This is a genomic window from Nonomuraea diastatica (genome assembly GCF_004349015.1).
GTDB classification, from domain to species: domain Bacteria; phylum Actinomycetota; class Actinomycetes; order Streptosporangiales; family Streptosporangiaceae; genus Nonomuraea; species Nonomuraea diastatica.
In genome coordinates this window covers 1-56,544 of sequence record NZ_SMKP01000041.1, presented here as the reverse complement: position 1 = coordinate 56,544, position 56,544 = coordinate 1, and the positions used below count along the sequence as shown (strand labels likewise).

The following is a 56,544-nucleotide window of genomic DNA, read 5'->3' as shown; positions in this document are numbered from 1 at the left end:
GCTCAGCGAGGACGAGCTGACCCACCTGGTGTTCACGCTGATCATGGCCGGGCACGAGACCACCGCCTCGATGATCATCCGGGGCTCGTTCCGCCTGCTGTGCCACCCCGGCCAGTACGCCGAGCTGGTGGCGCGTCCCGAGCTGGTGGAACCGGCGGTGGAGGAGATCCTGCGCTGCGAGGGGCCGGGAGGGAACGGCCTGCTCCGCCTGGTCACCGAGGAGATCGAGCTGTCCGGAGGCACCATCCCGGCGGGCACCGTCGTGCTGCCCAACCCCGCGGGAGCCAACCACGATCCGTCGGCGTTCGACGATCCGCGGCGGTTCGACACCCGGAGGTTCGCCGTCCCCTCGCCCAACCCGCACCTGGCGTTCGGCCACGGCACCCACTACTGCCTCGGCGCCAACCTGGCCCGGATGGAGCTGCAGGAGGCCCTCCGCGCGCTGGTGACGCGGTTGCCAGGCCTGCGCGCGCAGGACGACCTGCCGACCGTGCGGTGGACCGGCGACGGCCTGATCCACCGGCCGGTCCGGCTCCTGGTCAAGAGCGGCTGAGGCGGAACGCCCCCGCGCCGCGGACGCCGCGCGTTGCTGCCCGGCCTCGATCGGCGACACGCTGGCCACCCCGCAGGCCCGTGAGGGCTTCCGCCACGGCTTCTGCCTGCGCGGCACGTCCGGCACGTTCACGATCGCGGGGCTGGAGGGCCGCCGCGGCTAAGAGCTGTTTCCCGGACGGGTTCGGAGCCAGATGGCCAGGGCGGCCAGGGTGACGGTGCCGAGGATGACGGTTCAGCTCTTGGGCGGTTGCCTGCCCGATCCCTCGTCAGGCGCGCCCGGAAAGCCGGCCCGCACCTCCAGGCCGCCGCCGGGAAGCGCGCGGGCGGTGAGCTCGGCGTGGTGGGCGGTGGCGACGGCGGTCACGATGGACAGCCCGAGTCCCAGGCCGTGCCCGTCCCCGGTCCGGTCGCCCGCGAGCCTTCTGAAGGGCTGGAACAGGGCGTCGACCTGGTCGGCGGGGATGACCGGCCCGCTGTTGCGCACGCGCAGCGTCGGCCGTCCGGCGTCGATGCCGGTCCAGACCTGTGCCCAGCCGCCGGCGACGTTGTGGCGCACGGCGTTGTGCACCAGGTTGGCCGCCAGCCGTTCGACGAGCCGCGGATCGCCCACGGTGCGGGCGACCGCCAGGGCCGCCTCGACCCGTATCCCGCGTGCGGCGGCTTCGGCATGGGCGGAGCCGAGCGTGGCTTCGGCCGCTTTCGCCAGGTCCAGATCCTGGTGCTGGTCCAGCCCGCGCTGGCTGCGGGAGAGGGTGAGCAGCGCCTCGATGAGCCGTTCCTGGCCCTGGTTGCTGGCCAGGACCCGTCCGCAGGCGGCCCGCAGGTCCTGCACGCCGGCGTCGGGATCGGCCAGCGCGATCTCCAGCAGACTCCGTTCGAAGGTCAGCGGGGTACGCAGCTCGTGAGAGGCGTTGGCGACGAACGCCCGCTGCGCCTCGAACGCCGCCTCCAGCCGCCCGAGCAGCCCGTCGAAGGTGTCCGCCAGGTCCTTGATCTCGTCATCGGGTCCTTGAGAGGCGAGCCGCTGATGCAGATCGCGTGCGGAGATCTCCCGCACGGTCGCCGTGATCGTCCGCAACGGGCGCAGGACGCGCCCCGCCACCATCCAGCCCAGCCCGACCGAGGCGAACGTCATCAGCACCAGGGCCAGTACCGACGGGCGAAGGGCCTCATGCGGACCACGGGAGCCGATACCCCGCCTGAGAGACCGTTTCGATCAGCGGCGGGTTGCCGAGCTTGCGACGCAGGCGGCTGACGGTCACCTTGACGGTGGCGGTGAAGGGGTCGGCGGCTTCGTCCCAGGCACGTTCCAGCAGCTCTTCGGCGGAGAGCACGCGGCCTTGGGCGGCCAGGAGGAGTTCCAGCACGGCGAACTCCTTGGGGCTCAGGTCGAGCCGGCGACCGGCCCGCGTGGCGACGCGGCGGCCGGGATCCACGCGGAGCTCACCGTGTGCCAGGATCGGCGGCACCGCGGGCTGCGCCCGCCGCGCCAGTGCCCGGACACGGGCCACGAGCTCGGCGAAGGCGAAGGGCTTGGGCAGGTAGTCGTCCGCCCCGACGCTCAACCCGTCCACCCGGTCGTCGATCGTGGCGGCTGCGGTGAGCATCAGTCACCGGCCGCGCGCTCTCCACGCTGGTCGACCACGCCCTCTGCGGCACCGGCTGACCGGCCGCGAGGCGTTCGCCCGCGGACGCACGGGGTGAAGACGACCTCGGGTTACCGGGTCAGGCAGGCGAGCGTGCGCGGCGCCGGGCAGTGCATGTCGTGACCCCGCTACGGCTGCGTCGCGGGCAACGCCACTTCGCGCATGCGCTCGAAGTTCGCCACGTACTGCTCGTACACGCGGCGGTTGCCGAGCCGCAGCAGCACCTCGTCGTTGCGGCGCAGCGAGGTCTCGTTGTAGTTGTGGCTGCCGGTGAACACCCAGCGGGCGTGGCGGTCGCCGTCGTACGAGCCCTCGACGAGCAGGTATTTCGAGTGGACGCGGCCGGGCAGCGCGCCCCCGTCGCCGAGGGTGCGCAGCTCGACGCGCGGCTCGGCCCGCAGGAGCTCCTCGACCTCGTCGGCCATGATCCCGTAGACGATCCGCACCGTGCAGCCCTGCGCCGCCAGGTCACGCAGGCGCTGCGGGATCGCGACGCGGTAGGTGTCCCACTCCGACATGCCGACCCTGATCGTCGTCCCGCCCCGGCAGGAGACCTTGCCGAGCTGATCGACGATGGGGTCGCCGCTCGCCTCGGGGAAGAAGTGGGCCCGCACGGAGCCGCCGGGACCGCCGGTCTGGACGATCCGGTAGTAGTCGAGGTTCTTGCGCTCGGCGGCCAGGTCGGCGAAGTAGCCGGCGTAGGCCGCGTAAAGTCGCCGGTTGCCGGGCACGACGACCGCGTTGTTCCAGTACGTCGTGGAGTTGAGGTCGGTCAGGTTGGCCGACGACTGCACCACGACCTCGGAGGCGTCGCCGGTGCGCGAGAACAGGTAGAACTTGTTGTGCTGGCCCTTGTTGCCGATGCAGGCGGCGGTGCCGCCGGAGGGCGGGCCGGTGCACACGTGCAGCCAGGAGCGCGCCGAGGTGTCCGTGCCCAGCGCCGCCGTCAGCTTCTCCGCGATGGCCGCGCCGCGCCTGTCGCCGTCCAGGACGACCTGGACGTCCACGTCGCGCTGGTGCGCCTTGATGAGCTCGTCGGCGAACTCCGTGCCCGCGGCGCCCGACATGACGAAGTGGGCGACCTGGATGCGGGCGCCCGAGGGGGTCTGCCGGACGAGGCCGCAGAGCTTCTGGGCGAGCGCCGCCCCGTCCCCGCTCACCGGGTCGTTGAAGACCGCCGCCGTCGTCACCGGCGTGGCGGGCGCGTCAGCGCAGGTGCCCGCGGAGGCGGCGGCCGGGCCTGGGCCCGCCAGCACGGCGGTGGCCATCAGGGCGCCCGTGGCGAGCGCGGGCAGGAACGTGCCTGGCATGGATCACTCCTTCATGAGGCGGCCGCTGCCGGTCGCCGTCGTGGTGGGGGGTGGAAGTGCTCCGGGGAAGTGGCAGGCGACCGGGTGGCCCGTGTCCCGTTCGACCAGTGCCGGTTCCTCGTCGCGGCACAGATCCTGGGCCCGCCAGCAGCGTGTTCGGAAACGACAGCCTGTCGGCGGGTCCAACGGTGAGGGAACATCTCCGGTCAGGACGATCTCGTCACGCTCGCCGTGCTCGTCGGCCCGCCAGTCGTCCAGGCTGGGCGCCGCCGACAGCAGAGCCTGCGTGTACGGGTGGGCCGGGCTCCGGTAGATGTCCTCCTTGGAACCGGTTTCGACGATCTTGCCCAGGTACATCACCGCCACCCGGTCGCACAGGTGCCGGACGACGCCCAGGTCGTGCGAGATGAACAGGTACGACACGCCCAGGTCGCGCTGCAGCTCCTGCAGCAGGTTGAGGATCTGCGCCCGCACCGAGACGTCGAGCGCGGACACGGCCTCGTCGCAGACGATCAGCCGCGGCCGCACGGCCAGCGCCCTGGCGATGCTGATGCGCTGGCGCTGCCCGCCCGAGAACTGGTGGGGGTAGCGGCCGGCGTGCTCGGCACGCAGGCCGACGCGCTCCAGCAGGGCACGCACCTCGTCGTCCCACCGCTCGCGCGGCACCAGCCCGGGGTGGATGCGCCACGCCTCCTTGATCAGGGCGGCGACGGTCATGCGCGGGTTCAGCGAGGCGTACGGGTCCTGGAAGACGAGCTGGATGTCCCGGCGCAGCCTGCGCAACTCCTTGGCGGGCAGGGCGCCGAGGTCGCGGCCGTCGAACAGGACCCTGCCGCCGGACGGGCGCACCAGGCCGACGATGGTGCGCGCGATCGTGGACTTGCCGCACCCGGACTCGCCGACCAGCCCGACGGTCTCGCCCGCGCGGACGGTCAGGCTCACGCCGGCCACGGCCCGCACCACGCCACCGGGCCGGCCGATCCCCGGCCGCAGGCGATAGCTCGTCACCAGATCGGCCAGCTCCAGCAGGGGCTCAGCCTCGGCCATGCGCGATCACCTCCTCGGCGAAGTGGCAGGCACTGGCCCGGCGAGGCCCATGCGCCCCGAGCTCCCCGTGCTCCCCGTGCTCCCCGAGCTCGCGGAGCTCGCGCGACGCGGGGTCGTCCGTGCGGCAGACGTCCCTGGCGAACGGGCAGCGCGGGTGGAAGGCGCAACCGGCGGGCCGCGCGGCCAGGTCGGGCGGCCGGCCCTCGATCGCCTCCAGCGGGGCGCCGATGTCGCGGGGGTCCGGCACCGCCCGCATCAGGCCCAGCGTGTACGGGTGGGCGGGCCGCTCGTACACCTCGGCCACAGTGCCGGTCTCGACTATGCGGCCCGCGTACATGACGGCCACCCGGTCGGCCGCCCGCGCGACCACGCCGAGGTCGTGGCTGATGAGGATCATGCCGAGCCGCTCGGCCCGCTGCCGCTGCCGCAGCAGCCGCAGGATCTGCGCCTGGACGGTCACGTCCAGCGCGGTGGTGGGCTCGTCGGCGATGAGCAGCCGTGGGTCGAGCGCCAGCGCCATCGCGATCATCACCCGCTGCCGCATGCCGCCGGAGAAGCGGTGCGGATGGTCGTCCAGCCGCCGCTCGGCATCGGGGATGCCCACCAGCGCCATCAGCTCCGCCGCCCGGCGACGGGCCTCCGCCCGGCCGGTGCCGCGGTGCCTCCGGAACATCTCCGCGATCTGGTAGCCCACCGTCAGCGACGGGTTCAGCGCGCTCAGCGGATCCTGGAAGATCATGGAGATGCGCTCGCCCCGCAGGTCCCGCCACTCGCGGGCGGACAACCCGGCGACGTCGCGGCCCTCGATCGTGACGCGCCCTCCCGCGATCCGCGCCGCCTGCGGCACCAGCCCCATCAGCGCCTGCGCGGTCACGCTCTTGCCGCTGCCGGACTCGCCGACGATCGCGAGCGTCTCGCACTCGCCGACCTCGAAGGACACCCCGCGTACGGCCCGCAGCGGCCCCGCCGGCGTGTCGAACTCCACGGCCAGGTCCTCGACCTCCAGCAGCGGGGTCGCGGATCCGTTCACCCTTTCGCCGGCCCTTTCGTTGGACATCGTCACAGCTCCGTCATCGGGTCGGAGGCGTCGCGCAGCAGGTCGCCGAGGACGCCGATGCTGACCACGACGAGGGCCAGGGCGGCGCCGGGCACCGCGGCGATCCACCAGGCCGACGCGAGGTAATCGCGGCCTTCTGCGATCGTCGAGCCCCAGGACGCCTGGGAGGCGGGCACGCCGAGGCCGAGGAAGCTCAGCGACGCCTCGGCGACCATGGTCAGGCCGACCTGCACGGTGGCCGCGACCATCAGCGGCGGCAGGCACGACGGCAGGATGTAGCCGGCGAGGATGCGCGCATGGGAGGCGCCCATCACCCGCGCCGAGTCCACGAACTCCCGGTCGCGCACGGCGAGCGCCGAGCCGCGGACCACCCTGGCGAAGATCACCCATCTGGTGACCGCCAGCGCGATGATCACGTTCACCATGCTCGGGCCCAGGACGCCGGCCAGCAGGATGGCCAGCAGCAGGCTGGGGAAGGCGAGCTGGATGTCGCCGACCCTGGAGATGATGCCGTCGGCCCAGCCGCCGAAGTAGCCCGCGAGCAGCCCGAGCAGCAGCCCGACCGAGCCGCCGACGGCCACGGTCACCAGCGCCACCGTCAGCGACGTGCGCATCCCGGCCAGCACCTCGGCCAGGATGTCCTGCCCGACCTGGTCGGTGCCGAGCCACGCCATCGCGCCGTCGGACAGCCGGGTGCCCGGCGGCAGCAGCCGGTCGACCGGGCTGGTGCGCGCCGCGTCGTACGGCGCCAGCAGCGGCCCGAGCAGGCCGGCCAGCACGAACAGCAGCACGGTCCCGAGCGCCAGGTGCGCGCGCAGGGGCAACCCGGCCAGCCGGCCGGCGAGCGTCGCGCCTCGCACGTTAACGGTCATCAGGCGTTCTCCAACTGGATCCTGGGGTCGAGGTACACGTAGAGCACGTCGACCAGCAGGTTGAGCAGGATGTAGCAGACCGTGATCACGGTCAGGACGGCCTCGACCACGGCGTAGTCGCGGAACGTGATCGAGTCGATGAGCAGCGACCCGATCCCGGGCCAGGCGAAGATCACCTCGACGATGACGCCGTTCGCGATGAAGTAGCCCATGAGCAGGCCCAGCATGGTCACGACCGGGACCAGGGTGTTGCGCAGCACGTGGACGGAGAAGACGACCCGGTGGCTCATGCCCTTGGCGTGGGCCGTGCGGACGTAGTCCTGGTTCATCTCCTCGAGGATCCCGGTGCGGACGAGCCGGGCCAGCCAGCCCACGAACGGCAGCGCCAGCGTGAACGCGGGCAACAGCAGGCTGACCATGGTGCCGTCGGCCGTGCTGGGCAGGATCTGCAGCCAGCGCGCGAAGATGAGCGAGAGCATGATGCCGATCCAGAACGGCGGCAGCGCCTGGCCGACCAGCGAGGACACCGAGACCAGGTGGTCGGCCCAGGTGTTCGCGCGGCGGGCGGCGAACGAACCGGCCGCGAAGCCCAGCACGATCGTGATCACCATCGCCCATGCCGACAGGGACAGGGTCGAGCCGAGCCGCTCCAGGCAGGCGTCCAGGGCGCTGACGCTCTGCCGCCAGGAGTGGCCGAAGTCGAGGGCGACGACGTCCCGCATGTGGGTGGCGTACTGGACGAGCAGGGGCTCGTCGAGCCCGAGGCTGCCGCGCAGCTCCTCCAGCGCCTCGGGCGTGGCCTGGCTGCCGAGGATCAGCTCGGCCGGATCGCCGGGCAGCACGCGCAGGGCGATGAAGACGATCGTGATCGCGCCCCAGATCTGGAGCAGCGCCTGGGCGAGCCGCCGGCCGAGGTAGGCGGTCATGTGCCGCCCCCGCCGCTCGACGCCCGCACGACCAGCCGGGGCGGGAAGAGGATCTGCTCCGGCGTCCCCGCGGCCTCCCGCCTGTCGAGCCGCATGAGCATGTGGTCGACGGCGGACACGGCGATGTCCGCGGCGGGCAGCTCCACGGTGGTGAGCGAGGGGATCACGTAGGGGGCGAACGGGTGACCGCCGTAGCCGACGACCAGGATGTCGTCGGGGATCCGCAGCCCCGCCTCGTCGGCGACCCGGTAGACGCCGAGCGCGAAATAGTCGTTGCCGGCCACGAACGCCATCGGCCGCTGCGCGGACCGCACGACCTCCCTGGCCAGCCGGTACGCCTCGCTCGGGTCCCACGGCATCGCGCTCTGCTCCAGCCGCCGGGTCGGCACCTTGATCATGGTGTCGGGTTCGACGGGCAGGCCGCTGTCGGCCATGGCCCGCCGGTAGCCCTCGACGCGGTCGGCGACCGCCGAGACGCCCAGGTCCTCCTCCAGGAAGTAGATCTTCCTGGCGCCCTGGGCGACGGCGTGCCTGGCGGCCTCGTAGCCGCCCTTGACGTGGTCGACGCCCACCAGGTCGGCGTTCAGCTCGGGCACGTCACGGTTGATCAGGACCAGCGGGACGCCGGCCGCACGGAACCGCCGCCAGTGCTCGGCCCCCTCCTGCACCGTCACCACGAGCACCCCGTCCACGCCGCGCCGCAGCAGTTCCTCGGCCGCGCGCCGCTCGTTGGCCAGGCTCTCCTCCGTCGCCATCAGCAGTAAGGAGTAGCCGTGCCGCCGGCAGTGCTGCTCCATCCCGCTGATGAGCTGGGCGTAGAACGGGTTGGACGGGTTGGTGATCACCATGCCGAGCGTGCTCGCGGAGCCGAGGACCAGCGACCTGGCCGTGGAGTTGGGCACGTAGCCCAGCCGCTCGGCCTCGGCCTTCACCCGCTTGCGCGTCTCCAGGCCGACGCTGTCCTTGTCGGAGAGGGCTCTGGAGACGGTGTTCACGGAGACGCCGAGGCTCTCGGCGATGTCCTTCAATGTCGTACGGCGTGCCTCACGCATGACGCTCCCGGGCTGGGTCTGGTCTCGCACGGATCACCCGGTGGTCGACACCGTGCGGAACACGGGCTGGCTGTTGGCCGCGGGGACGAAGCCCGCGACGGAGGAGCGCAGCCCGTACGTGGCGGCCAGCGCCGCGGGGAAGACGCCGACCGCGTCACGCCAGATGATCTCGCATGCCCGGCCGTACAGCGACTTGCGCTCGTCCTGGTCGGAGGTGGCCTTGGCCTTGGCGAGGATGCCGTCGAGCTCCTTGTCGGCGTAGCCCATGCGGTTGGCCTCGCTGGTGTAGAGCCGGCCGAGCGTGTAGTCGGCGTCGCCGGTGGTCACGGTGTTGACCTGGAGCTCGATGTCCCAGTCGAGCGCCGTGAGCCGCTTGAGCCAGGCCGCCTTCTCGATCTGCTGCGGCTCGACGACCACGCCGACCTTGGCCCAGGCCGAGATGATCGACTGGGCCAGCTCGGTGGCGAGGGGCCCGGTGTCCTTGAACCACATCATCGAGGTCCGGATCCCCGAGCCGTGACCGGCCTCGGCCAGCTCGCGCCTGGCCAGGTCGGGGTCGTACGCGTAGGGCTTCTGGGGGGCGTGACCGAAGACGGCGGACGGGATCGGGGCGTCCATGACGGCGGCGGCGTCGCCGTACAGGCTGGAGACGATGGTCTTGACGTCGAGCGCGTGGAGCAGCGCGCGGCGCACGCGCGGGTCGGAGAAGGGTTTCCTGCCGCAGTTGAACCAGGTGAGGAAGTAGTTGACGCCCGGCTTGCTCTCGATCTTCACGCCGTCGACGCCGCGCAGCCGTTCGAGCTCGTCGGGCGGGATGATCCAGGTGACGTCCACCTCGCCGTTCTGCAGCGACGTCATGCGCGTGGAGGACTCGGGGATGTACGGCAGGCGCAGGCCGGCCAGTTTGGACGCGCCGCCCCAGTAGCCGGGCGCGGGCTTGAGCAGCAGTTGTGACGAGGGTGTGAACGACTCGACGGAGAAGGGGCCGCTGCCGATGGCCTTGCGTGACAGGTCGCCCTTGCCGATCTGGGCGGCGGGCAGGATGAAGGCGAGGGTCAGGTTCACCAGCAGGGTGCCGACGGGCTCCTTCGTGGTGATCGTGATGGTGCGCGGGTCGGGGGCCTTGATCGTGTCCACTGTGGACCACAGCGGCTTCTGCGGGCCGTCGGAAGCGGCCAGCCGCTCCAGCGACGCCTTGACGTCGGCCGAGGTCAGCTTGCCGCCGTCGTGGAAGACGACGCCGTCGCGGAGGGTGAACTCCCACGTCGTCTCGTCGGGCTGGCGCCACGACGTGGCCAGGCTCGGCGCAGCCTTCTCGCCGTCCCAGGCGACGAGCGTGTCGTAGATCTGCCGGTTGGCGAGCAGCGACGCTTCGTCCACGGCGCTCGCGCCGTGCGGGTCCAGGTCGTTGATCGCCTGGTAGAAGGCGGCGCTGAGCGGCCGGTTCCCTCCTGCGGCCGGTCCCGTCCCCTTGCCGCCGGGGGCACACCCGGTGACGAGGCCGGGAAGGGAGGCGCCGGCGGCCCCGGCTCCCAGGAGGGTCAGGAACCGCCGCCTGCCCACCCCCTCCGTTGCCGTCATGTCGAGCTCCTCTCAGCTCTTCAGGGCCAGGTAGATCAGTACTTTGGCCTTCGGGTCGCCGCCGGTCAGCGTGGCCCGCAGGCGCAACCAGTGGCCGAACTCGCGCACCCGCATGGACAGCAGCCCGGGCTCCGTGGCGACCTGCTCGGCGCTCTCGTCGTCGTCGCACCAGTGCAGCCCGTCGGGGGAGACCTGGGTGGTCAGCCGCAGGGCGGGCGTGTCGCCCTCCAGGGCCAGGGTCCGCACGAACCAGCGCGCCTCCGCGGCCCACCCGGCCTCGTACGGCTCGGTCATGAAATCTGCGGTGAAAGTGCTGTTGCGCTCAAGAACGGCGGTCAGAGCGTGCCTCATGCCGGTGTTCACCAATCCACGGAAATCAGTGCGGAATCGAGAAAAAGGAAGTTGCGTACCGGAGAATGGGTGCGCACGCTCACATAGAAATTGAGCAGGTTCTCCAGGCTGTCGTACTTGTCGGGATAGGCCGGCACCGGGACCTGGCGCATGTCCATGATCCGGTCATTGACCTGCAACTCGATGTTCGTCCGGGTCCTGGTGTCGAACTGCCAGCGCAGATAGTGCCAGTTGACCTTGGTCGGCACCTCGTTGTAGCAGAGGAACTGCGGCTCCTCGTCGAGCGGGCGCCAGTCCTCGGGATCGGGCGCGGTGAAGTCCTCGGTGGGCGACAGGTTCTCCTGGTTGTGCAGGTTCTCCCTGGGCGTCGGCTCGGGCACCACGGGGTACATCCAGCGCCTGGTGAAATTGTTGTCCAGGTCGGTGTTCTGGTAGCGGGCGACGCAGTGATAGCGCACGCCCTCGCCGTCGCACAGGTCCGTGGCCACGGTGAACGCCCCGAACTGGGCCTCGGACGGGTGCAGGTTGCCGTCCCACTCGATGTCGCCGAAGCTGTTGCCGAGCGAGGACTCGGCGGTGGCCGCCTCGCTCTTGTAGGTGAAGTACGTCTCGAACTGCACCACCCCGCGCCTGGCCATGGTCAGCCGCCGGATCGCCACCGCGGTGTGGCCGGTCACCGGCCGGGTGGCGACCTTGAGCGCGTAATTACCGCTCATCGCGGCGTGCGTGCCGATGTCGAAGAAATCGCACGAGCTGAGCTGCGGCGGGCGGAAGTCGCGCATGTGCACGTCGACCGTGTCGAGATTCCCGTGGCCGTCGTGGTTTCCGATGAGTTCGCACCAGCCGTGCGTTCCTGTAGCGAACTCATCGAAGGCGAGTATGCGGGGGAGGGGGTTGAACTTGGAGAGTTTGGGGTCCGCTGCGATCAGCGCGCGCCGGAGGTCATCGGCCGGACCATGGGTGGTGTCCACGCTCAAGGGGGCGTCCTTCTCGTCGACAATCGCCTGGGGAGGATGAACGTTCACGTGAACGTTAATTCCAGGTTTCGAGGACGCTAACTTGCAAGATTGCGGATGTCAAGGGACCTACGCGGACATACCCGACGAGAAGCCCGTGGCTTCGCACGTCGTGGTCAGCGTCGTGTTCATGGGGGGCCGGGCGGCGACGCCCGGTGGCGCCGCCGCCCGATCGCGAGGACGTCCGGGGCTCAGTCTCCGGACACCAGGCGCGCGGGGAACCCACCGGTCGCGATGGGCCCCCACCGCTCGATGTGCAGGCGGATCAGCGACTTGTCCTGGCGCCGCATGGCCGCTCTGTACTCGTCCCAGTCGGGATGCTCGCCGGCGATGCACCGGTAGTACTCGACCAGCGCCTCCAGGGCCTCGGGCATGTCGAGCACCTCGGCGCGGCCGTCCACCTGGACGTACGGGCCGTTCCAGTCGTCGGACAGCACGCAGATCGACGCCCGCTCGTCACGGCGGGCGTTGCGCGCCTTGGCGCGGTCGGGATAGGTGGCGACCACGATCCCGCCGCCCTCGTCGACGCCGCAGGAGACCGGCGAGAGCTGCGGCCGCCCGTCGGCCCGGGTGGTGGACAGCAGGCCGTGATGCCGGGGACGGAGGAAATCGAGCAGCTCGGGGAGCTCGACGCGGCGTGCGGTGGCGATGTTCGGAGCCATCTCATGTGCCTTTCACTCAGCTGAGGTCACGATCCTTTCACCGGCCCGGCCTCCTGGAACGCGGGGCGGGATGCGACCATCGGAGTCGTTGACCATAGAGCGACGGGTGATGGCATGACAGGTGAGAACGGCAGGAAAGCCCTTGTGGTGCGGGGAGGCTGGGAGGGGCACGCCCCCGTCGAGGCCACGGAACTCTTCGTGCCCTTCCTGGAGAAGCAGGGGTTCGAGGTGGTCAGGGCGGACTCTCCCGCACCGTACGCGGACCCCGCGTTCATGTCCGGCGTCGACCTCATCGTGCAGTGCTACACCATGGGCACGATCGAGCGGGCCGAGCTGCAAGGGCTGGAGGCCGCCATCCGCGCGGGCACCGGGATGGCGGGCTGGCACGGCGGCATCGCCGACTCCTTCCGCAACTCCTCCGACTACCTGCACCTCATCGGCGGGCAGTTCGCCTGCCACCCGGGCAAGGAGCCGACCGCTGAGGACGTGGGCACGCAGGAGCACTACTTCGTCCCGTACACCGTGAACATGTCGCCCGAGGCGGCCGGCCACCCCATCACCGAGGGCATCGCCGACTTCGACCTCGTCACCGAGCAGTACTGGGTGCTGACGGACGACTACATCGACGTGCTGGCCACGACCACGCAGCGGGTGCGCCCGTGGGACCCGTGGCATCGCGAGGTGACCTCGCCCGCCATCTGGACCCGAAAGTGGGGGAAGGGGCGGATCTTCGTCGCGACCCCGGGGCACGGTGTCGACGTGCTCCAGCACGACAGCGTGCGCACCGTCATCGAAAGGGGCATGGTGTGGGCGAGCCGGTGAACGTGGGCGTCGTCGGCTGCGGCGCGATCTCCGCCCAGTATTTCCGCACCATCGAACGGCTGCCGCAGGTGCGGCTGGTCGCGGTGGCCGACCTCGACCTCGACAGGGCGCGGGAGGCGGTGCGGCCCTACCCCGGCACCGACGTGCTGAGCGTGGCCGAGCTGATGGCCGACCCGCGCGTCGACGTCGTGCTCAACCTGACCGTCCCGGCCGCCCACGCCGAGATCGCGTTGCGGGCCATCGCCGCCGGCAAGGACGTCTACTGCGAGAAGCCTCTGGCCGCGAACGTGGCCGACGCCGCGCGGGTGCTGCGGGCGGCCGCCGAGGCCGGGGTGCGCGTCGGTTGCGCGCCCGACACGGTGTTAGGGACGGGCACGCAGACCGCGCGCAAGGCGATCGACGACGGCCTGATCGGGCGGCCGGTCGCGGCCACCGCGACGATGATGACGCCGGGTCACGAGCGCTGGCACCCCAACCCCGACTTCTACTACGCCCCCGGCGGCGGCCCGCTGCTCGACATGGGCCCCTACTACATCACCTGCCTGGTGACGCTGCTCGGGCCGGTGGCGACCGTCGTCGGCGCCGCCGGGCGAACACGGGCCAAGCGCACGATCGGCTCGGGCCCCCGCCAGGGTGAGGAGATCCCGGTCAACGTCGACACCCACGTCACCGGGGTGCTGGTGCACGCGTCAGGGGCGCTGTCCACGCTCGTGATGAGCTTCGACGGGGTGGCGACCAGGTCGCCCAACATCGAGGTGCACGGGGAGAAGGGCTCGCTCGTCGTGCCCGACCCGAACCACTTCGACGGCGCCGTCCTGGCTTCGCTGCTGGGGGAGGAGGGCTGGCGGGAACTGCCTGCGGCGGCCGGCTACGTCGAGGCCGGACGCGGCGTGGGCCTGGCGGACCTCGCGTCGGCCGGCCTCGACGTAGCCGGCGGCGCGGAGCCGCGCGCGGGCGGCTCGCTGGCCTTCCACGTGCTCGACGTCATGGAGTCGCTGCTGAACGCGGCGCGCTCCGGCGCGGCGGTGACCATCGCGAGCACCTGCGAACGCCCCCCACCCGTGGGCCTGCGTTCCCTCGGCGAAGGGCCGGACGGCATGCCCTAGGCGTGCGACGCCCGGCTGTTTCCCCGCGCTCGCCCCCGTCAGGCGAGGGGGCCGAGCGGCGAGGACAGGTCTTCCGCGACCTGTCCACGATCAGGCAGCCGCCCGCTGGAGGTGCCACACCACGATGGCGGGTGCGCCGTCGGCGGCCGCCCGCGCCGCCTCGGGCGCGAGGTCGACCAGGACCCACGGCCACAGGTCCCAGGGCCCGGGAGACCCGGGCTCGCGCGGCGGGTCCTTCGGCTCGGGGACCTCGGCGCCGGGCTCCCGAGGCTCCTCGCACCGGCGCACCTCGAGGCCCGCCCGCAGGGCGGCACGCACGTAGTCGCCGATCCGGTGGTGGTAGGTGGCCACGCGGGCGGGCCGGTCGTCCGGCAGCCGCAACGACGGGATGATGCCGCGGGCCACGCCCTCGGGGTGGATGTCGGAGATCACCACGTGCCCGCCCGGGCGCAGCACCCTGGCGAACTCGGCCAGCACCGGATCCAGCGAGGGGACATGGGTGAGCGCCAGGGAGCAGACGATCAGGTCGATGGCGGCGTCCTCGACCGGCAACCGGTCGAGCGGGCCGAGACGGAAGTCGCCCTCCGGGACCCGCTCGCGAGCGCGGGCGAGCATGTCGGGGGAGCTGTCGACGCCGATGATCCGGTGGCCGCGACCGGCCAGGGTCGCGGCGAACCGGCCCGTGCCGCACGCGGCGTCGAGGGCGACGCCCACCGGCAGCTCGCCGACGATCTCCTCGACGATCGGCTCGTCGTAGGAGAACGTCGAGTTGGGGCCGTCGTACGTCTGCGACCAGATCCGATAACCCTCGACCGTGTCGACGCGGACGACGTCGACGGCGGCATCGGCCAGTGCCGGATCGTCCAGCAGGCGCCGGATCTCGGCGATGCGCGCCTCGACGAACGCGCGGTCGTGCTCCCCGGTGAAGGAGCGCATCAAAGCCATGCCTTCCAGGCCGAGCACGTAGGCCAGGGGGTTCTCGTAGGTCACCGGCGACACGCTAGCGACACGGCGCACGCGCGTGCCAACGCTTTTCCTCCTGAACGAATGCGCAGAGTGACGAGGAATAACAGGCCGTATATCCGGTAAGGACACCAGCATCCGACATCGGCTTCGGGGGGATGAGTGCCGGACGAGCCGCCCGGACGCGCGTGTGGCGTGTCCACGGCAGTAAGCGACGGGGCCGCGCGGTCGTGGGCGCGCACCGGCCCACCCGACCCGCGTCCGGCTTCACTCGGGTCGCGTCCGGCTTCGCTGGAGCCGCGTCGGTCTTCACCCGGCCCGCGTCGGGCTTCGCTGGAGCCGCGCCGGTTTCCATTCGAGCCGCGTCCTGATCCATCGGGCCTGTGTCCGGGTCCGTCAGGCCCGTCCGGCCGGGGCGTCACTGCGTGCGGCATCGTGCCGGACGCCCGGGGGACGCGCGCTCGGTTCCCCCTGGGAGCCGGGGCTCCATGATCGGCGCGTTCTACGAGCACAACCTGCGAGGACGGTACGTCGAGGTCGAGTACGCCGACGGCCGCGTCCGCCCGCTCGCCGCCGAACGCTGGCTGCGGCCCATCGACGGCGACGAGGACGTGCTGGACCGGTGCGGCGGCCCCACCCTGGACGTCGGTTCGGGAGCCGGCAGGCTGACTGCGGCGCTCGCCCGCAGGCGCATCTTCGCCCTGGGCATCGACATCACCCCCCTGGCGGTCGAGCTGACCCGGCGCGCGGGCGGCCTGGCTCTGCTCCGGTGCGTCTTCGAACCCGTTCCCGGCGCCGGACTGTGGGCCGAGGCCCTGCTGACCGACGGCAACATCGGGATCGGCGGCGACCCCGTGGCGCTGCTGCGGCGCCTGCGGCAGCTGGTCAGGCCGGGCGGATCCGTGCTCGCCGAGGTGCGCCCGCCGGGCTCGGGGAGCACGGTGGACCGCGTACGGCTGCGCCACGGTGGCCGCACCGGCGACTGGTTCCGGTGGGCGACCGTCTGCGCCGACGACATCGGCCCGCTCGCCGGAGGCTGCGGCTTCCCTGCCGTCGACCTGTGGACCGCTGCCGGCCGTTGGTTCGCCACCTGCACCGGCCCGACACCGTAGCCGGAGGCCTGGCTGAGACCGGCCGTGTGGTGACGCAGGTGGCCAGGGTGGGACGAGGTGGTGGTGTCGGTGGCCTGGCTGGGACGGGCCGGGTGGTGACGCCGGTGGCCCGGGCGTGATGGGCCGCGGGGCCATGCCGGTGGCCCGGATCCGGTGAGTGGTGTGGTGGCGGTGGTGGTCCGGCTCAGGCGAGTGGCGCGGTGGCGAACTCCTTCATGCCCTCCGCGAACCGGATCCGCGCCCGGAAGCCGAGGTCCGCGGCGGCCCGGTGCGGCGCGGCCACGATGTGGCGCACGTCGCCCAGCCGGTACTCTCCGGTGGTGACCGGCTCGGGGCCGCCGCGCTGCGCCGCCAGTTCCCTGGCCAGCTCGCCGACAGTGTGCGGCTCCCCGCTCGCGATGTTGTACGCGGCCAGGCGCCCCGGCCGGCCGCCGGTGAGTGCGGCGACGTTCGCGCCGGCGACGTCGCGGACGTGTACGAAGTCGCGCGTCTGCCCGCCGTCCTCGAACACCCGGGGCGCACGACCGGCTTCCAGCGCGGACCGGAAGATCGCCGCGACCCCCGAGTAGGGGGTGTCCCTCGGCATCCTGGGGCCGTACACGTTGTGGTAGCGGAGGGCGACCGCGGTGCCGCCGGTCTCGCGCGCCCAGTTGGCGGCGAGGTGTTCCTGCGCGAGTTTCGTGGTGGCGTAGGCGTTGCGCGGATCCACCGGCGCGTCCTCGTCGATGGGGGAGTAGCGCACGTGGTCGCCGCAGCGGGGACAACACGGCTCGAACGACCCCCGCGCCATGTCCTCGGCGCAGCGCGGGCCGGGCCGCACCCGGCCGTGCCGCGCGCAGTCGTAGGCGCCCTCCCCGTAGACCACCATGGAGGAGGCCAGCACCAGCCGCCTGACGTCGCGGGCGGCCATCGCGGCCAGCAGCACCGCCGTGCCGTACACGTTGGCCGAGGCATAGCCGGGCAGGTCGGCCACGTCCACGCCGAGACCGACCTTGGCCGCCTGGTGCACGACCGCGCCGGCGCCCGCCAGCAGCCGGTCGAGCAGGACGGGGTCGCGTACGTCCCCGCCGGAGCGCAGGTCGAGCGGCACGACCTCGTGACCGGCCGCCTCCAGCGCCTCCACCACGTGACTGCCGATGAACCCGGCGGCACCCGTCACCACCACCGTACGGCCGCGCGCGCCGGTCACAGACGCGTCCCGATCCCGGCGAGCGCGGCGGCGTAGCGGGAGCGCGGGGCCAGCGCCGCCACCTCGATCGCGTCCGCCATGGTGTCCACGTCGGTCAGGCACGGCAGCGACGCGACGCTCATCCCCGCCGCCTCCATCCGCCGCAGCTGGATCTCTCCGGTGTCCGGCTCCGACATCGGCACGCCGAGCAGCAGCGCGGGGTCGGGGTCGCGCAGCCCGAGCAGCCAGAAGCCGCCGTCGTTCGCGGGGCCGAACACCGCGTCGCGGCCGTCGAGCAGCGCCACGGCGTCGGCCAGCAGGTCCGGCGTGACCTGCGGGGTGTCCATGCCGATCAGCACGACGGGGACGGGCAGCAGCCGGTACGCGTCCTCGAAGGCCGCCGCCAGCCGCTCGTCCAGGCCGCCGCCGCGTTGCGGGAGCACGGTGAAGCCGGCGGGCAGCCACGCTCCGGGGGCGCCGTCGAGGACCAGCACCCGGCGGACGGCCGGCGCCAGGGCGACCGTGCGCAGCGTGTCCTCCAGCGCGGCCCCGGCCACGGCGGCCGCCTCCTCGGGGGTGAGTGGCGGGACGAGCCGGGTCTTGACCTTCCCCGGCACGGGCTCCTTGGCGATCACGACGATCTGCGTCTGGTTCATGTGCTTCCGTCCTGGCGGCCGGGCGGAAGAGCCAGGGCTCGCCGCATGTCGTCGATGGCCCGCAGGGTGCCGCGTACCGTGCCGGTCACCTTCGACCGGCCGTTGCGGGGCAGGTAGTCGACATCGACCTCGACGATGCGCCAGCGCGCCGCTCCCGCGCGCAGGACCATCTCCAGCGGGTAGCCGAAGCGCCGGTCGACGAGCCCCAGCCGGAGCAGCGCGACGCGCCGGCAGGCGCGCATCGGCCCCAGATCGTGCAGCCGGGCACCGGTACGGCGGCGCAACCTCCTGGCCAGCACGGCGTTGGCGAGCCTGGCGTGCGCCGGCCACGACGCGCCGGGCCGGCGGACCCGGCGGCCCAGGACGAGGTCGGCATCGCCGGCCATGACGGGCCCGCTCACCCGGGGCAGTTGCTCGGGATCCAGCGACGCGTCGGCGTCCATGAAGCACACGATGTCCGAGGTGGCGGCGGTGAGCCCGGCGTGGCAGGCGGCGCCGAACCCGGTCCGCGGCTCGCTCACCACCGTCGCGCCGAGCTCGGCGGCGATCTTCGCGGACCCGTCGGCCGAGCCGTTGTCGACCACGATCGGGTGGAAGCCGTGCGGCATCCGCCCGAGCACCCACGGGAGGGCCGCCGCCTCGTTGAGGCAGGGCAGCACCACGTCGATCTTCATGGCTCCGACGCTACTGCGATGCCCCGGTTCGCACCCTTGCGCCGGGTGCCGTCTTTCCGAGAAATGACCAGCTCAGAGCCATCAGGAGAACCGGCCACGGTGGCCGGGGGCCGCCGCGCCGGCCCCGGCCACCTCCACCCGTCAGTCCAGCGGCAGGGCCAGGTCGAGGCGCGCGACACGTTCGGGGTCGGAGAGGATGTCGATCGCGGCGATCCTGCCGTCGGCGATGGTGAAGCCGAGGACCGATCGCGGCCGGCCGTCCTCGCTGCTGATCAGCCCGGCCGCCCCGTTCACCAGCACGGGCTGCACGGTGCGGGTGGTCGTGAACCGCTGGAAGTTCGGGGCGTGCCCGACCACCGCGTCGGCACCGCTGATCGTCCACGAACCGCCCTCGGCGAAGGCGCCCGCGTCGACGCGCAGGACCACGTCGGGATCGAGGACGGCGAGCAGCGCGGCGAAGTCACCGTCGCGAGCGGCCGACAGGAAGGCGTCGACGACCCGGCGCTGGCGGACGGGGTCGCGGTCGGGCGACGGCATCGTCCCCCGTACGCGCTGCCTGGCCCGGCTGGCCAGCTTCTTGGCCGCGTCGGGGGAGCGGTCCACGATCGTGGCGATCTGATCGAACGGCACCGCGAACATGTCGTGCAGCACGAAGGCCAGCCGTTCCGCCGGGCGCAGCGAATCCAGCACCACCTGCAGCGCCAGGCCGATGGCGTCGGCGATCAGCGCCTCCTGCTCGGGGTCTCCTCCGTCCTCGGGACTGACGACCGGATCGGGCAGCCGCTGCTCCATGGGGGTTTCGCGGCGCGTGGCGCGTGCGCGCAGCATGTCCATGCAGACCCGGCCGACCACCGTGGTGAGCCAGCCGCCCAGGTTGTCGATCGCGCCGGAGTCCGTACGGCTGAGCCGCAGCCACGCCTCCTGCACCGCGTCGTCGGCCTCGGTGAGAGAGCCGAGCATCCGGTACGCCACCGCCTTCAGGTGGGTACGGTGTTCTGCGAAACTTTCGGCCAGGAACTCGTCAGCGTCCACGGTCACATCATCCTTCGATCAGGGGCGTTCCCCTTCTTGACGGAACGGACGCGGCGAAGGTGACGGATACGGCGAACTCTAGTCTGTACCCGTACGGCAGGAACGCGTGAGCGGGAAGGGAAGCCCATGATCGCCCGTATCTGGCACGGCGCCACCCCGGCCGAGAAGTCCGGCGACTACCTGACGCTGATGCGGGAGGTCGCACTCCCCGACTACCGGTCGACCCCCGGCAACCGGGGCGCCTACGTGCTGCATCGCCTGGACGGCGCGGTCGCCCACTTCCAGATGCTGACGTTCTGGGACTCGGAGGAGGCGATCAAGGCATTCGCCGGCGATGACGTCACCGTCGCGAAATACTACGACTTCGACGATGCCTTCCTGCTGGAGAAGGAGCTCCGGGCCGTCCACCACCACGTGTACGACACGTGACCCGCGGCACCGGACCCGGCCAAGGCCGCAGCGCTCCGCGAGTACGTCGCCGCCTGGGCGCGCGACAGCGGCTCGGCGCCGGCACGGGCGCCGGCGAGATCCGGGCCGAACTGCTGCGGGCCCTCGGCGTGACAGGGGAGCACATGTGAGACGGCACGTGCGCTCTTGAGAGACGCGCCCGGCGTCAATCCTGCGGGCCGGATGGTTCCGGCCTGACCAGCAGGGGCATGACGGCCTGGTCGATGTACTCGTCGATCTGCTCGTCGTCGGGTGCCGTGCCGTGGTGCATGAAGTGCTGCAGCAGCAGGCCGCTCCCCACCAGCACCGGGATGGCGGAGGCCGACCCGGCGGTGATCTCCCCCCGGGCGGCGGCCTGGCGCAGCAGCTCCAGCATGGCCTGCTGGCGGGGGCGGATGAGCCTTTCCATGACGGCCTCGGCGACCGCGGGGTGCCGCCGCCGCTCCGCGACCAGGGTCATCAGGACGTTGCCGGCCTGCTCGGCGAGGGAGCGGGCCATCATGCGGGCCGCGGCACGGAAGTCGTCGCGGATCCTGCCGGCGCTCTCATGGCCCTCCGGCGAGGGCAGGACATGCTCGAGCGCGTCGATGATGAGGTCTTCCTTGGTGGGCCAGTAGCGGTAGACCGAGGTCTTGGCCGCGCCGGCCCTCAGGGCCACCCCTTCGATGGAGACGTCGCCGTAGCCGTGCTCCACTAGCTCGTCGAGCATCGCCTGCCGGATGGCCTGGCGCATGGTCTCGCGGCCGCGACGCTTGGCGCGGGGCGGGCTCTTCTGGTCGGTCACCTTTCCCAGTATAGCGACGCTTGCGTATCTTTCTGCCGCGTCGTAGCGTCTGATAGATACGACATCGTTTCTATAAATGAGGAGGGCGACATGGACGATGCGCGTTCCGGCCACGCGGCGCTTCGCGAGGCGGGCCCCGTGCACCGTGTCACCACGCCGCTGGGCGGCGAGGCGTACGTGATCACCCGGTACGAGGAGGCCCGCGCGGTGCTTCAGGACCAGCGGCTGTCCAAGCACCCCAAGAACGCCCCTGGCTTCCTGCGCGACTCGGGGCTCGTCACCGAGGCGGCGGGGCCCGTCGGCGTCAACATGCTCTCCAGCGACCCGCCCGACCACACCCGCCTGCGCCGGGTCGTCGGCAAGGCGTTCACGCCGAGACGCGTGCAGGCGCTGCGCCCGCGCGTCCAGCAGATCACCGACGACCTGCTCGACGCGCTGCCCACGGGGAAGGAGATCGACCTCATCGACCGGTTCGCCTTCCAGCTCCCGATCACCGTGATCTGCGAGATGCTCGGCGTCCCCGTCGAGGACCGCGACAGGTTCCGCGCCTGGACCCGCGCCATGACGCTCGTCGTCTCGACGCCTGACGAGAGGCGGCGGCGCGAGGAAGGCATGGCGGCGCTGCAGGCTTACCTGTCCGACCTGATCGAGCGGCGCAGAGGCGGCGTCGACCGCGAGGTGCCGCACGAGGACCAGCCGGACCTGCTCAGCGCTCTGATCGTGGCCGCGGACGAACGGGGCGAGCTCGACGAGGACGAACTGCTCGGCACGCTCATGCTCCTGCTCATCGCCGGGCACGAGACCACGGTCAACCTCATCGGCAACGGCACGCTCGCCCTGCTCCGCAACCGGGACCAGCTCGACGCGCTCATCGCCGACCCCGGGCTGCTGCCCTCGGCCGTGGAGGAGTTGCTGCGCTACGACGGTCCGGTCGAGAACGCCACGTTCCGCTTCACCGTCGAGGACGTCGAGATCGGCGGCGTCACCATCCCCGGGGGAAACCTGGTGCTGGTCTCCCTGGCCGGGGCCGACCACGATCCCCTGCGCTTCGACCACCCGGGCGAGCTCGACCTGGCCAGGCGGGACAATCCGCACCTGGCGTTCGGGCACGGCATGCACTTCTGTCTCGGCGCGCCGCTGGCCAGGCTGGAAGGCGTGGTGGCCTTCGCGTCCCTGCTCGGGCGTTTCCCCGGGATCCGGCTGGCGTGCCCGGAAGAGCAGCTCCGGTTGCGTTACCAAAGTCCGCTGGTGATCATCCGTGGGCTGGAGGCGCTGCCCGTGGTGCTCGGACGCTGACGGGCTCACCGCCCCTCCTCCGAGGGGCGGTGAGTGGCTTCAGGGGCCCCTGTGCAGGCAGTTTGTCCTGTGGCGGGCATCGCGTGCTCATATGAGCAACTTTCGGCTCATGTGTTGCCGCCAGGTTAACGGGCGGCTTACCGTGCGTTACCTACGTCACATACGGAGGTCCCTATGCGTGGATTCCGGCTGTTCAAAATGCCTGTCCTCCTTCTTTTCCTCGCCGCTCTGGCCGCCTGCTCGGTGTCGACCACCCCCGGCGGGTCCACCGCCGGCGCGAGCCAGGAGGCCGGCGACGGCCCGCTCGTCGTCGGCTTCAGCCAGGCGACCCAGCAGTCCCCGTTCTACGTGCAACTGCGCGAAGGAGCCGAGGCCGCCGCCAAGAAGGCCGGCGCCACGCTCTACTTCGCCGACGCGGGCGGCGACGTCACCAAGCAGAACAACGACGTCCAGGACCTCATCACCCGGCAGATCGACGTCCTGCTCATCAACCCGGTCGACCCCCAGGGCGTGCAGCCCGGCCTCGCCGCCGCCAAGGCGGCCGGAGTGTCGGTGGTGACCGTGGACCGGCCGGTCGCCGAGGGCGCGGTCGCCCACGTCGGGCGCGACAACAAGGCGATGGGCGAGCTCGTCGGCAAGCGGCTCAGCGAGGAGCTCGGCGCCAAGGGCGGCACCGTCATCGAGATCAAGGGAGACGCGGGCGGCGCCGTGGCACGCGACCGCAGCGCCGGATTCCACGAGGCCGTCAAGGCCAACCCGAAGATCAAGATCGTGGAGGGGCCGTACGCGGACTACGTCCGGGCCAAGGCCGTCACGGCGATGCAGGACCTGCTCCAGGTCAACCCCGGCGTGGCCGCCGTCTACGCGCACAACGACGACATGGCGCTCGGCGCGCTGAAGGTGCTCAACGAGAGCGGCAAGAGCAAGGTCCTCGTCGCCGGCGTGGACGGGCTCATGGAGGCGGTCAAGGAGATCTCCGGCGGCGGCCAGTACGTCGCCACGGCGCTCAACGACCCCATCTCGCTCGGCTCGAAGGCCGTGGAGACCGTGCTCAAGGTCGGCAAGGGCGAGAAGGTCGAGCCCTCCATCGACGCGGGCACCGAGCTGATCGACCGGGACAACGCGGCCCCGTACACCGGGTCCGGCGAGTTCGCCCAGGCGCGCGAGCAGTGACCACCGGCGCATACCAGGAAGGCGGAGATATGACCATGCAGGCCGCAGTGCTCCACGCGCCCGGGGACATCCGGGTGGAGCAGGTGCCCGTGCCCGAGCCCGGCCCCGGCGAGGCGCTCGTCCGCGTCGCGGCCTGCGGGGTGTGCGGATCGGACATCCCTCGCATGTTGTCCGCGGGGGCGTACCACTTCCCGATCATCTGCGGCCACGAGTTCTCGGGGCACGTGGTGCGGATGGGCGAGCGCCTGGCCGCCACGGGGCGCGTGCGCGAGGGCGACCTGGTCACCGTGCCCCCGCTCATCCCGTGCCACGCCTGCGCGCCGTGCAGCCAGGGGCACTTCAGCCTGTGCCAGGACTACGGCTACTTCGGCAGCCGCAGGGACGGCGCGTACGCCCAGTACGTCACCGTCCCCGACGAGAACCTGATGGTGTTGCCCGCCGACCTCGACCCGAGGGCGGCGGCCATGCTGGACCCGGCGGCGATCGCCCTGCACGCCCTGTGGCGGACGAAGATGCGCGGCGGCCACCGGGTCGCGGTCGTCGGCGCCGGCCCCATCGGGCTGTTCGCCGTGCAGTGGGCGCGCATCGCCGGCGCCGCCGAGGTGCTCGCGATCGAGGTGAACGAGCAGAAGGCCGCCATGGCGACGGAGGCGGGCGCCACGCACACCGCCACCAGCTCCGAGGCCGCCGCCGACCTGGTCGGCGAGGGGTACGACGTGGTCGTCGAGTCCGCGGGCGTGCCCGCCACCATCGACCAGGCGGTGGCGCTGACGGCCCGGCGCGGCGAGGCGGTGTTCATCGGCATCCCGCACGAGCCCGTGGTGCTGCCCAAGGCCACGTTCGGCTCCTTCCTGCGCCGCGAGGTCACGCTGCACGGCGCGTGGAACTCCTTCTCGGCGCCGTTCCCCGGCGAGGAGTGGCGGGAGGCGGCCAGGTTGCTCGCCTCCGGCGAGCTGGCCTGGAAGTTCATGATCACGCACGAGCTGGGGCTGGACGCGCTGCCCGAGACCATGGCCGGGCTCGGCGAACGATCCATCTTCAGCTCCAAGGTGCTCTTCCTGCCGAACGAGGAGTGACGATGACCGCTTTCCTCGCCCTCGACCTGGGCACAGAGGGCGCTCGCGCGGCGGTCTACACCGTGGACGGCACGCCGGCCGGGACGGGCGACGACGCCTACCCGACCAGCTTCCCGCGGCCCGGCTGGGCCGAGCAGGACCCGGAGCACTGGTGGCGGGCGAGCGTCCACGCCGCCCGCCAGGCGCTCGCCGAGGCGGGGAACCCGGAGATCGCCGGGGTCGCGGTGGCCACCACGGCCTCGACGGTGGCCGTCCTCGACCGGAACGGGCGCTCCCTGCGGCCCGCCCTGCTCTGGATGGACGGCCGGGCCGGCGAGGAGTCGGCGCTGACCGCGCGGAGCGGCCACCCCGTGCTCCGCTACTCGGGCGGCTCGGACGCGGTGGAGTGGCTGGTGCCCAAGGCCATGTGGCTGGCCCGCCACGAGCCCGGGACCTACCGCGAGGCCGCGCGCATCGCCGAGGCGGTGGACTACATGGTGTGGCGGCTCACCGGGCGGTGGGCGGGATCGCGGATGAACGCGGTCTGCAAGAGCAACTACGACCCGCGCGGCGCCGGGTTCCCGCACGACCTGTACGGGCAGCTCGGCGTCGGCGACCTGGCCGGCAAGCTGCCGGACGAGATCGTCCCCGTCGGCGACCCGATCGGCCCCGTCAGCGCCGCCGCCCGCGAGGAGCTGGGGATCACCGGCCCGGCCGTCGTCGCGTCCGGCGGGATCGACGCGCACCTGTCGCTGCTGGCCATCGGCGGCGCACCCGAGGGCCGGGTGTCGATCGTGTGCGGCACGTCCAACGCGTTCGTCACGGAGATCGCCGAGCCGGTCTTCCCGCCCACTGTGTGGGGGCCGTACCCGGACGCGCTGCGCACCGGGCGCTGGCTCGTCGAGGGCGGCCAGGTGAGCGCGGGCTCGGTGCTGGCCTGGGCGGGGGAGCGGCTCATGGGACGGCCGCGAGCCGAGATCGGCGGGCTCATCGAGGTCGCGTCGGCGCTGCCGCCGGTCGATCACGGCCTGATCGTCCTCGACTATTTCATGGGCAACCGCACGCCCCTGCGCGATCCGCTGCTGCGCGGAGCGGTGCTCGGGCTGACCCTGGCCAGCTCGCCCGAGCAGGTCTACCGGGCCGCCGTGGAGGGCGTCGCGTACGGCACCAGGCAGGTCATCGACTCGTTCACCGAGGGCGGGATCGGCGTGGAGGAGATCTACCTGTCCGGCGGCATCCGGCACAACGAGCTGTGGCTCCAGACGACCGCCGACGTGCTCGGCCGGCCGGTCAGCCTCGTCGCGGGCGACAACCTCACGCTGCGCGCCTGCTCGGTGATCGCCTCGGTCGGCGCGGGGCGGCACACCTCGCTCGCCGAGGCGGCGGCGGAGTACGCGCCGCGCACCCGCACCATCGAGCCGATCCCCGAGCACCGGGACGCCTACCGGCGGGGCTACGCCGACTACCGGGCGGCCACCGAGGCCACCACGCCGCTCGCGCACCGCCTGAACGCGCCGGAACGGAGGCAGGACCCATGACCGTCCCTGCCGACTACGACGATCAACTCTACGAGGTCGCCATCCGCTACTACGAAGGCGGGGAGACCCAGGAACAGATCGCCCACGCCCTGCACCTCACCCGCTGGAAGGTGGGCAGGATGCTGGCCGAGGCGCGCCAGGCCGGGATCGTCCGGATCGAGGTGCTGCACCCGAGGTCCCGGGTGCGCACCCTGGAACAGTCGCTCAAGGAACGCTGCGGGTTGCGCGACGCGGTCGTCGTGGCCGCCTCCGGCCATGACGGCGCTGAGCACCTGCGCGACCGGGTCGCCGCGGCCGGTGCCGACCACCTGATGGCGATGCGGCCCGTGCCCCGGTTGATCGGCGTCTCGTGGGGACGCACGCTCGACCGGCTGGCCGGCGGGCTCAAGCCCGGGTGGGCCACCGGCGTCAACGTGGTGCAGATCAACGGCGCGCTCAGCCGGTCGCGGCAGCCGACCAGCGCGCACAGCATGGCGAGCCTGATCGCCCACCACGGCGGCGGCACCGCCACGCTGCTGCCCGCCCCGGCGATCCTGGAGCAGCAGAGCACCAGGGCCGTGCTGGAGAGCGACCGGGCCGTCTCCGACGTGCTCGCCCTCGCCACCCGGGCCGACCTGTTCCTGTTCAGCCCCGGCGGCATGGGCAGCGACTCGGTGCTGGTCGACTCCGGCCAGATCGACGCCGGCCACCTGTCCAGGCTCGCGGAGGCCGGCGCGGTGGGCGACGTGCTGGGCCGCTTCATCGACCGCGACGGCCGCATCGTGGACCCCGCCCTGGACGGGCGCACCCTCGGCCTGTCACTGGACGTCCTGCGCTCGGCCACCACCTCGGTTGCGCTGGTCAGCGGCGAGGCCAAGCACGCGGTGTGCAGGGCCGTCGTGGCGAGTCGCCTCTGCGACGTGCTGATCACCGACGACCAGAGCGCGACGTACCTGCTGGACACGTGGAAGGAGGGGGCATGACGGACGAGCGGCTGCGGATGTCGGGAATCGTCAAACGGTTCCCCGGCACGGTCGCCCTGGACGGCGTGGAGCTGAGCGTGCGGGCCGGCGAGGTGCACTGCCTGCTGGGCGAGAACGGCGCGGGCAAGAGCACGCTGATGAAGATCCTGGCCGGCTCCTACCGGCCGGACGAGGGGACGATCCTGCTGGACGGCGAGCCGTTCAGCCCTTCGACCCCGCACGCCGGGCTGGCCGCCGGCGTCGCCGTCATCTACCAGGAGCTCGACCTGCTGCCCGACCTCACCGTGGCGCAGAACCTGCTGCTGGGCCGCTCGCCCCGGCTCGGCCCGTTCGTCCGCAGGGCGCAGCGGGCGAGGCTGGCCCGCCAGGCGCTCGAGCGGGTCGGCGCACGCTTCCCTGTGACCACCCGCGTCAGGGACCTGCCCATCGCGGCCCAGCAGCTCACCGCCATCGCCAAGGCGCTCACCGCCGACGCGCGGGTGATCGTCATGGACGAGCCGTCCGCCACGCTCGGCAAGAGCGAGCTGGAAGCGGTGTTCGGCGTCATCCGGTCGCTCACGGAGGAAGGGCGCTCGGTCATCTTCATCTCGCACCGGCTCGACGAGGTGAAGGAGATCGGCGACCGCGCCACCGTGCTGCGCGACGGCCGGACGGCCGGGGTCTACGATCTGGCCTCGACCACGCCCGGCGAGATCGTGGCCGCGATGATCGGCGAGGCCAAGGAGCTCGTGCGCCCGACCGATCACCCCGCGCCCGAGGGGGAGCCGCTGCTGGTCGTCGACCGGGTCCACGTGCCGGGGCTGATCGACGTGCGCGACATCGAGGTGCGTCCTGGCGAGGTCGTGGGGCTGGCCGGGCTGGGCGGCGCGGGGCGTACCACGCTGCTGCGGGCACTCTTCGGCGACCTGAAGGCGCACGTCACCGCCCGGCTGGACGGCCGCCCGCTCAAAGCGGGCAACCCGGCCGCCGCGGTGCGCGCCGGACTGGCGCTGGTGCCGGAGAGCCGCAAGGAACAGGGCCTGATGCTCGGCCTCTCGGTGGGCCGCAACGCGGCGATCGCGGCACTCGACCGGCCACCGTGGTTGCTGCCCGGGCGGCTCGGACGGCGCCTGGCCGCGCCCGCCCTGGCCGGGCTCGGCGTCAAAACCGCCGGGCAGGGTCAGCTCGTCGGCCAGCTGTCCGGCGGCAACCAGCAGAAGGTCGTGCTGGCCAAGTGGATCACCAGGGGCGGGATCAGGGTCCTGCTGCTGGACGAGCCCACCCGCGGGCTCGACGTCGGCGCCAAGGCCGACCTCTACCGCCAGGTACGCGACCTCGCCGGCCAGGGCGTGGCGGTCCTGCTCGCCAGCAGCGAGCTCAACGAGCTGACTGCCAACGCCGACCGCATCCAGGTCCTGTACGAGGGCCGCAACATCGCCCGTTTCGACCCGAGGGTCAGCCCGGAGAGCGCCATAGCGCACGCCGTCATCACAGGAGCGACACCATGACCACCTCGATCGGATCCTCGGTGGCCGCGTCCGCCGAGCAGGCCGGCGGCGCCCGGCCGCGGCGCGGCGCCGACCTGATCGTCAAGTCCAACCTGCTGCTGGTCTTCCTCGCGTTGTGCGTCGTCGCGACGCTGCTGGCCCCGCAGTTCCTCACCGGCCGCAACATCGCCAACCTGCTGCAGCAGTCGTCGCTCACCGGGATCGTCGCCATCGGCATGACCATGGTGGTGCTGACCGCGGGCATCGACCTGTCGGTCGGCAGCGTGGCCGCCTTCGGCGGGATGACGGTCGCCATCCTCATGACCTCGGGCGTGCCCGTGCTGCCGGCGATCCTGCTCAGCGTCCTGGCCGGCGCCGTGTTCGGCGCGATCATGGGCGGGCTGTCGGCGTACCTGGCGTTGCCGGCCTTCATGACCACGCTGGCCGGGCTCACCGCGATCCGCGGGCTCACGTACCTGCTGACCGACGGCAAGCCTGCGGAGGCGGCGGGGTCGGACGCGTTCCAGCTGCTCGGCGGCGGGTTCATCGGCTATGTCCCGATCGTCGGGATCATTTTCGTGATGATCACGATCCTCGCCGCCGTGGTGCTGCGCGGCACCACCTTCGGCGAGTACGTCTACGCCGTCGGCAGCAACAAGGAGGCCGCGCGGCTGTCAGGACTGCCGGTGCGCGGCGTGATCACCACCGTGTTCGCGGTGTCCGGCGCGCTGGCGGCGCTCGCGGGCGTGCTGCTCACCTCGCGGCTGACCGTGGGACAGCCCACCGCGTTCAACGGGCTGGAGCTGGACGCCATCGCGGCCGTGGTGCTCGGCGGCACCAACCTGTTCGGCGGCAGGGGCGGGGTGTTCGGCACCTTCGTGGCGGTGCTGCTGTTGTCGGTGCTGCGCAACCTGTGCAACCTGCTCGGCCTGAACTCCTTCTTCCAGATGGTGGTGACCGGGCTGATCCTGCTGGTCGCCCTCGTCCTCAACATGCTGATCGAAAGGCGTGGCGCCCGTGCCTGACACCCTTCCATCCGGCTCGTTGCGGGCCTGCCTGCACGGGCTCCCCGGCGTCGACGAGGTGGGCGTGCGCCGCCGCGCCGCCGACCTGGCCACCCGGTCGATCAAGACCACGGCCAAGCGCCAGGCGATCGACCTGGCCATCCGCATGGTCGACCTGACCACGCTCGAAGGGGCGGACACCCCGGGCAAGGTGCGTGCCCTGGCGGCCAAGGCCATGCGGCCCGACCCGGCCGACCCCACCGCGCCCCCGGTCGCCGCGGTCTGCGTCTACCCCGACATGATCCCGGTGGCCGCACCGGTCCTCGCGGGCAGCGGGGTGGGGCTCGCCTCGGTCGCCACCGGCTTCCCCGCCGGGCGCACGTCGCTGGAGGTCAAGCTGGCCGACACGCGTACTGCGGTCGCCGCCGGAGCCACCGAGATCGACATGGTCATCGACAGGGGCGCGTTCCTCGCCGGCGACTACCGCAAGGTCTTCGACGAGATCGTGGCGGTCAAGGAGTGTTGCGGCCCCGCGCACCTGAAGGTCATCCTCGAGACCGGCGAGCTCGTCACCTACGACAACGTACGGCGGGCGTCCTGGCTCGCGCTGCACGCCGGGGCCGACTTCATCAAGACCTCCACCGGGAAGGTCGCGCCCGCCGCCACCCTGCCGGTCACCCTGATCATGCTGGAGGCGGTCAGGGACTACCGGGCCGCCGGGGGACGGCAGGCCGGGGTGAAACCGGCCGGCGGCATCCGCACCACCAAGGACGCGATCCGCTACCTGGTGCTGGTCAAGGAGGTGGCCGGAGAGAGCTGGCTGGACCCGGCGCGGTTCCGGCTCGGCGCCTCGACGCTGCTGAACGACCTGCTCATGCAGCGCACCAAGCTCGACACCGGGCACTACGCAGGGCCCGACTACTACACGATCGACTGAGGGGACCCGTGGAGATCTTCGACTACGCGCCCGCGCCTGAATCGCGGTCGATCGTGACGATCCGGCCGTCGTACGGCCTGTTCATCGACGGCGAGTTCACCGAGGCCAGGAGCGACGAGCCGATCGTGACGGTCAACCCGGCCGACGAGGAGCCGCTCGCCGAGGTGGCCGCGGCGTCCGACGCAGACGTGGACCGGGCCTTCGCCGCCGCCCGCCGGGCCTTCGAGCGGGTGTGGTCGCCGCTGCCCGGCGCGGAGCGCGGCAAATACCTGTTCAGGATCGCGCGCATCATCCAGGAACGCGCCCGCGAGCTGGCCGTGCTCGAATCGCTCGACAACGGCAAGCCCATCAAGGAGACCCGCGACGTCGACCTTCCCCTGGTCGCCGCGCACTTCTTCTACCACGCGGGCTGGGCGGACAAGCTCGCGCACGCCGGGCTCGGCCCCGCCCCGCGCCCGCTCGGCGTGGCCGCGCAGGTCATCCCGTGGAACTTCCCGCTGCTGATGCTCGCGTGGAAGGTCGCGCCCGCGCTGGCGACCGGCAACACGGTGGTGCTCAAGCCCGCCGAGACCACCCCGCTGACCGCCCTGGCGTTCGCGGAGATCTGCCAGGAGGCGGAGCTGCCGCCCGGCGTGGTCAACATCGTGACCGGCGCGGGCGGCACAGGCCGGGCCGTGGTCGCCCACCCGGACGCGGACAAGGTGGCCTTCACCGGTTCGACCGGCGTCGGCAAGGAGATCGCCCGCGCCGTGGCGGGCACGGCCAAGCGGCTCACCCTGGAGCTGGGCGGCAAGGGCGCCAACATCGTGTACGACGACGCGGCGATCGACCAGGCCGTGGAGGGCATCGTCTCCGGGATCTTCTTCAACCAGGGCCACGTGTGCTGCGCGGGCTCCCGGCTGCTGGTCCAGGAGTCGATCGCCGAGGAACTGCTGGCGAGGCTGCGGGCCAGGATCGAGCGGCTGCGGCTCGGCGACCCGCTGGACAAGAACACCGACATCGGCGCGATCAACTCGGCCGCGCAGCTCGCCAGGATCCGCGACCTGGCCGCCGCCGGCGAGGCGGAGGGCGCGAGCGGCTGGTCGCCCGCGTGCCCGATCCCGGAGCGCGGCTACTGGTTCCCGCCCACCGTGTTCACCGGCGTCACACAGGCGCACAGGATCGCCCGCGAGGAGATCTTCGGCCCGGTGTTGTCGGTGCTCACCTTCCGCACCCCCGAGGAGGCCGTCGCGAAGGCGAACAACACGCCGTACGGGCTGTCCGCCGGGGTGTGGACGGAGAAGGGCTCCCGCATGTTGTGGACCGCGAGCCGGCTGCGCGCCGGCGTCGTGTGGTCCAACACCTTCAACGTGTTCGATCCCGCCAGCCCGTTCGGCGGCTACAAGGAGTCCGGTTACGGCCGCGAGGGCGGCCGGCACGGGCTGGAGGCATACCTTGGCTGACAGGACCGCTTCCGCGCCGGCCCGCGTGGCCGTGCGCAGGACGTACAAGCTCTACCTCGGCGGGGCGTTCCCGCGTTCGGAGTCAGGCAGGTCGTACCCGGTGACATCCTCCCGCGGAGTCCACCTCGCCAACGCGGCCCTGGCGTCGCGCAAGGACGTGCGCGACGCCGTGGTGGCGGCGCGCAAGGCCTTTCCCGGCTGGTCCGGCCGCAGCGCCCACAACCGCGGTCAGATCCTCTACCGGATCGCCGAGATGATGGAGGGGCGGCGCGCGCAGTTCGCCGGGGAGGTGGCCGCCGCCCAGGGCGTGAGCGAGGCGCGGGCCCAGGGGGTGGTGTCCGCCGCGATCGACCGCTGGGTCTACTACGCCGGCTGGGCCGACAGGCTCGGCCAGGTGCTCGGGGCGGCCAACCCGGTGTCGGGCCCCTACCTCAACCACTCCCAGCCCGAGCCGACCGGGGTCGCGGGCGTCCTGGCGCCCGACGGCTCCCCGCTGCTCGGCCTGGTCGCGGTGCTCGCGCCGGTGATCACCGCGGGCAACACGGCGGTGCTGGTGGCGAGCGAGCGGGCGCCGCTGCCCGCCGTCACGCTCGCCGAGGCGCTGGCCACCTCCGACCTGCCGGGCGGCGTCGTCAACGTCCTGACCGGCCGTCTCGGCGAGCTGGCGCCGCCGCTGGCAGGCCACGCCGACGTGAACGCCCTGGACCTGGCAGGGGCGGGCGGCCTGGCCGCCGAGCTGGAGGAGCTGGCGGCGGGCACGCTCAAGCGGGTCGTACGGCCGGGCCGCCACGACGACTGGTCCGCCGCCGACCCCGGCGTGGCCCGCATCCGGCCCTTCGTGGAGACCAAGACGGTCTGGCACCCGATGGGCGTCTGACGGCTTCGCCCGGGTGGCCTTGGCGCCCGGCCGCGTGGACGGCGGTCAGCCGGAATGGTCGATGGTGATCACGACGTTGCCGACTTTCCGGCCGGAGTCGACATAACGATGCGCCTCGACGATGTCGGCCAGCGGATATCGCCGGTCGATGACCGGCTGGAAACGGCCGGACTCGATCAGGCCGCGGAAATGCAGAGCCGTTTCCCGGTCGTGTTTCGGCAGGGGAATGAGCACTTTCCTGCCGGCGAGCGGCCGGGTGACGAGCGCGAGGAACACGTTCTGCCACATCGGGCCGACATCGGAGGCGGCGTAAACGCCACGCGGTTTCAGCAGCCGGCGGCAGCGGCCGAACGTGCTCTTGCCGACCGCGTCGATGACGACGTCGTATTCTCCCGCGTCGCGGGTGAAGTCCCCGGCGGTGCGGTCGATGACCCGGTCGGCGCCCAGGCCGCGTACGAGCTCCATGGTCCCCGTGTCGCAGATCGCGGTCACGACGGCCCCGAGAGCCTTCAGCAACTGGACCGCGGCCGAGCCGATGGCCCCGGTCGCGCCGTAGACCAGGACGTCGTGGCCCTCCCTGACCCGCGCCGCCGTGATGATCGACAGGGCGTAGTGTGAGCCCTCGGTGCTGGGGGCGGCCTCGTCGTAGCTCAGGCCGTCGGGGATGGTGGCGAGCGTGCCGTCCGCGGGGACGGTCATGTATTCGGCGTGCGCGCCGAAGGTGGCGTCGTTGTAGCCGAACACCCGCTCGCCGGCCTTGAGCGGTGACCCCGTCGCCCACCGCCGCTATTTCCCCGGCGAACTCGTTGCCGAGAATGCGCACCCTGGGCCGGAAGAAACCCGTGAAGAATCTCCAGAGAAACGGCTTGGCGGCGCGTAACGCGCAGTCGGTGCGATTGACCGTGGTCGCGTGAACCCTGACGAGCAGCTCGTTGGGCCTGACCGCGGGTTTTTCCACCTCGGTCACACCGACCACGTCGGGCGAGCCATAACGTAATCGCACCGCGGCTTTCATGCCTGGATTGTAGCCACCGTCTCCCGTCCGGCGGGGGCGCTCGCCGTGATCGGGACGGGCGCCGCCCCCCACGCTTCACGGCGGCGCCCGCCGGGGGTGCCTCAGCCGAGGCGGGCCAGCTCTTCTCCGCTGAGCTCCAGATCCACGGCCGCGATCGAGTCGAGAATGGTCTCGGGGCGGCTGGCGCCGGGAATGGGGATGACCACGGGGCTGCGGGCGAGTTCCCAGGCCAGGCAGACCTGGTGCGGGGAGACGCCGCGGTCCTTCGCGATCTCCGAGAAGGCGGCGTGCCGCTCGCTCAGCTCACCGGTGCGTCCGATGCCGCCCAGCGGAGACCAGGGCAGGAAGGCCAGGCCCAGCTCGGCGCAGACGTCGATCTCGGGCTCGCTGGAGCGGAACCGCGGCGAATACTCGTTCTGCACGCTCACCAGGCGGTCGCCCAGGATGCCGTGGGCGAGCCTGATCTGCTCCGGATCGGCGTTCGAGATGCCCGCCATCTGGATCTTGCCGGCGTCGAGCAGGTCCTTCAGCGCGCCCATGGTCTCCTCGTAGGGGACCGCCGTGTCGGGCCGGTGGTGCTGGTAGAGGCCGATGCTGTCCACGCCGAGCGCCTTGAGCGAGCGGTCGCAGGCCTCCTTGAGGTACGACGGGCGGCCGTCCCTGCCCCAGCCGCCGCCCGGAGTGCGGGTGCACCCGCCCTTGGTGGCGACGAGCACGGCGCCGACATCGCCCGCCCACAGGCCCAGGGCCTTGGCGACCAGGCGTTCGTTGTGGCCGACGTCGTCGTGCGAAGGGGCGTACGCATCTGCCGTGTCGATCAGCGTGACGCCGGCGTCCAGGGCCGCGAGAAGGGTGCGGATCGACTGGGCCTCGTCGGGCATGTGCCCGGCCACCGACATGGGCATGGCGCCGAGCCCGATCGCTGAGACGTGGTGCTGGCCGATGGTGCGTGTTGTGCGGGAATTGCGCATGAGTACACCCTGTCGGCTGGAGTGCGCTCCAGGTCAATGCCCTGCCGGGCGTGTCCGCGGGCCCCGGCGTCCGCGCGTCACGGGCGGGCGGTGGCCAGGCGTCTGCCGAGGCGCTGGGCGGGGGCCTCGATGAGACGGTAGGTCAGGAGGCTGAGCGGGATCAGGACGAGGAAGTACAGCGCCAGGTCCGGGATCACGTGCAGCAGGATCGGGTGCAGCAGGTAGAGGGAGAAGCTGATCACGCCGAGCCGCGGCAGCCAGCGGGGGAAGGCCCGCCCGCGCAGCGCGAGCCCCAGCGCGAAGGTGCCGAAGGCCAGCACGAGCGCCGGCGCCCAGGCGGGATCGTCCTTGGCGGGGATCCCGCACGCCGGCACCGCCGCCGTGGCGAGCGCGGCCGCACGCCAGGAGATCGTGCCCTGCTCGGCCCGGTACACCGCCGTGCCCGCGAACATCGACGCCAGGATGATCATGCCCTGCCAGGTGCCGCCCCGGCTGCCGAGGATCACGAGCGCCAGCCCGAGGAGACCGCCGGCGACCGCGGCCACGGCCTGGGTCCGGCCCCGGCCGCATGCGGTCGCCGCGATGGCGGCGACGACCGCGAGGCCGAGCAGCGCGGCCGTCAGGTCGGCGGCGCCGTTGATCGACGTTTTCGGCAGCAGCAGCCCCAAGGGCACGGCCAGCAGTGCCAGGCCGGCGGCGAGCCCGGCCGACCGGTGCGCCTGCCGGACCGTGAACAGGGCGACGCACATCAGGTAGAACGCCATCTCGTACGAGAGTGTCCACATCACGCCGATGACGGCGGGCAGGTTGAGCAGTTCTTGCAGCATCGTCAGGTTGCCCAGCAGGACCAACGACAGAGGGCGCCGGCCGAGCCCCGGTTCGGGGGCGAGCAGGCCGGCGCAGGCGAGCAGGAGCGCGAGGCCGCAGGCGGTCAGGAGCAGAGGGAGGAGGCGGAAGGCCCGGCCGGTCCAGAAGGCGCGCAGGTCTCCGCGCCGCTCCAGGGAGGCGGGGATGATGTACCCGCTGACCAGGAAGAACACGAACACGCCCCACGTGCCGAAGTCGATCCGGCGGTCCACCTCGGCCCAGACGGCGGGGATGTAGGTCCAGCCGGCGTGGTGGGTCGTGACGGCCAGCGCTGCCGGCCCCCGCAGGGCGTCCAGCCAGGCCAGCCGGTGGGGGGCCGCGAACATCTGACGGATTCTAGGTCATAAGTGACTATTTGCCGTCTTTGGTGAGAGTGGCGCCGAACCGCTGGCCCTGGAACGGCGGGCGGCGCGGGGGCGGGCCCGGCCGCGGGTCACGGAGTCGCGCAGGGGCTGACGCTCACTCCTCCCACACCGGGACGCAGGGGAGGCCGCGCGCCTGACGGGCCTCGTCGACGAGCCGCTGGATCAGATCCGTCTTGCCCCGGGTGTAGGCCACGGCGTCCACGTCGCCGCCGGCCAGGTGGCGCTTGAGGGCGGCGTACTCGGAGGCCGCCCGGGGGTCGGCCCTCAGATGGTCGCGCAGCAGCCGCTCGTTACGGGTGTCCCACGTGCCGGCCGACACCACGTGCAGGTGGTGACTGCGCCGGCCCGAGGCGTCCGCGCGGAAGTAGAACAGCCGCTCCCGCATGCCCGTCTCCTCGCTCCGGTAGCCGAGGCCCGCCAGCGCCCGCTCGTGATCAGCCACCGCTTCCAGGGTGGGCACCGAGGCCATCAGGTCGATGATCGGCTTGGCCGCGAGGCCGGGCACGGATGTGCTTCCCACGTGCTCGATCTCCAGGAAGACGCCCGGCAGCGCCGCGACCAGCTCCTCGCACGCCTGCTCCGCCAGCGACGGCCACGCCGCGTCGTAGTCCACAATGACAACCGCCATACCTGCCTCAGCTCCTTGGGGATCTCCGGTTCGCGTGACCGGTAGGTCATGCCGGGAGATTCTCCGCCATCCGGGCGGCGGGTGGCCAGGCGGGGGGAGTCAGTCGATCGGCGAGGGAGGCGGGGAGCCGAGCGCCGCCAGGTCCGCCCAGAACCCGTCGGGGATCACCGTGTCGGCGAGGCTCTCCAGCTGGGCCAGCCGTTCGGCCGAGGTGACGCCGACGACCGTGGAGTGGACGCGGGGCTCGGCGAGGGAGAAGTGCAGGGCCGCCGCCGCGAGTGTGATGCCCCACCGCTCGCACAGCGCCCTGAGCCGCTCGACGTGCGCCGCGAACTCCGGGGAGACCCGCCGGTACCCGTACCGTGTGGCGTGCCGTGGTGAACCGCCCAGAATGCCGCCGCCGAAGGGAGCGGCGTTGAAGACCGTCATGTCCCTTTCCGCGGCGAGCCGCAGGATCTCCTCCGCGCGCCGGTCGACCAGGGTGTAGCGGTTGTGGGTGAGCACCGCGTCGAACGCGTCGGTGCGGATGTAGTCCTCCACCATGGTGCCGCCGCCGACGGCGATGCCGATCGCGCCGACGAGCCCCTGCTCGCGCAGCGCCACCAGGGCGGGCACGGCGCCGCCGCGGGCCATCGCCTCGCTGACCGTGATCGTCATCGGGTCGTGCAGGTGGTAGATCGGCAACGTCTCGACGCCGAGGCGGGAGGTCGTCTCCTCCCAGGACCGCATGACCCGGTCACCGTCGAACACGCCGGTGCCGGGGTCGCTGTCGGCCTTGGAGAAGACCGTCACGCCGTCGGGCGCCTGCTTGAGCGCGGCGCCGATCAGCGTCTCCGAGCGCCCGCCCGCGTAGTTGTTGGAGGTGTCCAGCTGGCGCAAGCGGCCCGACACCATCATCTCGGCCAGCGCCTCGTCGCCGGGGTCGGCGCCGAGCGCCGACGTGCCGACGGTCAGCGGCTGGAGGGGCCTGTCGAGGCCGGGCACGCGGCGGCCCTGCTGATCCGGCATGTCCCGCTCCTTGTCGCACGCTCTGTGATGGTCCTGCCGCCGATCATGTCATGGGCCGTCGAGGCGGCCTTCTCAGGGTGCGGAGTACGGCTTGAACGCCCGGTACAGGTCGGACATCGGGGGCACGTCCGCGACGAACCCGAACCGGCCGTCGCGCATCTGCTTGGCGGCGTCGAGGAACGAGCCGAGCGCGTACCGGGAGAGCGCGCCCCCGATGCTCACCCGCCGCACCCCGATCTCGGCGAGCTGCTCTCGCGTGATCGCCGGGTCGGCGAAGCCCATCACCACGTTCACCGGCCTGCCGACGGAGGAGACGACCGCCCGCATCTCGTCGAGCGTGCGCAACCCCGGCGCGTACAGGACGTCGGCGCCCGCCTCCTCGAACGCCTGGAGGCGCCTGATGGTGTCGTCGAGGTCGCCGGCGTCGTACAGCAGGTTCTCCGCCCTGGCGGTCAGGACGAGCGGGACAGGCAGGCCGCGCGTGACCTCGACGGCCGCCCGCACGCGCTCGACGGCGAGCCCGAAGTCGTAGATCGGCGCCCGGCGGTCACCGGTGGCGTCCTCGATGGACGCGCCCGCCACGCCGCACGCGCACGCGTCCGCGATCATCTTGGCCGCCTCGGCGGGGTCGTCGGCGAAGCCGTTCTCCAGGTCGGCGTTGACGGGCAGCGGGGTCGCCTCGCTGATGACGCGGCAGTTGTCGAGGACGTCCTGCCGGGTGGCCCGGGTGCGGCCTGCCTGGTTGGCAACGCCGAGGCTGGTGGTGGCGAGGGCGTCGAAGCCCAGGGAGGCCAGCAGCCGGGCCGTGCCGGCATCCCACGGGTTGGGAAGCAGGAGCGGCTCGGGGCCTTCGTGGAGAGCCCGGAATCGGGTCGCGCGGGCCGTCTGGTCGGTCATGGTGCTCTCCCGTCGTGAGCTGCGGTACGCCTTCACTCTCGCCCTTCGTCGATAGATCAGTCAAATGCATGGTAAGGATGCGTGTCATCAGGAATACTGATGGATATGACGGTCGAGGAGATCGAGGCGTTCGCCGCCATCGCCGAGCTGGGCGGGTTCACGGAGGCGTCCAGGAAGCTCAACCGGTCGCAGCCCGCCATCAGCCGCCGCATCCGCGAGCTGGAGCGGTCGCTGGGCGCCGCCCTGTTCGAGCGGACCGGCCGACGGGTGGCGCTCACCGACGCGGGCCGGGCGCTCCTGCCGTACGCGGAGGCGGCCCTGGCGGCGATGCGCGACGGCGAGCGTGCCGTACGCGACGCGGCCGAGCGGCCCGGCGGCGCCCAGACCCTCAGCCTGGCCATCGTCGGCACCCTGGCCGACTCGCACATCGTCGACGCGCTGCGCACGTTCGAGTCAAGGTTCCCCGAGGCCTCGGTCGAGCTGCGCACCGCGACGAGCCTCGAGGTGAGCGCGCTCGTCCGCGGCGGCCAGGCGTCCCTGGGCCTGCGCTATTTCCCCGACGCCGACCCCACGCTGGAGTCGATCCCGCTCGGCGTCGAGAAACTCCTGGTCGTGGTGCCCGCCGCGCATCCGGTCACCACCCGCCGCCTGCCGGACCTGCGGGCGTTCGAGGGAGAGCGGTGGCTGGGCTTCCCGCCCGAGCGGGGGCAGCCCGACTCCTTCGGCCACCTCCTCGACCACCGCCTGCCCGCGTCGGGCCTGGTGGGCGCCCCGATCACCAGGGTCGACAGCCTCACCGCGCAGAAGCGCCTGGTGCAGGCCGGTCTCGGCGTCGCCCTCATGCCGATCAGCAGCGTCCGGGAAGAGCTGCGGATCGGCAGCCTGCGGGCGATCGAGGTGGCGGACCTGGACGCCGCCCTGCCCGTGGTCGTCATCCGCAGGCGGCGCGGCTACCAGAGCAGGCCGGCGGCGGCGTTCCTGGAGGTGCTGAAGGACCTCACGCCCCAGCTGCTGGACTGACCGCCCGCCTCGCGTCGGCGGCCGGCCGGTCGGCCGGGATGCGGAGGCGGTCCTCGGCGATGCCGCCGACCACCATCTGACCGAGAGCCGCGCCCGCCCTCAGCCGAAGGTGCGGGTTCTGACGCGCAGCGCACGCCCGTCGCCCGGCTGCGGCTCCACCGACATTCCGGCCCGGACCAGCGCGCGCACGCAGGCGCCCAGCCCGCCCCCGGCAGGAAGGTGCCGCCCGGCGAAGGTGACCAGGAAGACACCGTCGTGCCCGCCCACGACGGCGAACCCGTCGGCGCCGCCCGTAGCGGCGCATCCTGACCGGCGCAGGAGCGCGCGGATGCGTTCGGCGTCGCGGTCGCGTTCGCTCCACAGGGGCCTGCCGCCGGCTCCCCGCCCGTATGTGGGCCCCTCGTCCGGCTTCGGGATGCCCGGGGACCGGCTGCCGGCCGTATGAGGTGCGCCGTGGACGCCCGGCCGACCGTGGTCGCCGCCGGCCGCGGGGCGTCCCCGCCAGATCTTCGCCATGGTTCACCTCCTCGGTCCGCCTCAGGCCGCATCGCCCCTGCCCCGTACGGCGGGAACGAAACGGGGTCAGCCCGGAGGCGCGCGGTGCTCCACGAGGAGGAGCGCGATGTCGTCGGCGCGCTGGCTGGTGTGCGGGGCGTGGTTGAGCAGCGTGTCGCTGAGCTCGTGGAGGGGCTCGCCCGCGGCGCGGCCGAAGTGTTCCGCGAGCTCGCCGATGGCCTGGCCCAGGTCCACGCCGGGGGTTTCGACGAGGCCGTCGGTGTAGAGGGCGAGGACGGCGCCCGGCGGGAACGGCACCTGGACGGTGGGGTATTCGGCGTCGCCCTCGACGCCGAGCAGGATGCCGGCGGGCACGTCGATGACCTCGGCGGGCTGGCCCGGCGGGCGCAGCAGGGGCGGCGGGTGCCCCGCGCTGGCGGCCCACAGCGTACGCAGCCGCAGGTCGAAGTAGATGAGCAGGCAGCTGGTGAACAGGTCGGGATCCAGGTCCATGAGCAGGCGGTTGGTGAGCTTGAGCACGTTGCCCGGGCTCGCTCCCGCGGCCGCGTAGGCGTGGATGGCGGTCCTGACCTGCCCCATGAGCGCGGCGGCCGTCACGTTGTGGCCCTGGACGTCCCCGATGATCGCCGCGGCCTTGGTGTCGCTCAGACGGATCAGGTCGTAGAAGTCGCCGCCGATCCCCACGCCGCGGGTGGCGGGCACGTAGCGGGCGGCCACGTCCAGCCCGTCGATCTCGGGCAGTCTGCGCGGGAGGAGCGAGGTCTGGAGGGTGTGGGCGAGCCGGTCCTTGGCGTCGTAGAGCAGGGCCCGGTCCAGGGCCTGGGCGATGAGCCCGGCCATCGCGGTGAGGCTGGCCCGCGTCTCGTCGGTGAACAGGTAGGGCTCGTCGAAGGCGAGCACGCACGTGCCGGCGACGGTGTCGGAGGTGCGCAGCGGCAGGAACGCCCAGGCGGCCATCCCGTCACGGGCCTCGGCCCCGGGATACATCCGGCGCAACTCGTCCACATCGGAGAAGAAGGCGGGTTCGCCGGTGCGCAGGGCGTGCTGCGCGGGGGCGACGGAAGTCAGCGGCAGGCGGTCGAACCGCTCGGGGACGCCGGGATCGTAGCCGTGCGAGCCAACGACCTTCAACCTCCCGCCCTCGGCCACCATGATCGCCAGCGCCCGGACGTCGAACACCGGCATGACGTGGTCGGCGACCATGCCGACGATCTCCTGCACGTTGAGGGCCCGGCTCAGCGTCGCCGCGAGGTGGAGCAGGTTGTAGAAGACGTCCGCGCGGGGCAGGCCGACGCTGCCGGCGCCGGGCGCGCCCTGCCGCCGCTCCGGTCGATCGGCCGCCGCCTCGGTGATGTGCAGGCTGATGCCGGACGGGTCCGGATGCAGGCTGATGTGCAGGGGCCGGCCGGCCGGGCCCGTGACTGCGCAGGACGTGGCCTCCTGGCTGACGGCCGCCGCGCGGCAGCGGTCCGCGAACAGCGGGTCCTTCAGCCACGCCGCCGCCTCCCAGAGCGGCTCGCCCAGCTTGTGTGCCAGGTCCCCGCCGAGCAGGCCGGCCGCCCTCGCGCTGACAAAGGTGAGCCGGCCCTCCAGGTCCAGGCCCACGCAGCTGTCACGAAGCCGGTCGAGATAGCCGGCCGCGGCCAGGGCATGATGCACGTCCGGCACCCCGGCCCACGCGGGGGCGAGGACGCGCGGCTCGTCCCCGTCGCGCGGCGGGCGCCCGCCGCGCGCCGCCTGCCGCATGAGGTCGCCGAGCCTGCGGGTGGCGTGGTCGATGGTGTCCCGCTCGTGGGGGGCGAGCTCCGGCGGGTGCGACGGCGGCCACATCAGGAGCAGGGAGCCCCACACGTCCCCGTTCGACTCGATCGGGGTGGCGGCCGCGGCGAACGGGTAGGGCAGTGCGATCGCCGCCCCCGGGAAACGGCGGGCGAGCTCCTGGTAGTCCGGCACCCAGATGAGCCGGCGCTCGCGCACGGAGCCCGACACCGGGACGCCCGCGCTCACCCGGACCCGCGTCCATGGTTTGACGATCTGGGCGGGCAGCCCGGTCTCCGTCTCCATGAGCAGCACCTGGTCGTCGTCGGCCAGCAGGTAGACCGCGCCGATGTGCGCCCCTGCGTCGCGCACGGCCTGGGCCAGCACCTCGTCCATCTCGAGGGCATGGTTCGCGGCAGCGCTCACGACGCCGTCCTGCACGGCCTACCTCACTCCGGCCCGTGCCGACGACGGTGCTGCGCTCCCATGACCAGCCATAGGCCAACGGTAAGTGCCCATCCTTCAGATCAAGAACCGCATTACCGGGTTCTGATGACAAGCTTGCAGAAACTTAGGCGTTTCAGACAGCAGCTACCAGAAGCGACAGACATGCAGATGGCGTGCAAGTGAACGGCGGAATGCCCCTGCGGGTCGGCGATGGTCGCCCTGTCTGCCCTGGTATCTACTAGGTAGGCGATCATGTTTGGTTGCTCTAGATTTGACATGATCACGCACCCCCAAGGAGATGGTCACCGTGAAGCGACTTCTCGAAGGAACTCCGCTGCGCGCCGGTGCTGTCGCCGTCGCGCTGGCCGGCGGCCTGCTGGCCGCGCCCCCCGCAGGGGCGGTCGCGGCGACCGGCGGTCAGGCGGTCGTCTCGGTGTCGCAGGCGGCCACCTCGACCGCCGCTGCGCGCCCGCGTAATGGAAAGATCATCTACGACCGTTACACCGGTGGCGGCGGAAGGCTGAAGATCCGGAACGGCACCTCAAAGGACGGCGTCGTCACCCTCGTCAGGGGCAGGACCAAAGCGGTGAGCATCTACGTGCGCGCGCGGTCGTCCGCGAGCATCAACGACGTCAGGAGTGGCACGTACCGGGTCTACTTCACCACCGGCTACCGGTTCAGCACGAAGAAGCGCAAGTTCACCAAGAACCCCTCCTATCAGCGGTTCGACCAGCGGCTGAGGTTCACTTCCACCAGCGGCTGGAGCCTGACGCTCAACCCGGTCAGGGGCGGCAACGCCAGGACGCGCTCGGTCAACCCGAAGGACTTCCCGGCCTGATGGCACTTCGTTTCTCATAGTGAGCTATGAAAAACGTAGTAACCTGTGGGCATGGAACTTGGTGTCGCCCTGCCCACGTCCGGTCCGCCGGCCACACCGGCCGGCATCGCCCGCGTCGCCCGTGAAGCCGAACGGCTCGGATACGACTCGGTGTGGACCTACGAGAGACTGCTCCGGCCGACCGCCCCCGTGTCGATGGGGGGCGGCGAGCCGCAGCCGGTGCCGGAGATCTACCGCAGCACCTACGAACCGCTGGAGACGCTGAGCTACGTGGCCGCGCTCACCGAGCGGGTCAAGCTCGGCACCAGCATCATCGACGCCCTGCTGCACCCGGCCGTCGTGCTGGCCAAGCGGTTCGCCACCCTCGACCGGCTCAGCGGCGGCAGGGTCGTCGCCGGGCTCGGCCAGGGCTGGATGCCGCAGGAGTTCGCCGCGGCCGCCGTGCCCATGAGCCGGATCGGGCCGGGCATGGATGAGGTGGTCGCCGCCATGCGGGCCTGCTGGGGGCCCGATCCCGTCGCCTACGACGGGGCGTTCACCCAGATCGCCGAGTCGGAGATCAACCCCAAGCCGGTGCAGGCCCGCGTGCCGATCCTGCTCGGCGCCATGACGCCGGCCGGCGTGCGCAGGGCCGCCCGCATCGCCGACGGGCTCAACCCGGTGGCGCTCTCCCACGACATGCTGACCGGCCTGGCCAAGACCTTCAGGTCGGCCGTGGCGGAGGCCGGCCGCGACCCGGAGTCGGTCACCGTGGTCGCCCGGGCCAACGTGCCGCTCACCGCCGAGGCGCTGGGCGACGACCGGCCGTTCCTCGGCGGCTCGCCGCGGCAGATCGCCGGCGACCTCGCGGGGCTGGAGGGCGCCGGCATCGACCACGTGCTCTTCTCCAGCTTCGGCCAGGACACGCCGGGCGGGCAGGTCGGGCTCGACCAGGCGCTCGACCTCTACGCCGAGCTGATCGACCTCGCCAGAAGGTAGCGGCTCGCCCGGAGCCCTAGCGGCAGGCGCCGGGGCCTCCGGCGCCTGCCGCGGGCTCCTGGCCGCAGAGCTCGCTGATGTTGTTGCGATCGGCCCAGGCGCGCAGCTCCTGGAAGGCGTCGCGCAGGTCCTCGCCGGCGGGGGTGAGCCGGTAGAGGACAGCGCCCGTCGAGCTGCCCGCCGAGCTGCCCGTCGAACCGCCGGCCAGGTGCCGCTCCACGAGCCGCGCCGCCGTCAGCTCGCGCAGGCGGTCGGTGAGGAGGCCGTCGGTGATGCCGGGGATCGCCCTGGCCAGCTCGCTGAAGCGGGCGGGCCGGTGCAGCAGCGCCACGATGATCATGCCGTTCCAGCGTTTGCCGAGCACCCTGAACACGTCGGTGAACTGCGCCTCGCAGGAGAAGCCCTCGACGCTCTCGTCAGGGGCCGGGCGCTCAGAGACGTGTCCGGACATGACCACCAGCTTACCTTCGGGGCGCTTACCGGGATGGTGAGCCGCTGACGGGCGCGGGCTGAAGGATTCCGTAAGCGGACGAGACCAGAGTGGTCCGCGTAGGGAGACGACGGGGCCGACGGCCCGCGACGAGAGGAATTTCCGATGACGAGCAGGCTGGTGGTTTCGACGTTCGTGACGCTCGACGGGGTCATGCAGGCCCCCGGCGCGCCCGGCGAGGACGACTCCGGCGGCTTCCCGTACGGCGGCTGGCTGGCCCCGCACGTGGACGAGGGGTTCGACCGCATCATGGGCGAGCAGTTGGAGCGCGCCGGCGGCATGCTGCTGGGCCGCAGGTCGTACGAGATCCTCGCCGCCTACTGGCCCGCCGTGCCGGACGAGGAGGGCGGCGCCACGATCAACGGCATGACGAAGTACGTCACCACGAGGAAGCCGATGACCGCCGCGTGGCGGAACACCGAGGTCCTGGTGGGGGAGGCCGGCCAGACGGTCGCCGACCTCAAGGAGCGTGCCGACGGCGAGATCCTCGTGCAGGGCAGCAGCGACCTCATCCGCTCGCTGCAGGAGGCCGAGCTGGTCGACGAATACCGTCTGCTGGTCTTCCCCTGCGTCCTCGGCCGGGGCAAGCGGCTCTTCGCCGAGGGCACCGCGCCGGCCGGGCTGAGGCTCACCGGGTCGACGACCACCGATGCCGGCGTCGTGTACGTCACCTACGAGCGGGTGGGCAGGCCCGCGCGGGGTTCCGTCGCCTAGCGCCCGCCCCCGGCCCCGTACGCGCTGATGCCGCACAACCGGGAGACCCCGGCCATCGGCACGTCCTCGGTGAGGCTGCGGGCCAGCAGCGTCTCGACGCCGAGCAGCATCGCCCTGGCCGTGTCCCGCCGCAGAAAGGCGGTGTCCACGATGAGGCTGAGCTGCCCGGTGTCCGTGGCGGTCCCCACGGTGAAGAACACCTTGAACCGCACCCCGGGCCACGCGTCCGCGACGTGGACGCGGGTCTTGCCGGTGAGCCTGGCCACGTCCTCGTCGGAGTCGGAGCGCGGCAGGTTCGGCCAGGAGCCGGCCCCGCGCCGGTCGTTGAAGAACGCGTCCAGGTCCGGCTCGCGGCCGCGGCGCCGGCCGACCTCCTCCCGCATGGCCTGCATCGCGTACGGGTCGTAGTGCGCGTTGCGGTAGGCCACCAGGGCGTTGCGCTGCGCGGCCCGGCATGTGGCGGCGAAGTCGGTGGCGGGCAGGTCGAGCACGAACAGGCCGTCCTGCCCCACGGTGCCGACCATGGAGCGGGTACGCGCGTCGCGCCGGTTGCTGTGCACCAGCTGCATGACGGCCCGCCGGCGGCCGCTCACCTCGGCGAGGACGGTGGCGCACGCGGCGAGCAGGACGCTGGTCGTGCCGATCGTCCAGCGCGCGGATAACCGCCCTGCCGCCGCGGCGAGCGCCACCGACTCCATGCCGATCTCGATGAACCGGGGCTCCTCCGACTCGTGGGGAGGATGGTCGAACACGTCGAGCGGCACTTCGTCGAGCACGGAGCGCCAGTGGCGGATCGAGCGCGTGGAACGTGCCTGGAACGTGTCCTCGCGTTCCAGGGCCGCCTGGTCCATGGGCTGCCACGCGGGCGGCGGCAGCTCCTCGCCCCGCAGCAGCGCCCGCCACTCCGCGGAGAGCAGGCTCAGCGCCTGGAAGTCCACCGCCAGGTGGGAGAAGACGAACGCCAGCGCCTTCGGCCGGCCGCCGTCCATCACGATCACGCAGCGCAGCGGCAGGTCCTCGCCGTGCGCGAAGACCGTCCTGCCCAGCTCGCCGGCGATCCGCTCGGCCGCCCGCAACGGGCGTTCCCGCCCGGACTCCACCAGCCCCACGGCCAGCTCGCCGTCGCGCGCCACCCGCTGGACGGGCCCGCCCGGCGTGGCGGCGAACGTGGTGCGCAGGCTCTCGTGGCGTTCGAGCAGCGCGCGCAGCGCCTGCAGCACGGTGGGCAGGTTTCGCCTGCCGTAGACGGGCAGCACCCACGGGCAGTTGAGGAACGACTGGCTGTCTCCCATCAGGTGCACGGCCCGCCACATCAGCCGCTGCCCCCACGTCAGGGCCGCCTCGCCGTCCCGCGGCGCGCTGAACGTCACCGTCGCGTGCCCGGTCACGCCGGGTCCCCTTCCAGCAGCGAGGCCAGGGTGGTGGCCAGGGTGGCGACGTGCTCGAAAGACGGCAGCTCGCCGCGCAGGTCGATGTCGACGCCGTACGCGTCCTCGATCTCGTCGATGAGGTGGATGCGCGCCAGCGAGGTGAGGCCGAGCGCCGAGTGCGGCGGCCCGTCCAGCGCTTCATGGGTGGTGGTGACGATGGCGGCCAGCTCGTCGGCCCGGTACTTCAGAAAGAAGTGGCCCGCCTCCGCGAGCACCACCACGGCCGACGTCGACGACAGGAAGTGCCACTCGCGGAAACGTTCCTCGTAGTAGTAGGTCGCCGGGTCCTCGGTGCCCACGACGCTGATCACGGGCGCGCTCAGCCGTTGGGTGCCGGCCGCGAACAGGCGCGTGTAGTAGTCCTCCGCCTCCCGCGAGTCGCGGCGCATGTTCCGCACGATGCGGCGGGCCTGCGCGGGGTCCACCTCGTTGATGTCGAGGCCGAGCGAGATCAGCCAGTTGACGTAGCGCTGGTCGCCGCGGAGCCGCTCGGCCTCGGCGAACCGGGAGATCCGCGACAGCAGCGCGCCCTTCGGCCGGGCGAAGGGGAAGATTCCGCCGATGTAGACGGCGACGAGTTCCCGTCCCGCGGCCTCAAGCCTGCGGGCGATCTCCACGGACAGGGCCGAGCCGACACCGCAGTGCCCGTACAGGGCGATCGGGCCGTCGATCTTGTCCAGGATCTCGTTCACGCACCCGGTGGCCAGCTCGTCGAAGGACGGTTTCTCCTCCTCCACGCCGACGTCGTGGCCGGGGATCGCCACCGACCACAGCGCGTTCCCGTCGGGCAGGGCGTCGGCCAGGGGCTGGTAGACGACCGCGCTGCCGCCGCCGTACGGCACGCACACGTACGTCAGCACCGGAGGCGTGCTCCGCGCGGGCGTCAGCCGGTGCAGGAGCGCGCGCGGCCCGCGCCGCTCGGCCGGGGTGTCGGCGAGCGCCGCGAGCTCGCGCACGGTGCGGTGCTTGAACACGTCCATCACGCTGACCCCGGCGCCCGTCCGCGCGCGCAGCCGCGCCACCACCTGCGTGGCCAGCAGCGAATGACCGCCGAGGTCGAAGAAGTCGTCGGAGACGCCGACCGCGTCCAGGCCCAGCAGGTCCGCCCAGATCGCGGCCAGGACCCGCTCGGTGGGCGTCTCGGGCGCGACCAGCTCGACCCCGGCGTCCCGGCCGGCGACCGGCGCGGGCAGCGTCCTGCGGTCCAGCTTGCCGCTCGGGTTGAGCGGCAGGGAGGCCAGGGTGACGTACGCGCTCGGCACCATGTAGTCGGGCAGCGTGCGCTTCAGCCCGGCCCGCACGGCCGCGTGGTCGAGCGGGTGGCCCCCGTCGCCCTCCGGAGTGAGGTAGGCGGCCAGGCGGTCCTCGCGCACGATCACGGCCGCGTCCCCGACCCCCGGCAGCGCGCGCAGCGCCGCCTCGATCTCGCCGAGCTCGATCCGCAGGCCGCGCAGCTTGACCTGGTCGTCCAGCCGGCCCAGGAACTCCAGGGCGCCGTCAGGGCGGCGCCTGGCCAGGTCGCCGGTGCGGTAGAGCCGCGAGCCCGGCGGGCCGTACGGATCCGGTACGAACCGCTCGGCGGTCAGCCCCGGCCGGTTCAGGTACCCCCGGGCCAGTCCCGCGCCACCGATGAACAGCTCGCCCGGCACCCCGACCGGCACCGGGGCCATCGTCGTGTCGAGCACGTGAAGGGTGGTGTTGGCGATCGGCGTGCCGATGGGCACCCTGGCCGCCGAGGCGAGCGTGCCGGGCCGGCAGTGCCAGGCGGACACGTCGACGGCCGCCTCGGTGGGGCCGTACAGGTTGTGCAGCTCGGCACCCGGCAGCGTGGCGACGCAGCGGCGGGCCAGGTCGGGGGGGAGCTCCTCGCCCGAGGAGATCACCCGCCGCAGCGAGCCGCAGCCCGCCGCGCCCTCCTCGCCGAGGAACACCGCCAGCATCGACGGCACGAAGTGCGCCGTGGTCACGCCCTCGGTGACGATCAGCTTGCGCAGGTACGCCGCGTCCTTGTGGCCGCCGGGCGTGGCCAGCACCAGGCTCGCGCCGCAGCGCAGCGGCCAGAACAGCTCCCACACCGACACGTCGAAACTCAGCGGCGTCTTCTGCGCCACCACGTCGCCGGAGCCCAGCCCGAACCGCTCCTGCATCCAGTCGAGGCGGTTGGCGATGCCGCCGTGCGTGTTGGCCACGCCCTTCGGCTGGCCGGTGGAGCCCGAGGTGTAGATGACGTACGCGACGTCGTCCGGCCGCACCTCCGGAAGCGGGCCGGCGCCGGCGGTCCAGGCGTCCGGCTCGTCCAGGTCGAGAGTGGCGGCCGCCGTCTCCGGCAGCGACGGGCGGATCGTGCTCTGGGTGAGCAGCACGGCCGGCGCGGCGTCCGCCAGCATGAACGCCACCCGCTCCGCCGGATAGCCGGGATCGACCGGCAGGTACGCCGCGCCCGCCTTGAGCACGCCCAGCATTCCGGGCAGCAGCTCCAGCGAACGCTCCGCGCAGACGGCGACCACCGACCCGGGGCCCGCACCGAGACGGAGCAGCGTGTGCGCGACCCGGTTCGCCCGCGCGTCCAGCTCGGCGTACGTCAGCGACCGCCCCTCGAAGCGCACCGCGACCGCGCCCGGCGTGCGCGCCGCCTGGGCCTCGATCCGGCCGTGCAGGGTGGCCTCCCCGGGGAAGGCGGCGGCGGTGTCGTTCCAGCCCTCGACGACCAGGCGGCGCTCGCCGGCGGAGAGCAGGTCGATCTCGGACAGCCGCAGGCCGGGCCGGTCGGCGACCCGCTCCAGCAGGACGCGCAGGTGCCCGGCCAGCCGCTCGATCGTGGCCGCGTCGAACAGGTCCGTGTTGTAGACGAACATCCCGCCGGAACCGTCGCCGGCGTCGAGCTCCAGGTCGTAGCGGGTGGCCCAGGAGTCCACGGGGAAGTCCGCCACGGCCAGCCCGGCCGGCGGGTCGATGGCGGCGTCGCGGTAGTTCTGCATCGCGAGGATGACGCCGAACAGCGGTGACCTGGACACGTCGCGGGGCAGGTCCAGCTCCGAGACGAGCTGCTCGAACGGCAGATCCTGGTGGGCGTACGCGTCCACGGCGACGTCGCGCACCCGCTCCAGCAACTCCCCGAACGTCGGGTCGCCCGACAGGTCCACCCGCATGGTGAGCATGTTGACGAAGCAGCCGATCACGCCGTCCAGCTCCGGCGCCTGGCGGCCGGCCACCGGCGAGCCCACCGCGACGTCCGCGGTGCCCGCGTACCGGCCGAGCAGCGCGGCGAACGCCGCCAGCATCGTCATGTACGGCGTGGCGCTGTGCTCGCGGCCCAGCCGGGCCAGCGCGGCGGCCACCTCGGGGTCCAGCGGGAACGTGTGCGCCGCGCCGGCGTAGGTGCGCTCCGGCGGGCGCGGCCGGTCCGCCGGCAGGTCCAGCGGCTCCAGCCCGGCCAGCCGGTCCCGCCAGAACTCCAGGTCGCGCCGCGACGGTGGCAGGCCGCGCTGCCAGGCCGCGTAGTCGGCGTACCCCACCTCCGGGGCGGCCGGCGTGGCGCCGTCGTAGCGGGCGAACACCTCGCGTATCAGCAGGTCGGCCGACCAGCCGTCGGCGGCGATGTGGTGCACCGCGATCACCAGCACGTGGTCGTCGCCGGCCAGCCGGACCAGCAGTGCCCGCGCCACCGGCCCGGCGGCCAGGTCGAACGGCACCGCCAGGAACTCCTCCGCCCGAGCCCTGGCGGCGGCCTCGTCCGGCGCGTCGCTCACGGTCAGCGGCAGCGTGCCCTCGCCGGCGAGCTCCACTCTCGGCCGGCCGTCCCACGTCGCGGGGAAGCTCATGCGCAGCGCGTCATGGCCGGCCGCCACCGCGTCGAGCGCGGCGGCCAGCGCGGGCACGTCCAGCGGGCCGCGCAGCCGCAGCCGGATGGGGACGGTGAGCTGCGTGGTGCCGGGCGCGAACTGCTCCAGGAACCACAACCGCTCCTGGGCCTGCGACAACGGCGGCTCCCCGGCGGGCCGGACCGGGATGGTGCGGCGGGGCACCGCCGCCGCGCCTCGTCGCAGCCGCCGCGCCAGCAACTCCTGCTTGGCGTCGGAAAGGGCATCCGGGCTGGTCACGGGCCTTCCTCCACGTCGCTCGCCCGGCTCACACGGGCATGTCGCTCACCTGTGTACGCCGTCCGACTGGGCGTCTCGCTCATCCCGGCACCTCCGTCTCCAGCAGGCGGGCCGTCTCCGCGTCGGACAGGCCCGACAGCTCGTCGATCAGCAGGCTTTCGACCGCGGCCGCGAGCCCGGCGACGGTCGGCCGGTCGAACAGCGTGCGGATCGGCACGTCGACCTCGATCGCGTTGCGCAGCAGGGCCGCCGCCCTGGTCGCCAGCAGCGAGTGGCCGCCGAGGGCGAAGAAGTCGTCCAGCGCGCCGATCCGGCCGGCGTCCAGGCCCAGCACCTGCGTCCACACCTCCGCCACCAGCGTCTCGGCGTCCGTGCGTGGCGGCACGTGAACAGGGGCTGGCTCGGGGCCGGCCTGCGGCAGGGCGGCCAGGTCCACCTTTCCCGCGATCGTCAGGGGCAGCGCGTCCAGGCCTACCCAGCCGCTGGGCACCAGATGGGGCGGCAGGGTCGCCTCCAGGCGGCGGCGCAGCTCGTCCGGCTCGGCCGGCCCGGTCACGTACGCCACCAGCCGTTCACCGTCCGCCGTCACCGCCGTCTGGCGCACCCCCGGGCAGGCCAGCAGCGCCGCCTCCACCTCACCGGGCTCCACCCGGAAGCCGCGGACCTTCACCTGGCCGTCGAAGCGGCCCAGGAACTCCAGATTCCCGTCCGGCCGCCACCGCACCCGGTCCCCTGTCCGGTACAACCTGGCCCCCGGCGGGCCGTACGGGTCGGGCACGAACCGCTCGGCGGTCAGCGCGGGGGAGCCGGGATAGCCCCGGGCCAGCCCGGCGCCGCCCAGGCACAGCTCGCCGGGGACACCCGGGGGCACCGGCTCCCCGTTCGGGCCGACCACGTGCGCGGTCGCGCCGCCCACCGGCCGGCCGATCGGCGGACGGCGGCCGGTGTCCGCCGCGCCGAGGACGGCCGCCGTGGCGACGATCGTCGCCTCCGTCGGCCCGTACGTGTTGATCAAGCCGACCCGCCCGCCGAAGCGGTCCCGCCACCGGGCCACGGCCGCGGCCTGCGCCTGCTCGCCGCCGATGATCATCAGCCGCAGCGCCTCCGGCCAGGTCACGTCGTCGAGGTCCTCGGTGAGCCGGTGCCAGTAGGCGGTCGGCAGGTCCAGCACGGTGACCTGGCGGCCGGCCGGGGTGCGCAGCACGTCCGGCAGGGTGAGGGCGCCGCCGGGAAGCAGCAGCACGGCCGCGCCCGCCACCAGCGCCGGGTACAGCTCCTCCGCGTGGGCGTCGAAGCCGAGCGACGCGAACTGCACGACCCGGTCGTCCGGGCGCAGTCCGTACGCCTCCCGCATCCAGCGCACCCGCGCGGCCACGGCACCGTGCTCCACCAGCACCCCCTTCGGCGTGCCGGTCGAGCCGGAGGTGTAGATCATGTACGCGGGGTCTCCGGGCTCGACGCCTTCCCATCCGCCGAGCCACCGGTCGTCCCCGCTGCCCGACCAGCCGGCCGGGACGAGCACGGGAACCGTGCCGTCCTGCAGCCGAGGCGCCAGCGTGGCGTCGCTCACCACCAGGCGGGCGCCGCTGTCGGCGATCAGGAAGGCGAGCCGCTCGCCGGGATGGCCGGGATCGAGCGGCAGGTACGCGCCTCCCGCCCGCCAGACGGCCAGCAGCGCCGCCACCGCGTCCACCGACCGTGGCAGGCACACGCCGACCACGCAGCCGTCGGCCACCCCGCGCCGCCGCAGCGCCGCCGCCAGCCGCGCCACCCTGGCGTCCAGCTCCGCGTAGCTCACCCGCTCCTCGCCGCACACCAGCGCCGTGGCCTCGGGAGCGGTGGCGACGACCCGCGCGAAGAGCCCCGGCACCAGCCCGGCCGCCGCGTCACCCGGCTCCAGCCCGCCGCGGGGCGGTTCCAGCGCGCCGCGGGCCGGTTCCAGTGCGTGGGGAGCCGGCGCGGTGGCGTTCGCGGCCAGGACGGCCACGTCGGCGCCGGTCAGGAGCGGTAGCCGCGAGACTGGGGTGCAGGGGGCGTCCGCGATGCCTCGCAGGAGCACGGCGAACCGTTCCGCCAGGCTCTCCGCGGTGGCCGCGTGGAACAGGGTGGCGTCGTAGCCCAGCACGGCGCGCAGGCCCTCGTCGTCCCGCCACGTCTCCAGGGCGAGCGGGAACTTGGCCTGCCGATACCCGCCGTCGAACAGCCGCACCTGCAGATCGCCGATCCGCTCGGGCGGGGTGCCGTCGCCCGCCTGGCTGTGCAGGATGATCATGGTGGACAGCAGCGGGTTGCGATGGAGGTCGCGCGGCACGCCCAGCTCGCCGATGAGCCGTTCGAACGGCACGGTGCGGTGGGTGTGGGCGTCGAGCACGCTGCGGCGGGTGGCGGCCAGCAGATCACGGAAGGCCGGGTCGCCCGAGAGGTCGCCGCGCAGCACCAGGGTGTCGGTGAGGTAACCGATGACGGGCTCCAGCTCCACCCGGTCGCGGGACGCCCACGGCGTGCCGACCAGGACGTCGCTCTGGCCGGTGTGCCGGGCCAGCAGCACCTGGTAGGCGGCGACCAGCACCATGAAGAGGGACGCGCCGTGCTCCTGCGCCAGCCGTTCCAGGCGCTCCATAACGTCCTCGGGGATCCGGAACGGGTGGAAGGCGCCCTCAGGCCGCTCCCCGCCCGGCTTGTCGGCGGGCAGCTCCAGCATGGGCGGGCCGGCCAGGCGGCGCCGCCAGTACTCCAGCGACTCCTCGGCCGCCGCGCCGGATTCCCGTTCCCGCTGCCACAGCGCGACGTCGCCGTACTGCACGGGCAGCGGAGCCAGACGGGGTTCGCGCCCCTCGATCCCGGCCAGGTAGAGGGCGAACAGGTCGTCGAACAGCACGCCCAGCGACGCGCCGTCGGCGATGATGTGGTGCAGGACGAAGCAGAGCACGTGGTCGTCGCGGCCGAGCGCGAGCAGGCTCACCCGCAGCGGCGGCGCCCCGGCCAGGTCGAACGGCGCGTTCGTGCGCTCGGCGACCAGCCGCCTGGCCCGCTCCTCCGCGCCTGGCGAGCCGGTCAGGTCGAGGCGTTCGACCGGCACGGGTCCCGGCGGGTGGACCACGGCGGCCGGCTCGCCGTCGACGTCGGCGAACGACGTGCGCAGGCTCTCGTGCCGCGCCACCACCGCGTCCAGCGCGGCCTGGAGTGCGCCGGTGTCGAGCGCGCCGCGCAGCCGCAGCACGAGATACATGGTGTACGACGCGTCGTCCGGGTCGAACCGCTGCAGGAACCACAACCGCTCCTGCGCGGACGACAGAGGCGGACTCGTCCCCGCCGGCCGGTGCCGTATCTCGTGCTGGGCGGCGTCCCCCTCTCCACCAGCCTCGGACTCCTCCTCGTGCAGGCGGACGATCTCCTCGACGATCCCGCCGATGGTGGGGTCGTCGAAGAAGGCGTCCAGCGACACCTCGACGCCGAGGCTCTCGCCGATCCTGGCGGTGATCTGGGTCATGGTGAGCGAGTGGCCGCCGAGATCGAAAAGGTCGTCGCCGGTGCCGATCTCGTCCACGTCATCCAGATCGAGCACTTCCCACCAAATCCGACGAACCACCTCGACCACCTCCCCCCGGCCGACCACCTCGCCCCGGTCGGCATGGTCGGGCTGGTGGGCGCGGTTGGCCTCGTCTGCCCGGTCGATCTTCCCGGTCGGGTCGGTCTGCCGGGTCCGGTCGGGTTCAACGGTGGGGTCGATTTTCCCGGTCGGGTCGCCCTCGCCGGTCGGGTCGGCCTGCGTGGTCCGGCCGGAATCTTCGGCTCGGACGGCCCCGGAGTCCCGGGGTTCGACCATCCCGTGCGGCTTCCCGACCGGAGCCGCCTCCTCGGACGGGACGTACGGGGCGACGGCAGGGTGCGGGCGGGTCACGGCCCTGGCCGCCGACCGCGGCAGGGCCGCGCGGTCGAGTTTGCCGACGGGGGTCAGCGGGATCCCGTCCAGCAGGACATAGGCGGCGGGAAGCATCGCGGGCGGCAAGGTACGGCCCAGGTGGGCGGCCAGCGTGGCGGGCTCGGGGGCCTGGCCGGGCGTGGGCACGACGTACGCGATGAGGCGCTGATCGTCCGGCCCCTCGCCCCGGACGATCACCGCCGTCTCGGCGACCTGGGGGTGCTCCCGCAGCCGCGACTCGATCTCGCCGAGCTCCACCCGATGGCCGAGCAGCTTGACCTGCCCGTCCGCCCGGCCGAGGAACTCGATCTCGCCGTCGGCCCGGTAGCGGGCCAGGTCGCCGGTCCGGTACAGGCGCGCGCCGGGCGGCCCGTACGGGTCGGGGACGAACCGCTCGGCCGTGCGGCCGGGCCTGCCCCGGTAGCCGCGCGCCACACCGGCGCCGCCGACGCACAACTCGCCCGTGACGCCCACCGGCACCGGCCGCAGCCCCGCGTCGAGGATGTAGACCTGGGTGTTGGCGATGGGCCGGCCGATGGTGACCGTCTCGCCCGGCTCTCCTGCCGTGCTCCAGATGGTCGTCTCCGTCGGGCCGTACACGTTGACCACCCGGTCGAAGCGGGCGCGCAGTTCGGCGGCGAGCCGGGGCGGCAGCGCCTCGCCGCCGGTGAGCGCGGTCGTCCCGGAGAGCCCGCCGGACATTAGCAGCCGCCAGACCGACGGGGTGGCCTGCACGTGCGTGACGCCCTGCTCAGCGGCCAGCCGGGCGAGCGCCTCGGGTCCGCGTACGGCGCCGTGCGGGGCGACGACCATCCGGCCGCCGGTGATCAGCGGCAGGTAGAGCTCGAGGGCGCTGATGTCGAAGGCGGGTGAGGCGAGGGCCAGCCAGGTGTCGCCGGGCCCGGCGCCGAGCCGGTCGCGCATCGCGAGCAGCAGGTTGGCCAGGTTGCCGTGGCCGACCTCGACTCCCTTCGGCCGGCCGGTCGAGCCGGAGGTGTAGATCACGTACGCGAGGTCGCCGGCCGACGGCGGCCGGCCCGGCGGCGGGTCGGGCGGGCCGGGCTCCGGATCGAGCGGGCCGGGCTCCGGGTCGTCGCCCACGACCAGCACGGGCGCCGGCAGGTATCCGGCCGCGGTGGTCTCCGACAGCAGCAGCCGGGGCCGGGCGTCGGCCACGATCATCGACAGCCGTTCCGCCGGATGGCCGGGGTCGAGCGGCAGGTAGGCGGCGCCGGCCTTCTGCACGGCGAGCAGGCAGACCGGCAGCATGGCCGAGGGCGCCAGGTGTACGGCGACCAGTTCGCCGCGCCCGACGCCCGCCTGCCGCAGCCGGTGGGCGAGCCTGTCGGAGGCGGCGTCCAGCTCGGTGTAGGTGAGCGAGCGATCCTCGAACGTCACGGCCGGCGCGTCCGGGCGGGCGCCCACCTGAGTGGCGAACAGACGCGGCAGCGTCGCCTCGGAGGGATAGGCGGCCGCGGTGTCGTTCCACCCGGCGAGCATCAGCTCCCGCTCCTTGCCGGGCAGGACGTCCAGCTCGGCCAGGCGGAGGCCGGGGTCGCCGGCCGCGCGGCGCAGCAGCGCGCGCAGGCCGCCCACGAACCGGCCCGCGGTGTCGCGATCCAGCGCCGCCGGGTCGAAGCGCAGGCTCGTGGCCAGCCCCTCGGGGCCGTCAACGAACTGCAGGTGCAGGGCGTTGCGCGACCCTCCTGCGAACATCGTGCGGTCGACCGTGACGTCCAGGCCAGGGAACTCCGGCTCGGGCGCCGTCTCCCGCCTGCGGTAGCTGATCGACACGGGGAGGACGGCAGGCGGGCCGCCGAGGGCACGGGCGGGCGGCACCTCACGGAAGCGGTAGAGCTCGCGCAGCTCGGCCCGTACGGCGCCGACGTGCTCGCGGAACGTCTGGCCGCCGGACGGCCTCGACAGCACGGGCAGTTCGTTGACGAACGGGCCGATGTGGTCGCGGGTCGCGGGCCCGCGCGTGGTCACGT

The 56,544-nt window shown here is 72.7% G+C and carries 49 protein-coding genes and 2 pseudogenes (1 of these 51 only partly in view); 20 read left to right on the top strand and 31 right to left on the bottom strand.

The window, feature by feature from the left end:
• On the top strand, nucleotides 1-553 hold the 3' portion of the coding sequence (locus E1294_RS16710) for a cytochrome P450 (protein ID WP_342775056.1). 197 nt of this gene lie to the left of the window's left edge; the window shows 553 of its 750 coding nt (coding positions 198-750); its start codon lies beyond the left edge, outside the window; the stop codon is at nucleotides 551-553.
• Nucleotides 554-787: 234 nt separating this feature from the next.
• On the opposite strand, the gene E1294_RS16705 is transcribed toward E1294_RS16710, so the two are convergent.
• The 12 genes and pseudogenes from E1294_RS16705 to E1294_RS16650 form a co-directional block, all read right to left on the bottom strand.
• Nucleotides 788-1,690: a sensor histidine kinase gene (locus E1294_RS16705; protein ID WP_132509439.1), complete on the bottom strand. Its 903-nt coding sequence runs from the start codon at nucleotides 1,688-1,690 to the stop codon at nucleotides 788-790.
• 34 nt (nucleotides 1,691-1,724) lie between these two features.
• Nucleotides 1,725-2,165 (bottom strand): annotated as a pseudogene (locus E1294_RS16700) (response regulator transcription factor); the annotation flags it as partial.
• A gap of 164 nt (nucleotides 2,166-2,329) precedes the next feature.
• Entirely contained in the window at nucleotides 2,330-3,511 is a 1,182-nt protein-coding gene (locus E1294_RS16695) for a phospholipase D-like domain-containing protein (RefSeq protein WP_220447781.1), read from the bottom strand.
• Nucleotides 3,512-3,514: 3 nt separating this feature from the next.
• Complete coding sequence (locus E1294_RS16690) at nucleotides 3,515-4,558, bottom strand: ABC transporter ATP-binding protein (protein WP_132509438.1); 1,044 nt, start codon at nucleotides 4,556-4,558, stop codon at nucleotides 3,515-3,517.
• On the bottom strand, nucleotides 4,545-5,615 hold the full coding sequence (locus E1294_RS16685; protein ID WP_132509437.1) for an ABC transporter ATP-binding protein: 1,071 nt from the start codon (nucleotides 5,613-5,615) through the stop codon (nucleotides 4,545-4,547). The genes E1294_RS16690 and E1294_RS16685 overlap by 14 nt, the downstream gene beginning before the upstream one ends.
• Nucleotides 5,616-5,617: 2 nt before the next feature.
• A complete protein-coding gene (locus E1294_RS16680; protein WP_132509436.1) occupies nucleotides 5,618-6,487 on the bottom strand; it encodes an ABC transporter permease in 870 nt (289 codons plus the stop codon).
• Nucleotides 6,487-7,413, bottom strand: coding sequence for an ABC transporter permease (locus tag E1294_RS16675; protein WP_132509435.1), 927 nt, complete (start codon nucleotides 7,411-7,413; stop codon nucleotides 6,487-6,489). Before E1294_RS16675 ends, E1294_RS16680 begins: the two co-directional genes overlap by 1 nt.
• A complete protein-coding gene (locus tag E1294_RS16670; protein ID WP_132509434.1) occupies nucleotides 7,410-8,465 on the bottom strand; it encodes a LacI family DNA-binding transcriptional regulator in 1,056 nt (351 codons plus the stop codon). The genes E1294_RS16675 and E1294_RS16670 overlap by 4 nt, the downstream gene beginning before the upstream one ends.
• Nucleotides 8,466-8,498: 33 nt before the next feature.
• Nucleotides 8,499-10,046 carry an ABC transporter substrate-binding protein gene (locus E1294_RS16665; RefSeq protein WP_132509433.1) on the bottom strand — a complete coding sequence of 516 codons (1,548 nt, stop codon included), beginning with the start codon at nucleotides 10,044-10,046 and terminating at the stop codon, nucleotides 8,499-8,501.
• 12 nt (nucleotides 10,047-10,058) lie between these two features.
• A complete protein-coding gene (locus tag E1294_RS16660; protein ID WP_220447780.1) occupies nucleotides 10,059-10,340 on the bottom strand; it encodes a hypothetical protein in 282 nt (93 codons plus the stop codon).
• A 65-nt stretch (nucleotides 10,341-10,405) separates the two neighbouring features.
• Entirely contained in the window at nucleotides 10,406-11,368 is a 963-nt protein-coding gene (locus E1294_RS16655) for a DUF6772 family protein (RefSeq protein ID WP_342775055.1), read from the bottom strand.
• A gap of 236 nt (nucleotides 11,369-11,604) precedes the next feature.
• A complete protein-coding gene (locus E1294_RS16650; RefSeq protein WP_132509431.1) occupies nucleotides 11,605-12,075 on the bottom strand; it encodes a PPOX class F420-dependent oxidoreductase in 471 nt (156 codons plus the stop codon).
• Nucleotides 12,076-12,189: 114 nt separating this feature from the next.
• Between E1294_RS16650 and E1294_RS16645 the strand changes: the two genes are divergently transcribed.
• The gene (locus E1294_RS16645; protein ID WP_132509430.1) at nucleotides 12,190-12,897 is read left to right on the top strand and encodes a ThuA domain-containing protein; all 708 of its coding nucleotides are present in this window, start codon (nucleotides 12,190-12,192) and stop codon (nucleotides 12,895-12,897) included.
• Nucleotides 12,882-14,003, top strand: coding sequence for a Gfo/Idh/MocA family protein (locus E1294_RS16640; protein ID WP_132509429.1), 1,122 nt, complete (start codon nucleotides 12,882-12,884; stop codon nucleotides 14,001-14,003). Before E1294_RS16645 ends, E1294_RS16640 begins: the two co-directional genes overlap by 16 nt.
• A gap of 90 nt (nucleotides 14,004-14,093) precedes the next feature.
• Here E1294_RS16640 and E1294_RS16635 read toward each other — a convergent pair whose 3' ends face one another.
• Nucleotides 14,094-14,993 (bottom strand): class I SAM-dependent methyltransferase, encoded by a 900-nt coding sequence (locus tag E1294_RS16635; RefSeq protein ID WP_132509428.1) that lies wholly within the window; start codon nucleotides 14,991-14,993, stop codon nucleotides 14,094-14,096.
• Between the two features lie 461 nt (nucleotides 14,994-15,454).
• On the opposite strand from E1294_RS16635, the gene E1294_RS16630 reads away from it, so the two are divergent.
• Nucleotides 15,455-16,078, top strand: coding sequence for a methyltransferase domain-containing protein (locus E1294_RS16630; protein ID WP_132509427.1), 624 nt, complete (start codon nucleotides 15,455-15,457; stop codon nucleotides 16,076-16,078).
• Between the two features lie 184 nt (nucleotides 16,079-16,262).
• On the opposite strand, the gene E1294_RS16625 is transcribed toward E1294_RS16630, so the two are convergent.
• The 4 genes from E1294_RS16625 to E1294_RS16610 form a co-directional block, all read right to left on the bottom strand.
• Nucleotides 16,263-17,267, bottom strand: coding sequence for an NAD-dependent epimerase/dehydratase family protein (locus E1294_RS16625; RefSeq protein ID WP_246083060.1), 1,005 nt, complete (start codon nucleotides 17,265-17,267; stop codon nucleotides 16,263-16,265).
• Nucleotides 17,264-17,902: a TIGR04282 family arsenosugar biosynthesis glycosyltransferase gene (locus tag E1294_RS16620; RefSeq protein WP_132509426.1), complete on the bottom strand. Its 639-nt coding sequence runs from the start codon at nucleotides 17,900-17,902 to the stop codon at nucleotides 17,264-17,266. The genes E1294_RS16625 and E1294_RS16620 overlap by 4 nt, the downstream gene beginning before the upstream one ends.
• Entirely contained in the window at nucleotides 17,899-18,576 is a 678-nt protein-coding gene (locus E1294_RS16615) for a glycosyltransferase family 2 protein (protein ID WP_132509425.1), read from the bottom strand. The genes E1294_RS16620 and E1294_RS16615 overlap by 4 nt, the downstream gene beginning before the upstream one ends.
• Nucleotides 18,577-18,717: 141 nt before the next feature.
• A complete protein-coding gene (locus E1294_RS16610; protein ID WP_132509424.1) occupies nucleotides 18,718-19,608 on the bottom strand; it encodes a sigma-70 family RNA polymerase sigma factor in 891 nt (296 codons plus the stop codon).
• 126 nt (nucleotides 19,609-19,734) lie between these two features.
• On the opposite strand from E1294_RS16610, the gene E1294_RS16605 reads away from it, so the two are divergent.
• Together E1294_RS16605 and E1294_RS52745 are read left to right on the top strand one after the other, a co-directional pair.
• On the top strand, nucleotides 19,735-20,037 hold the full coding sequence (locus E1294_RS16605; RefSeq protein ID WP_132509423.1) for an antibiotic biosynthesis monooxygenase: 303 nt from the start codon (nucleotides 19,735-19,737) through the stop codon (nucleotides 20,035-20,037).
• Complete coding sequence (locus E1294_RS52745; RefSeq protein WP_165977322.1) at nucleotides 20,034-20,186, top strand: hypothetical protein; 153 nt, start codon at nucleotides 20,034-20,036, stop codon at nucleotides 20,184-20,186. The genes E1294_RS16605 and E1294_RS52745 overlap by 4 nt, the downstream gene beginning before the upstream one ends.
• 35 nt (nucleotides 20,187-20,221) lie before the next feature.
• Here E1294_RS52745 and E1294_RS16600 read toward each other — a convergent pair whose 3' ends face one another.
• Nucleotides 20,222-20,839, bottom strand: coding sequence for a TetR/AcrR family transcriptional regulator (locus E1294_RS16600; RefSeq protein WP_132509422.1), 618 nt, complete (start codon nucleotides 20,837-20,839; stop codon nucleotides 20,222-20,224).
• Nucleotides 20,840-20,929: 90 nt separating this feature from the next.
• Here E1294_RS16600 and E1294_RS16595 point away from each other — a divergent pair, with 90 nt between their 5' ends.
• The 10 genes from E1294_RS16595 to E1294_RS16550 all read left to right on the top strand — a co-directional run bounded on the left by E1294_RS16595 (nucleotide 20,930) and on the right by E1294_RS16550 (nucleotide 32,589).
• Complete coding sequence (locus tag E1294_RS16595) at nucleotides 20,930-22,135, top strand: cytochrome P450 family protein (protein ID WP_132509421.1); 1,206 nt, start codon at nucleotides 20,930-20,932, stop codon at nucleotides 22,133-22,135.
• Between the two features lie 198 nt (nucleotides 22,136-22,333).
• Nucleotides 22,334-23,308, top strand: a complete 975-nt coding sequence (locus tag E1294_RS16590) for a substrate-binding domain-containing protein (protein ID WP_132509420.1) — start codon at nucleotides 22,334-22,336, stop codon at nucleotides 23,306-23,308.
• Between the two features lie 29 nt (nucleotides 23,309-23,337).
• Nucleotides 23,338-24,384 (top strand): galactitol-1-phosphate 5-dehydrogenase, encoded by a 1,047-nt coding sequence (locus tag E1294_RS16585; protein ID WP_220447778.1) that lies wholly within the window; start codon nucleotides 23,338-23,340, stop codon nucleotides 24,382-24,384.
• Nucleotides 24,385-24,386: 2 nt separating this feature from the next.
• On the top strand, nucleotides 24,387-25,901 hold the full coding sequence (locus E1294_RS16580; RefSeq protein WP_132509419.1) for an FGGY-family carbohydrate kinase: 1,515 nt from the start codon (nucleotides 24,387-24,389) through the stop codon (nucleotides 25,899-25,901).
• Entirely contained in the window at nucleotides 25,898-26,863 is a 966-nt protein-coding gene (locus E1294_RS16575) for a sugar-binding transcriptional regulator (RefSeq protein WP_132509418.1), read from the top strand. The genes E1294_RS16580 and E1294_RS16575 overlap by 4 nt, the downstream gene beginning before the upstream one ends.
• Nucleotides 26,860-28,350, top strand: coding sequence for a sugar ABC transporter ATP-binding protein (locus tag E1294_RS16570; RefSeq protein ID WP_132509417.1), 1,491 nt, complete (start codon nucleotides 26,860-26,862; stop codon nucleotides 28,348-28,350). Before E1294_RS16575 ends, E1294_RS16570 begins: the two co-directional genes overlap by 4 nt.
• Nucleotides 28,347-29,354, top strand: a complete 1,008-nt coding sequence (locus tag E1294_RS16565; protein ID WP_132509416.1) for an ABC transporter permease — start codon at nucleotides 28,347-28,349, stop codon at nucleotides 29,352-29,354. The genes E1294_RS16570 and E1294_RS16565 overlap by 4 nt, the downstream gene beginning before the upstream one ends.
• Nucleotides 29,347-30,270 carry a deoxyribose-phosphate aldolase gene (gene deoC, locus E1294_RS16560; protein ID WP_246083059.1) on the top strand — a complete coding sequence of 308 codons (924 nt, stop codon included), beginning with the start codon at nucleotides 29,347-29,349 and terminating at the stop codon, nucleotides 30,268-30,270. The genes E1294_RS16565 and deoC overlap by 8 nt, the downstream gene beginning before the upstream one ends.
• Nucleotides 30,271-30,278: 8 nt before the next feature.
• Nucleotides 30,279-31,712 (top strand): aldehyde dehydrogenase family protein, encoded by a 1,434-nt coding sequence (locus tag E1294_RS16555; RefSeq protein WP_132509414.1) that lies wholly within the window; start codon nucleotides 30,279-30,281, stop codon nucleotides 31,710-31,712.
• Entirely contained in the window at nucleotides 31,705-32,589 is an 885-nt protein-coding gene (locus E1294_RS16550) for an aldehyde dehydrogenase family protein (protein WP_246083058.1), read from the top strand. The genes E1294_RS16555 and E1294_RS16550 overlap by 8 nt, the downstream gene beginning before the upstream one ends.
• 45 nt (nucleotides 32,590-32,634) lie before the next feature.
• Here E1294_RS16550 and E1294_RS16545 read toward each other — a convergent pair whose 3' ends face one another.
• From E1294_RS16545 to E1294_RS16520, 7 genes and pseudogenes are all read right to left on the bottom strand, one after another.
• Complete coding sequence (locus E1294_RS16545) at nucleotides 32,635-33,333, bottom strand: NAD(P)-dependent alcohol dehydrogenase (RefSeq protein ID WP_220447777.1); 699 nt, start codon at nucleotides 33,331-33,333, stop codon at nucleotides 32,635-32,637.
• Between the two features lie 16 nt (nucleotides 33,334-33,349).
• Nucleotides 33,350-33,604, bottom strand: a pseudogene (locus E1294_RS58070) (alcohol dehydrogenase catalytic domain-containing protein); the annotation flags it as partial.
• Between the two features lie 101 nt (nucleotides 33,605-33,705).
• Nucleotides 33,706-34,575, bottom strand: a complete 870-nt coding sequence (locus E1294_RS16540; RefSeq protein WP_132509412.1) for an aldo/keto reductase — start codon at nucleotides 34,573-34,575, stop codon at nucleotides 33,706-33,708.
• Nucleotides 34,576-34,652: 77 nt separating this feature from the next.
• Nucleotides 34,653-35,768, bottom strand: coding sequence for an acyltransferase family protein (locus tag E1294_RS16535; RefSeq protein ID WP_132509411.1), 1,116 nt, complete (start codon nucleotides 35,766-35,768; stop codon nucleotides 34,653-34,655).
• 133 nt (nucleotides 35,769-35,901) lie between these two features.
• On the bottom strand, nucleotides 35,902-36,435 hold the full coding sequence (locus E1294_RS16530; RefSeq protein WP_132509410.1) for a GrpB family protein: 534 nt from the start codon (nucleotides 36,433-36,435) through the stop codon (nucleotides 35,902-35,904).
• 99 nt (nucleotides 36,436-36,534) lie between these two features.
• Nucleotides 36,535-37,443, bottom strand: a complete 909-nt coding sequence (locus E1294_RS16525) for an aldo/keto reductase (protein ID WP_132509409.1) — start codon at nucleotides 37,441-37,443, stop codon at nucleotides 36,535-36,537.
• A gap of 72 nt (nucleotides 37,444-37,515) precedes the next feature.
• A complete protein-coding gene (locus tag E1294_RS16520; protein ID WP_132509408.1) occupies nucleotides 37,516-38,340 on the bottom strand; it encodes an isocitrate lyase/PEP mutase family protein in 825 nt (274 codons plus the stop codon).
• A gap of 99 nt (nucleotides 38,341-38,439) precedes the next feature.
• Here E1294_RS16520 and E1294_RS16515 point away from each other — a divergent pair, with 99 nt between their 5' ends.
• Nucleotides 38,440-39,360: a LysR family transcriptional regulator gene (locus E1294_RS16515; RefSeq protein ID WP_132509407.1), complete on the top strand. Its 921-nt coding sequence runs from the start codon at nucleotides 38,440-38,442 to the stop codon at nucleotides 39,358-39,360.
• A 99-nt stretch (nucleotides 39,361-39,459) separates the two neighbouring features.
• Here E1294_RS16515 and E1294_RS16510 read toward each other — a convergent pair whose 3' ends face one another.
• The gene (locus E1294_RS16510) at nucleotides 39,460-39,876 is read right to left on the bottom strand and encodes a hypothetical protein (RefSeq protein WP_132509406.1); all 417 of its coding nucleotides are present in this window, start codon (nucleotides 39,874-39,876) and stop codon (nucleotides 39,460-39,462) included.
• 66 nt (nucleotides 39,877-39,942) lie between these two features.
• Nucleotides 39,943-42,060, bottom strand: coding sequence for a SpoIIE family protein phosphatase (locus E1294_RS16505; protein ID WP_246083057.1), 2,118 nt, complete (start codon nucleotides 42,058-42,060; stop codon nucleotides 39,943-39,945).
• Between the two features lie 328 nt (nucleotides 42,061-42,388).
• Between E1294_RS16505 and E1294_RS16500 the strand changes: the two genes are divergently transcribed.
• Nucleotides 42,389-42,919, top strand: coding sequence for a hypothetical protein (locus tag E1294_RS16500; protein WP_132509405.1), 531 nt, complete (start codon nucleotides 42,389-42,391; stop codon nucleotides 42,917-42,919).
• 51 nt (nucleotides 42,920-42,970) lie between these two features.
• The gene (locus E1294_RS16495) at nucleotides 42,971-43,897 is read left to right on the top strand and encodes a TIGR03619 family F420-dependent LLM class oxidoreductase (protein ID WP_132509404.1); all 927 of its coding nucleotides are present in this window, start codon (nucleotides 42,971-42,973) and stop codon (nucleotides 43,895-43,897) included.
• A 16-nt stretch (nucleotides 43,898-43,913) separates the two neighbouring features.
• On the opposite strand, the gene E1294_RS16490 is transcribed toward E1294_RS16495, so the two are convergent.
• Nucleotides 43,914-44,348, bottom strand: coding sequence for a winged helix-turn-helix transcriptional regulator (locus tag E1294_RS16490; RefSeq protein WP_132509403.1), 435 nt, complete (start codon nucleotides 44,346-44,348; stop codon nucleotides 43,914-43,916).
• A gap of 144 nt (nucleotides 44,349-44,492) precedes the next feature.
• Here E1294_RS16490 and E1294_RS16485 point away from each other — a divergent pair, with 144 nt between their 5' ends.
• Nucleotides 44,493-45,101, top strand: coding sequence for a dihydrofolate reductase family protein (locus E1294_RS16485; protein WP_132509402.1), 609 nt, complete (start codon nucleotides 44,493-44,495; stop codon nucleotides 45,099-45,101).
• On the opposite strand, the gene E1294_RS16480 is transcribed toward E1294_RS16485, so the two are convergent.
• From E1294_RS16480 to E1294_RS16470, 3 genes are all read right to left on the bottom strand, one after another.
• Entirely contained in the window at nucleotides 45,098-46,489 is a 1,392-nt protein-coding gene (locus E1294_RS16480; protein ID WP_132509401.1) for a condensation domain-containing protein, read from the bottom strand. The two genes, E1294_RS16485 and E1294_RS16480, sit on opposite strands and share 4 nt — an antisense overlap.
• A complete protein-coding gene (locus E1294_RS16475; RefSeq protein WP_246083056.1) occupies nucleotides 46,486-50,631 on the bottom strand; it encodes an amino acid adenylation domain-containing protein in 4,146 nt (1,381 codons plus the stop codon). The genes E1294_RS16480 and E1294_RS16475 overlap by 4 nt, the downstream gene beginning before the upstream one ends.
• A 79-nt stretch (nucleotides 50,632-50,710) precedes the next feature.
• The coding region (locus E1294_RS16470) for a non-ribosomal peptide synthetase (RefSeq protein WP_132509400.1) at nucleotides 50,711-56,544 on the bottom strand (5,834 nt) is incomplete at its 5' end.

What these genes read in the sequence shown, in the direction of transcription:
- E1294_RS16705 (WP_132509439.1), bottom strand. Translation starts at nt 1,690, where the DNA reads ATGACGTTCGCCTCGGTCGGGCTGGGCTGGATGGTGGCGGGGCGCGTC.
- E1294_RS16695 (WP_220447781.1), bottom strand. Translation starts at nt 3,511, where the DNA reads ATGCCAGGCACGTTCCTGCCCGCGCTCGCCACGGGCGCCCTGATGGCC.
- E1294_RS16690 (WP_132509438.1), bottom strand. Translation starts at nt 4,558, where the DNA reads ATGGCCGAGGCTGAGCCCCTGCTGGAGCTGGCCGATCTGGTGACGAGC.
- E1294_RS16685 (WP_132509437.1), bottom strand. Translation starts at nt 5,615, where the DNA reads ATGTCCAACGAAAGGGCCGGCGAAAGGGTGAACGGATCCGCGACCCCG.
- E1294_RS16680 (WP_132509436.1), bottom strand. Translation starts at nt 6,487, where the DNA reads ATGACCGTTAACGTGCGAGGCGCGACGCTCGCCGGCCGGCTGGCCGGG.
- E1294_RS16675 (WP_132509435.1), bottom strand. Translation starts at nt 7,413, where the DNA reads ATGACCGCCTACCTCGGCCGGCGGCTCGCCCAGGCGCTGCTCCAGATC.
- E1294_RS16670 (WP_132509434.1), bottom strand. Translation starts at nt 8,465, where the DNA reads ATGCGTGAGGCACGCCGTACGACATTGAAGGACATCGCCGAGAGCCTC.
- E1294_RS16665 (WP_132509433.1), bottom strand. Translation starts at nt 10,046, where the DNA reads ATGACGGCAACGGAGGGGGTGGGCAGGCGGCGGTTCCTGACCCTCCTG.
- E1294_RS16660 (WP_220447780.1), bottom strand. Translation starts at nt 10,340, where the DNA reads ATGACCGAGCCGTACGAGGCCGGGTGGGCCGCGGAGGCGCGCTGGTTC.
- E1294_RS16650 (WP_132509431.1), bottom strand. Translation starts at nt 12,075, where the DNA reads ATGGCTCCGAACATCGCCACCGCACGCCGCGTCGAGCTCCCCGAGCTG.
- E1294_RS16645 (WP_132509430.1), top strand. Translation starts at nt 12,190, where the DNA reads ATGACAGGTGAGAACGGCAGGAAAGCCCTTGTGGTGCGGGGAGGCTGG.
- E1294_RS16630 (WP_132509427.1), top strand. Translation starts at nt 15,455, where the DNA reads ATGATCGGCGCGTTCTACGAGCACAACCTGCGAGGACGGTACGTCGAG.
- E1294_RS16620 (WP_132509426.1), bottom strand. Translation starts at nt 17,902, where the DNA reads ATGAACCAGACGCAGATCGTCGTGATCGCCAAGGAGCCCGTGCCGGGG.
- E1294_RS16615 (WP_132509425.1), bottom strand. Translation starts at nt 18,576, where the DNA reads ATGAAGATCGACGTGGTGCTGCCCTGCCTCAACGAGGCGGCGGCCCTC.
- E1294_RS16605 (WP_132509423.1), top strand. Translation starts at nt 19,735, where the DNA reads ATGATCGCCCGTATCTGGCACGGCGCCACCCCGGCCGAGAAGTCCGGC.
- E1294_RS16595 (WP_132509421.1), top strand. Translation starts at nt 20,930, where the DNA reads ATGGACGATGCGCGTTCCGGCCACGCGGCGCTTCGCGAGGCGGGCCCC.
- E1294_RS16590 (WP_132509420.1), top strand. Translation starts at nt 22,334, where the DNA reads ATGCCTGTCCTCCTTCTTTTCCTCGCCGCTCTGGCCGCCTGCTCGGTG.
- E1294_RS16585 (WP_220447778.1), top strand. Translation starts at nt 23,338, where the DNA reads ATGACCATGCAGGCCGCAGTGCTCCACGCGCCCGGGGACATCCGGGTG.
- E1294_RS16580 (WP_132509419.1), top strand. Translation starts at nt 24,387, where the DNA reads ATGACCGCTTTCCTCGCCCTCGACCTGGGCACAGAGGGCGCTCGCGCG.
- E1294_RS16575 (WP_132509418.1), top strand. Translation starts at nt 25,898, where the DNA reads ATGACCGTCCCTGCCGACTACGACGATCAACTCTACGAGGTCGCCATC.
- E1294_RS16570 (WP_132509417.1), top strand. Translation starts at nt 26,860, where the DNA reads ATGACGGACGAGCGGCTGCGGATGTCGGGAATCGTCAAACGGTTCCCC.
- E1294_RS16565 (WP_132509416.1), top strand. Translation starts at nt 28,347, where the DNA reads ATGACCACCTCGATCGGATCCTCGGTGGCCGCGTCCGCCGAGCAGGCC.
- E1294_RS16540 (WP_132509412.1), bottom strand. Translation starts at nt 34,575, where the DNA reads ATGCGCAATTCCCGCACAACACGCACCATCGGCCAGCACCACGTCTCA.
- E1294_RS16535 (WP_132509411.1), bottom strand. Translation starts at nt 35,768, where the DNA reads ATGTTCGCGGCCCCCCACCGGCTGGCCTGGCTGGACGCCCTGCGGGGG.
- E1294_RS16530 (WP_132509410.1), bottom strand. Translation starts at nt 36,435, where the DNA reads ATGGCGGTTGTCATTGTGGACTACGACGCGGCGTGGCCGTCGCTGGCG.
- E1294_RS16525 (WP_132509409.1), bottom strand. Translation starts at nt 37,443, where the DNA reads ATGCCGGATCAGCAGGGCCGCCGCGTGCCCGGCCTCGACAGGCCCCTC.
- E1294_RS16520 (WP_132509408.1), bottom strand. Translation starts at nt 38,340, where the DNA reads ATGACCGACCAGACGGCCCGCGCGACCCGATTCCGGGCTCTCCACGAA.
- E1294_RS16515 (WP_132509407.1), top strand. Translation starts at nt 38,440, where the DNA reads ATGGATATGACGGTCGAGGAGATCGAGGCGTTCGCCGCCATCGCCGAG.
- E1294_RS16510 (WP_132509406.1), bottom strand. Translation starts at nt 39,876, where the DNA reads ATGGCGAAGATCTGGCGGGGACGCCCCGCGGCCGGCGGCGACCACGGT.
- E1294_RS16495 (WP_132509404.1), top strand. Translation starts at nt 42,971, where the DNA reads ATGGAACTTGGTGTCGCCCTGCCCACGTCCGGTCCGCCGGCCACACCG.
- E1294_RS16490 (WP_132509403.1), bottom strand. Translation starts at nt 44,348, where the DNA reads ATGTCCGGACACGTCTCTGAGCGCCCGGCCCCTGACGAGAGCGTCGAG.
- E1294_RS16485 (WP_132509402.1), top strand. Translation starts at nt 44,493, where the DNA reads ATGACGAGCAGGCTGGTGGTTTCGACGTTCGTGACGCTCGACGGGGTC.